Here is a 57377-nt window from a genome sequence, read left to right on the forward strand (position 1 = left end):
GGAAATGAAATGAGTGCATTTAATAGTTGGAAGTATGTGTTCCCGTTCAAAGTTAAAAGAGTAGATTTCTCTTCTAGAAGATTTAAATCTACTTTTTTTAAGCAGTCACTTTTACAATCAAAAAATAATCAAAAAGAAGAACCTTATAATATTAATTTTTATAATCTAAGTGGCATAAAAATTATGACAAAAGAAGTGCATAATATTGAAGAGGAAAATGAAGCTTCTTTGTTGCAGCCGAAAGGAGTATATATAATAAAAAGTAAAAAAGGAGATAGAAAAGTATATGTTGATTAAATTTATTTTACTACGATACTTTTTTAAACCGTTTAGATTTATATCTAATATTTATCGTTGAGTTACCTTAAAGTAGATTGGTAGTTTATGATTTAAAAAAGCGCTACAATTGTAGCGCCTTTTTTTGTATATAATATGTTTTATATTTTTATTTATTAATTTCTAAAGGTTTATCTAAAAACATATTATCTTTTAATATTGTAAACATTTTAGAGCTTGTCATAATTTTAGCAGGAACTTTAACTGTAAAATCTCTTTTGCTAGATGCTCCTGTAATATCTTGGATAGCTCTTGCTAATAAAGGCTCATTCTCGTCACCTAAAACGCCAAGGTTTGCTAAGTCTTCTTCTAAATTGATATCAGGAACTAAGCCAGAAGTGTAGTCGTAAAAACCATCTGCATTTTCATTTCTTCCAATTAATGGCTGTATAGCCCATTTATTCTTCCTATTAATATTGTTTATTCTTGTTGGATCGTAGATATAATCATTCTCTTTATCATCAACCATAGTAACCGAGAATTCATTTTTTCCTCTTGTATTTTCTCCAATGTGTACAACATCTATATAAGGGGCAAGACCATTCATTACTAACTCACTAGAAGAAGCGGTACTATTGGTTGCCAGGATATATACTTTAGATAAGTTTAAAGTATTAATAGCAGAACCTTCTGTTGTTTTATCCCCGAAGTAGTCATTTAAGTCAACATTTCTTCCTTCTAAAAAAGATTGGTATTTCCCATTATATCTGGCTTTTAAGAATACTTCTTCTGTATCCGTACTATATATCATACTAGATAATAAACGAGCAGTATTTACAGAACCTCCTGGGTTGTATCTTAAATCTAACACTAAATGTTGAACGTTAGCTTCATTAAAATTTTTAAAGACATTATTTAAGTCTTCATCATATTCATTTGTAAAAGCGTTATAGACTAAATAGCCAATTTTTTCCCCATTTATATCAAAAGTTTTAGATAAAAAAACAGGATTTTCTGCTAAACCTTCCTCTTTAGTTAATGATACTTCTTTTTCGTTATCAGTCACTTGATTATTTTCTATGGAAGCCATACCTAAAGTATAACTATCATTATCGCCAAAAAGTAAGTCTATAAAGTTACTAGTTGTAAGCGTGTTGCCATTTACTTTTGTAAACAGTTCCCCACGACTAATATCTTTTGTGGAAGCATTAGAATTAGGAATTATGTACCTAACATATCCAAAAATGTTATCGCTATCATTAAATTGAACCAAACCAAATTCTAATCCGTTACTTTTAGAAACACCGGAAAGTGCTTGCGTAAGCTCTGTGTAATCCTCAGAATAAAAACTAAAACGATCTTCAGAAAAGGATAGTTTATTATCAAAAAAATCTGCAGGGTTAGATTCACTTGCTAGGAAATCTATATATTCTTGAATGCCTTCTTCTGTGTCTAGGAATTTATCATCTGCCAAATTAGGCACATCTTCTTGCCAAAAGTACCAAGAATTCATTGCTTTCCACATAAAATCTTGTACAAGAACTTCGTCAGAATCTACAGTTAAGCCTTTGGTATCAATAAACCTATCTTCATCACTCTTAGAACAGGAGGCAATTAATACTCCTATAGAGAGTAATGCTAGAACATATTTTTTCATAGTTACTGTATTTTTTTAATTAAAACGTCTTCAAATATTGTTCCAGTATATATGGTGGGGGAAAATAAAGAAGAATATATTACTTACTTACTTACTTACTTACGTAAATTTGTATGTAAATAGTTGTCCAAAGTAAGGAGATATATAGAAATAAAAAATATTTTGTAACAAAACTCGATGAACATCGTCTTCCTTTTGTAAACCAATAATAAGGTTTGCAAACAACCAACAAAAATGAAACAAACCGAATTTTTAAATCTGGTGTTACCATTTAAAGATAAGTTATTTAGACTTTCTAAAAGACTGCTGGTTTCTACAGAAGAAGCTGAAGATGCAACGCAAGAAGTACTATTAAAGTTATGGTCTAAGAATAGCAAAATGAAAGAGTATAAAAACGTGGAGGCTTTTGCAATGACTATGACCAAGAATTTTTGTTTAGATAGGTTAAAATCTAAGCAAGCATCTAACTTAAAATTGGTGCATAGTAATTATGGAGATGATAATAACTCGCTTCAAAAAAATATAGAAGCTAAAGACAGTGTTAATTGGGTAGAGAAAATAATGGATGAATTACCCGAGCAACAAAAAATGGTATTACAATTACGTGATATTGAACAGTATACATTTGAAGAAATAGAAGAATTGTTAGATATGAAACCTACTGCAATACGAGTAGCTTTATCTAGAGCAAGAAAAACAGTAAGAGAAAAATTAAAGCAAAAACATAATTATGGAATTGCATAACATAGAAAAATTATTAGAAAAGTATTTTGAAGCCACCGCAACAGTTGCCGAAGAAGAAACATTACGTACTTATTTTTCTCAAGATAATGTGGCAAAGCATTTAGAGAAGTACAAACCTATGTTTCAATACTTTTCTACAGCAAAGGAAGAACAGTTTACAAAGCAGTTGCCATTAAAGGTAAACAAAAATTATAGTAAGTGGCTTAGTGTGGCTGCAGTAGGAGCAATAGTTTTTAGTCTTTATTTTGGGAATTTATACCAAGAAAAACAAGCAGAACAAGAGGAAGCTCAATATGCGTATAACGAAACAAAAAAAGCATTAGACCTTTTAGCACAAAATTTTAGTAAGGGAACACGAAAAGTTGCTTACTTAAATCAATTTGAACAAACAAAACAAAAATTATACAAAAAAAAAATAAATTAATATCATGAAAAAGTTCTTAATTATAACAGTAATAGCACTAATGCCTTTAGTGGGTATGTCTCAATCTTTATTTGATAAATATGAAGATTTAGATAATGTAAGTGCTGTAGTCGTAAACAAAAGTATGTTTAATCTTCTAAGTAAGATAGATGTTGAGGTGGATGATCCAGAAGCGCAAGACTTTATGGATATAGCTAAAAGTTTAAAAAATTTAAAAGTTTTTATAACAGAAGATAAAGCAATATCTGCAGATATGCTTAAGTCTATGAATTCTTATTTAAAAACCGCAAAGCTAGAAGAGCTTATGCGTGTAAAAGATAAGGATGCTAATGTGAAGTTTTATATTAAAGAAGGTAAAGATGCCGATCATGTAAGCGAACTTTTAATGTTTGTTACAGGGATACATAATACCGATATAGAAATGAATGGAAGAAAGTTTGAAACGGTATTATTGTCTTTAACTGGCGATATAGATTTAAACAAGATAGGTTCTTTAACTAATAAAATGAATTTACCGCAAGAACTAAATAAAGCAGGTAAAAAGAACAATTAGAAAATACCTGATTTTTCAGGAACAATTAATATCATCAATCAATTTTTAATAATCAATCCTATAAATTTCCCTTTTAATCAAGTAGGGGGTAGGATAAAAACAAAGCAGTCATGAGAAAATTTAGTTTAGTAGTAGCAATCGTTTTAGTACCGTTTTTTGGTTTAGCACAATCTATGTTCGATAAATATGAGAATATGGATAAAGTAGGAACTGTAGTTGTAAATAAGGGAATGATAAATTTGGTTAGCAAAATAGGAAGTATGACCGATGACCCTGAAGCGCAAGATTTTGCAGAGGTGGCCAAAGGTATAAAAGGTATAAAAGTCTTTATTACGGAAGACAAATCTGTCTCAGCAGATATGACATCTACAGTAAAAAAGTATTTAAGAAAATCTTCAATGGAAGAATTAATGCGTGTAAAAGACAAGGACGTTAACGTAAAGTTCTATATTAAAGAGGGTAAAGATGAAGATCATGTAAGAGAGCTTTTAATGTTTGTGTCCGGTATGAAGAATATGGATATAGATGTGCATGGAAGAAAATTTGAAACAGTACTGGTTTCCATGACCGGAAATATAGATTTAAATAAAATAGGAGCAATAACTAATAAAATGAATCTCCCGAAAGAATTAAACAACGCAGGAAAAAAATAGGAATTAACGTGCTACTGAGAATATATATTCTCAGTAGCATTTTTTAATTATAAAAAAATGACAACAATAATAAAAAGTATTTTAACTTTTGTAGTACTTCTTTTAGTAGGCGCATGCTCATCAACACAAAGCTTACAAGAATATTATGTAGATAATTCTGAGAATCCTAATTTTATTTCTTTTGATGTTCCTTCAAGTATATTACGTTTAGAGGAAGCAAATTTAACTGCTAGTCAAAAAGAGGCTGTAGGTTCTTTAAAGAAACTTAATATTTTGGCTTTTAAAAAATCGGGAGAAAATGAAGCAGATTTTGTAGCTGAAAAAACACAGGTTAAAGCTATTTTAAAAAATAAGAAATTTACTGAGTTAATGAAAATGAATACTAGTTTTGGTAAAGCAACAATTAAATATTTAGGAGATGAAGATGCTATAGATGAGGTTGTTATTTATGGGGATAATGATGAAAAAGGTTTTGCTTTAATAAGAGTTTTAGGAGATAATATGAATCCAGCGCATTTAGTAGAATTAATAAAGGCTATGGAAAAATCTAATTACAACGGAGAAGGTTTTAGTAAACTTAAAGAATTCTTAGAGTAAGAGATTAAATTAAATGTTAGAAAGTCCTGTAGTGAGTTTTGTTACAACAGGATTTTTTGCATTAAAATAATATTAAATTTTAAAAAATAGGTATGAATTAGTGACCTTCTATATATATTCGTGTCTCAATTACTAAACACTAAAAACTTTTAAATTATTATGGAGAACACAGATGTAAGCTCTTTGATGGGCAAGGGAATGGATTTTTTAACGGAGTATGGCCCTAAAGTTATAGGAGCAATTATTATTTATATAATTGGTTCATGGGTCATAAGTAAAATTGTAAAGCTTGCTCGTAAAGGTATGTCTAAAAGTAATTATGACGAATCTTTACAGAAATTTTTATTAAACCTTATTGGTTGGGCATTAAAGATATTCCTAATTATTATAGTAATATCTAAACTTGGTGTAGAAACAACAAGTTTTGCGGCAATTATTGCAGCAGCTGGTTTAGCAATAGGTTTAGCGTTACAGGGTTCATTATCTAATTTTGCGGGAGGTGTTTTACTTATGATTTTTAAGCCTTATAAAATTGGGGATTTAGTAGAAGCACAAGGCGTTTTGGGTTCTGTAAAAGAAATTGAGATATTTACTACTAAATTAATTACACCACAAAATAAGTTAGCAATTGTACCAAACGGAGCAATGGCAAACGGTAATATTATTAACTATACTGCTGAAGGTAAAATGAGAGTAGATACTAGTGTAGGTATTGGTTACGGAGAAGATATGAAAAAAGCAAAAGAAGTGCTTTTGGCAATGTTAGTAGCTAACCCTAAAGTATTAAAAGACCCAGCACCATCTGTAAATGTAGAAGAGTTAGCAGATAGTTCTGTAAACTTAGCAGTACGTCCCTTCTGTAAACCAGAAGATTACTGGGATGTGTATTTTGCAACCATTGAGGGTTCTAAAATAGCATTAGACAACGCTAAAATTGAAATTCCTTACCCGCACGAAGTGCAAATTAATAAGTAATATTAATTTATTTCTAAAAATTTAAAAGACCGCAACTTGCGGTCTTTTTTAGTTTTTCTTTTTAGCTTCAAGAAGTAAAATAATTATAGCTATAAAAAATATAATATAGGCTATATTCATTAAAAGACTTCCTATTATAAAACTTAGGAATACCCAATGTAAAATTTTTACAGTACGTCCTATAAGATAAAATACTAAAGCAATTATTACTAAATAATGCCCAGATTTCATGTTATATCCCAGTGTAATTACTAGGAGTAATTGCTTTTAATTCTTTTTTAATAGCATCGGAAACTTCTAGAGAATCTATAAAGTTTGCCATAGAGTCTTTAGTAATTTTCTCATTGGTTCTAGTTAAACCTTTTAAAGCTTCATAAGGATTAGGATATGCTTCTCTTCTTAATATAGTCTGAATAGCTTCTGCGACAACAGCCCAATTATTTTCTAAGTCCTGCTCAAATTTTTCTTTGTTTAAAAGTAATTTGTTTAATCCTTTTAAGGTAGATTGAAAAGCAATTAAGGTGTGCGCAAAAGGTACACCAACGTTTCTAAGAACTGTACTATCTGTTAAATCTCTTTGTAATCTAGAAACAGGAAGTTTTGCAGAAAGATGCTCAAAAATAGCATTTGCAATTCCTAAATTTCCTTCTGAGTTTTCAAAATCTATTGGGTTTACTTTATGTGGCATAGCAGAAGAACCAACTTCTCCTTTTTTAATTTTTTGTTTAAAATAATCCATAGACACATAGGTCCAGAAATCTCTATCTAAATCTAATAGAATGGTATTTATTCTTTTTAAAGTATCAAATAAAGCAGCCATATGGTCATAGTGCTCAATTTGTGTAGTAGGGAAGGAGTGGTGTAATCCTAATTTATCATGTACAAAGTTTTCTCCAAAAGCCTTCCAATCTGTATTTGGATACGCAACTAAATGTGCATTGTAGTTTCCTGTGGCGCCACCAAATTTTGCGGCACTAGGAATATCATTTAATAAATTAAATTGTTCTTTTAAACGGGTAACAAAAACATTAATTTCTTTTCCTAATCTAGTAGGAGAAGCTGGTTGCCCATGTGTTCTTGCTAATAAAGGAATAGCATCCCATTCTTTTACCAGTTCTTCTAGTTTTGTAACCACCTCTAGATATTGCGGAACATAAACCTCATTCATTGCTTCTTTTATAGAAAGAGGTATTGCTGTGTTGTTTATATCTTGAGAAGTTAATCCAAAATGGATAAATTCTTTATGTTCACTTAATCCTAATGCATCAAAAGCTTTTTTTATAAAATACTCAACAGCTTTTACATCATGATTAGTAACTTTTTCAATATCTTTTATTTCTTGCGCATCTTTAGCGTCAAAATTTTTATAAATATCTCTTAAAGCGTCAAATTTAGAAGCGTTAAACCCTACTAATTGTGGTAATGGAATTTCACACAAAGCAATAAAATATTCAATTTCTACTCGTACTCTGTATTTAATTAGTGCTTCTTCAGAAAAGAATGGAGATAAAGAATTGGTTTTACTACTATACCTTCCGTCTATAGGAGAAATTGCATTTAGTTGCGTAAGTGACATTTGCTTATGAATTTATTAGTAATTAACAAGCGGCAAATATACTTATAAGTTAAGGAGTTTAAAAGTCTATAAAACTTTAATCTGATGTTGCTTTTTGACTATCTGTCATAAGAAAAACTTATTTTATTTTTTCTAATGTCATTCTTGCTCTTGCTTTATAGGCAGCACTGCCATTTGAATAGTTTTGTTCTAGAACCATACGCAATTCTGGGTAAATCCAATCATACTTACGTCCTAGTAATAGTAAAGATGTCATGGAATATGCTTGCGCAGCCACTTTGTGTTCTCCAATTAGCCAATCAAAACAATTACTTGCGATAATTTCTAAATGCTTATCGGTCAGATTTTTAATACACTTTGGATCCTTCTTTTGAAAGTAATTCTTTGTTAAGTATTCGCAAATTTTGGCCATAGGTCGTACAGAAGGGTCTAAATGTACTTTATGTAAATTGGCAGTGAAAGTATCTAAATAAGGAAAAATATATTCTAATTTTTCTTTTGCAGTAAATTCTAACACCCAACAGGCTTTAGAAGATATGGGGTTATCTACAGTAAATGCTATAGAGAGCAAGGGTTTAATTAATTCTGGATTGTTTAAAATTAAGGTGGACATCTCTTGCCGTTTATCTCTAGAATGATTTACATAATCTAAAGCTTTAAAAAGGTCTTCTTTATTCATGAAAAAAATGTAATTTTAGAAAAATTTGTTTCCCCAAATGAAATTACTAAAAAAAAATGCAATTATCCTACTGGTTGCTTTTGTTGCTATCCAGTTTTTTAGACCTTCTCAGAATACCTCTCACGGTAATCACGCTAAGTTATTTATTTCTGAAACAAACCCTTCACAGGATGTAAAAGTTCTGTTAGAACAAACCTGTTATGACTGTCATAGTAACAATACCAACTATCCATGGTATAATAACGTAGCACCAGTTTCTTTTTGGATGGCAAACCATGTAAAGGATGGAAAAAAACATTTAAATTTTTCGGAGTGGGAATCTTATTCTACCAAGAAAAAAGACCATAAGTTAGAGGAGGTTATAGAAACCTTAGAAGAAGGAAAAATGCCTTTAAAAGAATATACTTGGACGCATGAAAAGGCTAAGCTTACAGAAAAAGAAAAGAAACTTGTTATTGCTTGGGCAAAGCGTTCTAGAGCATTATATCAATTAAAGAATTTACAGCTATAGGAACTCCTTTTGTAGCAGATTCAGCTATAATGGTTAAATTATTATAATCGTTTTTAGTTATTTTAGGGTACGGATCTATAAAATAAATGGGAATATTTGTAGGCGCATAATCTATTAAACCTGCAGCAGGATACACTTGCATAGAAGTTCCTATAATTAGTAAAGCATTGGCCTTTTTGGTGATTTCTATAGCTTTATCCATCATAGGAACATCTTCTCCAAACCATACAATATGTGGTCTTAATTGTGATCCTTTACTACATAAATTTCCTATTTCAATATTTTTGTTCCAAGGTAATATTAAGTTTTTATCTATAGAACTTCTAGCTTTTAGTAATTCGCCGTGTAAATGTATAACTTGTTTACTTCCAGAACTTTCATGAAGGTTATCTACATTTTGTGTTATAATGTTTACATTAAAATGATCTTGTAAAGATGTTAAGGCGTAATGAGCTGCATTAGGTTTTACAGATGATAATTGCTTTCTTCTTTGGTTATAAAAGTCTAGCACCAATGTTGGGTTGTTTTTAAACCCTTGTGGAGAGGCTACTTCCATAATATCATACCCTTCCCATAAGCCATCTGCATCTCTAAAAGTTTTTATACCACTTTCGGCACTTATGCCGGCTCCGGTAAGAACAACAATATTTTTTTTCATGAATATAAAAGTAGACTTTTTATTATATTGTAGCATGATAGATGAAAAGCTTTTAGCTTATTTAGAAGAAATTATAACTCCAGAACGTACAAAACGTTTTAAAGTAATATTAGAGGAACGAACAAAATATATAACTGTTGCTATTGAAGATGTTTTTCAAAGACACAATATGAGTGCTGTAATACGTAGTTGCGAAGTTTTTGGAATACAAGATGCCCATGTTATAGAAAAAAGAAATGCTAAATGTTTAGATGAAGAAATTTCTATGGGAGCGCAAAATTGGGTAGATGTATATGAATACAAGGATACTATAAACTGTATAGAGAGTTTGCGTAAAAAAGGGTATAAAATAATAGCAACTACACCGCATAATGATTCTTGTTATTTAGATGATTTTGAATTAAAGGATAAAGTAGCTCTTTTTTTTGGAACGGAAAGAGATGGATTAAGTGATGAGGTTATAGAAAATGCCGATGGCTATTTAAAAGTACCAATGGTAGGTTTTACAGAAAGTTTAAACATTTCAGTTTCTGCGGCAATAATTTTACAAAGTTTAACTAATAAACTTAAGAGGAGTAATTTAAATTGGCAGTTAACGGATAAAGAGAAACAAGAAAAACAATTAGATTGGACAAAGAAATCTATAAAAAGCATTGATGCTATATTAGACAGATATTCTAAAAAAAGCTAAGTTTTTATTAAATTTAAGAGAAATAACTAAACTTAAAGTATTATGACAACTATTTTTTACATTCTAGGAGGTATTATACTACTATTACTAGTTTTAGGACTTATTGCGCCAAAAAACTATAATGTTTTTAGAACAATAGAAATAAATAAACCAAAGGCAAAGGTTTTTGAACACCTTAAATATTTAAAGAAACAACAAGAGTGGTCTCCGTGGGCAAAAAAAGACCCCAATATGGAGAAAAAAATTACTGGAACTGATGGGGAAGTTGGAGCTGTAAGTTATTGGAATGGTAATAAAGAAGTAGGGGAAGGGGAGCAAGAAATAACTAAAATAATAGAAGGAGAAAGAATAGAAGGAGAGCTTCGTTTTTTAAAGCCATGGAAGTCTATTTCAAATTGCTATTTTGTTGTTGCTGAAGCTGGTGAAGAAAACACAAAAGTTACTTGGGGATTTTCTGGTAAAAATAAATTTCCTGTGAGTATAATGATGCTTTTTATGAATATGGATAAAGCTGTGGGAAAAGATTTTGAAGAAGGTCTGGCAGCTTTAAAAGAGCAATTAGAAGCGTAATAGGTTCTAAATTGTTCTTATTTAGGAATGCTCAGGGCATTTGTCACAGGTGCATTTTCCTTTTTCGCATTTACATTTTTCTTCATGAGATGCACACGTACAACTCTCAGAATGTCCTAGTGTTTTTAAATCCATTTTACATACAGGGCAGCTACCTTTTTCTGTATATGTTTTGTCATTTTCACAATCCATAGGGCATTGGTACAACACGGTAGCGGTATCTTGTTTGGTTTTTTCTTTACAGGAAAAAACTAATGTACAAAGTAGTATAAGTGAAAAAAGTCTGCCCATATTATAAAGGAATAGTGCTTATATACAATGCAATTTAAGATTTTATTTTAAATATAAAGACCTTTTAGTACGTAAAGGTTTTTATCTTTTTTTACCTCTGTTTAGAACTTTAAAATCTTCATAACAGCCACTAATAGCATCTAATATTTGTAAATCATTGGCTGTTGTGATAAAGGATTTAGAGTAGTTACAGTTATTTAGAATATCTTCAATATCCATTTTTTCTATTTGTAGAAGTTCTATCAAAGTTTCTCTATCAAATTTGGAGGCAAGGAGATTTCTTATTTGGTCATCTTCTTTAATTTTTCTTAGTTTTCGCATTTGGTTGGGTTTTTTACCAAATAAATTACGAAGTAAATCTGCGGGGTTTAATATGGCACCTAATACTTTGGTTACCGCACTTGGGTTTTTATTGCCAGCTTCGTAACCAACAGAAAGGCCAGATATGCTATATTGGTATGCATTGTTTATAGGAAGGTTTTTAACATCTATCTCTAGGTAACCTGTAAGCTGGTAGGGTCTTACAATTACTTCTTCTAAGGCATACGCAAGTTCTGTTAAAGATATTTTGGTATCCTTAAACTTAAACATATCATTAGTAATTCTAATTTTTTGCGATTTAAATCCTAGAAAGGAAAAATATAAAGTATCGTTTACTGCAGCAGTTAATGTAAATTCCCCTTTCTCATTAGTAATGGTTCCTTTTACTTGATTAAGGTTTACAATATGCACGCTTTCCATAGGAGTGTCTGTTTGTGCATTAATAACTATTGCACTTATTTTTGTCTCTTCTTTGGTTTCTATATTTTCTTGACTAAAAACAACACTGCTTATAAGGCAAAGTATAACGAGTAATTTTTTTCCCATAATTCTAATATACACCAATAAAAATGCAAACAAAACAAAAAAATACGCCGAAGCGTATTTTTTAATATAGGTTTAACTAAAAGAAGTCTGTATTTCTTTTTTTACTTCTACGTTTGCCAGAGAAAGTTCCTCCGCCACCTTGCGAAGAATTTCCGTCTCTTCTTCTGCTTCTTCCGCCATCTCTTCCGCGGTCTCTATCTCTTCCACGACCTCCACTGCTTCCGTTTCTTCTTCCGCCGCCTCTTCTTCCGCCACCACCAGGGTTTTTAGAAACTTCAACATTTACAAAACGACCATCTACTTTAAATTCAGTAAATGTAGATAGTATTTGTTCTGTAACAGCAGCATCGGTATTAAAGAAAGAAAAACTTTCTTTACAATCTACTTTAAATACATCTTCTTTTCCTAGTTGTACTGTGTCACGAATAAAATCTTTTAAAGACATCCAATCGTAACCATCTTTTTCTCCAACATTAATAAAGTAACGTACTGAGCCACTTGTAGGAGCTTCTTCGCCTTTTTCTCTTCTGTCGTTTCGGTCTCTTCTATCTCCACCAGAATTTAAATCTTTGGCTTTGTTGTAGTAGTTAAAGAATCGTGTAAATTCTGCAGAAACAATTTTCTTAATAAGTTCTTCGCGATCTACATCTGCTAAAATTTCATTAATAGCAGGTAAATGGCTTTCTATTTCTTCATTAATTTCTGTGTCTTTTATCTTATTTGCTAAGTGCTGTAATTGTATTTCACAAATATCTTTTCCTGTTGGAACCGTTTTAAGTAAAAACTTCTGATTTATTTTATTTTCAATTGCTCTTATCTTGCGAGTTTCGCTTCTGGTTACTAAAACCATAGAAATTCCAGATTTACCAGCTCTACCAGTACGACCACTACGGTGCGTATAGGTTTCTATTTCATCTGGTAATTGAAAGTTAATTACATGTGTAATATCATCTACATCAATACCACGAGCAGCAACATCTGTAGCAACTAGCATTTGAATTTGCTTTTTACGAAAAGAGTTCATAACCAAATCTCTCTGGTTTTGACTTAAATCTCCGTGTAGTGCCCCAGCATTGTAACCATCTTCAATTAGCATTTCTGCAACACGTTGGGTATCTCTTTTTGTTCTACAAAAAACAACAGAAAATATTCCAGGATTTGTATCTGCTAGTCTTTTTAATGCAGGGTAGCGGTCTCTACCGCTTACTTGGTAGTACTCATGTTGTACTGTAGATGCTCCAGAGTTTTTAGCACCAACCGTAATCTCTTTTGGAGAATGCATAAATTTCTTAGCAATTGTAGATACTTCTCTAGGCATAGTAGCAGAAAATAACCATGTAGATTTTTCCTCTGGTGTATCCGAAAGAATATCTTTTATATCTTCAAAGAATCCCATGTTAAGCATTTCGTCTGCTTCATCTAAAACACAGTAATCTATTTTTGTAATATTTACTAAACCACGGCTTATCATATCTTTCATACGACCAGGAGTTGCTACAATAATCTGCGCACCTCTTTTAATTTGTCTGGCTTGGTCTGTAATACTTGCACCACCGTAAATGGCAACAACGTTTACATTTTTCTCGTATTTAGAATATAATTTTAATTCGTTTGTAATTTGCAAACAAAGCTCTCTGGTAGGAGAAAGGATTAATCCTTGTGTAGTTCTACTATCACTATCAATTTTTTGGATTAGTGGAAAACCAAAAGCAGCAGTTTTGCCAGTACCTGTTTGTGCAAGAGCAACCAAATCAGTTTCGCTTTCTAATAAAATTGGAATTGCTTTTTCTTGTACTTCGGAAGGTTTCTCAAAACCTAAATCTGTAACAGCGTCTATTAAGGACTGATCCAGTCCTAAATCTGTAAATTTTGTCATAATGTTTAAAAATGTTAATCGCAAATATGAATGTTGCATAGAGCGATTAACTTGTAACCCATTTAGACTCAGCGCAACACATGCTATACCAGCGGCGTTTAATAAAGCTGCAAAGGTACTCTATTTAATTAGAATAGGAAAATGTGTTTTATTTATTTGTTTTATGGTGTTATTGAATATCCATAAATTGAAAGAATAGTACCTATAATGCCAAACAATACCATTAGGATAATAAATGTTTTTTGCAACTTAGGGTTGTCGTAAATAATAATACAAACGGCTCCCAAAACAATACTTATTTGAAAAAAAAGCATTCCTAAGTCAAATTTTTTGGTAGCTAGATCATAATCATCGGTTAATTTTTCCCATTCTTTTATTCCAACAATTGCCCCCATTTTTCCATCTAAATCTTGAGCCCATTCTTCTTTGGTTATGTTAGTAGATCCAATTAATATTTCTTTTTTTTCTGCGCGGTATTTTTCTATTTTACTTTTAGTGTCTTCAATTTTAATTAAAAGATATTCTTGTTTATTTTCTTGTACAATACCAGTATTTAGTAAAGCTTGTAAATAGTCTAGTTCACTTTCTTTTAGGCTTTGTTTTATGCTTTTAGATTGGTACCAACTAGAGTAATTAACCACTTTGTTATGAGCAATCATCATTTCTTCTTCAAGCTCGCCATTTACCATTTGAGAAATTGCCATTAAAGCAGCAAAAAATGCAATAAGAACACCACCAATTGCTTCGGCACGTTCTGATGCTACAGATACCGATACCATTTCGTTTTTTTGTTTATTGTTAGTCATTACGCAATAGTGTTTAAGTGGTTTATTAACAGTTGTATTGCTTTGCCTCTGTGGCTTATTTTATTTTTAGTGTCTAATGGTAGTTGCGCAAAAGTTTTATTATACCCGTTTGGTTTAAAAATAGGATCATAGCCAAAACCTTTTTCTCCGTGTTTTTCTTTTGTAATTTCTCCTTCTGCAATACCACTAAAAAAAGTCTGCGTATTGTTTAAATTTAATGCAATTATGGTCTTAAAATGGGCTGTTCTATCTGTTTTATTACTTAGTTTTTGTAATAATAGGTTCATATTATCTTCGGATGATTTTTGCGCTCCTGCATATCTTGCAGAGTATACACCAGGTTCCCCATTTAATGCAGTAACTAATAGCCCAGTATCGTCTGCAAAACAAGGTAAGTTGTATGTGTTTGAAATATAATCTGCTTTAATTTTAGCATTACCTTCTAAGGTGTTTGCTGTTTCCTCAATATCTTCGGTGCAATTAATATCCTTTAGGGAAAGTAGTGTAATAGTCTTTGGAACTAGTAATTGTACTTCTTTTAACTTATTAAGGTTGTTTGTTGCAAATACAATTTTCATTTATGATTTTTTAATATAGGTTGCTTTCTTCTATGCAAATCAAAAATAGTAATTTTATAAGATGAAATTAAAATTACCTCCTGCAGTTGTATTAGTACTATTTGCTTTACTAATGTTCTTTTGTGCAAAAGTTTTACCTTTTGGATATTTTAATTTTTTAAGACAAACGTATTTAATTTATTTTTTGCTGGGGTTATCTTTATGTATTGGTTTTTTGGCTGTAATTCAATTTTATAAAGAAAAAACAACTGTAGATCCCATGAAGCCAGATAAAGTTTCTAATTTGGTAACTAATGGATTATATAAATACTCTAGAAACCCTATGTACTTAGCAATGCTTTTCTTGCTGGTTGGTTTTGGATTATGGCTTGGTAATGCATTTAATTCTTTATTAATTGCTGGTTTTGTACATTATATGAATAAATTTCAAATTTTTCCAGAAGAAGAAATTCTACAAAATCATTTTGGTAAAGCGTATAAAATGTACTGTTCTAAAGTTAGAAGGTGGTTTTAAAAAAGCTTATAATGACAAATATTAGTTATTTTGCTTATATTTTTATATATTAGCGTTTTAACTTATATATTATGATTGCAGTTATTACAGGAGATATTGTTAATTCAGAGAATTATAACTCTTCGGATTGGATGCCTATTTTAAAAAACTATTTAGAATCTCTAGGAACTTCTCCTTTAGATTGGGAAGTGTATAGGGGTGATGAATTTCAAGTTAAACTTCCTGTAGATAAGGCTTTAAAAGTTGCGATACATTTAAAAGCGCAAATTAAAAAAGTAAAGAATTTAGATGTTAGAATGGCAATAGGTATAGGCTTAGAAACTTATGCTGGAAGTAGTGTGAGTGAATCTAATGGAACGGCATATAAGCGTTCTGGCAGAATGTTTAATACATTAAAAGCTTCTAAATTAAATTTAGAAATTGCAACTGGACACAAACATCATGATAAGATATTAAATTTGATATTAAAATTAGGTTTAGATTTTATGAACGATTGGAGTGTTGTCTCTGCAGAAATTGTAACAATAGTACTTAATAATCCGAATGTGTCGCAAAAAGAAATTGCGAAACAATTAGGAATAAAACAGTCTGCAGTAAGTCAGCGATATAAAAGAGCAAGATTAGATTTAGTTTTAAATATGTTAGATTTTTATCAAGAATTAAGTAAAGAAATAAAAGAATGATATTTTTTATAAAACTGTTTTTAGCACATTTAATTGGAGATTTTATTATACAGCCTACAAAATGGGTAATACATAAAGAAGCAAATAAAGCTGGTTCTAAGTACTTGTACCTGCATGTTTTTTTACATTTTTTGATTACCATGGTAGTTCTATGGGATTTTTCTATGTGGAAAATAGCCCTAATAATTATGGGATCTCATTTAGTTATAGATGTAGTAAAACTTTACATTACACCGTTTTTTAAAAATAAAAGCATACCATTTTTTATAGACCAATTATTACATATTTTAGTATTGTATTGCTGTGCATTTTATGGAAATTTATACGAGAATACCATAACTGTTTTTGAAAATTTAAATTGGGCTTTAGTAACAGCAGTAGTTTTTGTTACTTTTCCATCAGCAATACTAATGGGAAAACTTTTAGAAGCAATGTCTAATCAAATACCAACAGACCATAAATCACTCCCAAATGCGGGTAAATATATAGGGATTTTAGAGCGCCTATTTGTTTTAATATTTATAGTTTTAGGTAGGTGGGAAGGAATAGGATTGTTAATTGCAGCAAAATCTGTTTTTCGTTTTAATGATTTAAAAGAAAGCAATAATAGAAAACTAACAGAGTATATTTTAATAGGAACATTGGTGAGTTTTGGTCTTGCAATTTTAACAGGTATAGCTTACACTAGTATTAGTTTGTAAAATGATTTTGTGGATAGAATTTTAATCTTCTATGTAGGTTTTCTTTTTATTACTATTTGTCTGTTTTCATGTGTAAATAACATCAAATTGTAATCATTTTGTTTTATTTGCCTTTTCGGCTATTATCAGATAGAAATAAGTTTTATTTTTACGGCTTAATTTTTTTTAAAAAAAAATCAATTACTGTGGGAAGGAAATACGTTTTCGATTTTGATAGTACCTTAACAAGAGTAGAAGCATTAGACGTTCTGGCAGAAATGACATTAGAGGGGCGCTCTAATCGCGAAGAAATTATTGAGGAAATACAGAAAATAACTAATTTAGGGATAGACGGTGATATATCTTTCACCGAGTCTTTAGAGCGTAGAATTAAGCTTTTAAATGCGCATAAAGATGATTTAGAGCCTTTGGTAACAGAGTTAAGGCAAAAAATTTCCAAATCCATAGAGTCCAATAAAGAGTTTTTTGAAAAATTCTCGGATGATATTTATGTAATATCCTGTGGTTTTAAAGAATTTATAGTTCCTATTGTAGAAGAATATAATATTCCTAAAGATAGAGTATATGCTAATACTTTTGAATTTAATGAAAAAGGAGAAATAATTGGTTTTGATAATGATAATGTATTATCACAACACAATGGGAAAATAGAATGCCTAAAGAATATGAACTTGGACGGAGAAGTTCAAGTTATTGGAGATGGCTATAGTGATTATGTAATGCGCGAAGCTGGTATAGCAGATAAGTTTTTTGCTTATACAGAAAATGTGCATAGAGAAAAAGCAGCAAACAAAGCTGATTATATTACACCTAACCTAGATGAATTTTTATTTGTGAACGATTTGCCAAGAAATATATCATATCCAAAGAATAGAATTAAAATTTTATTATTAGAAAATGTGCATCCAGATGCATTTGAAAATCTTTCTGAAGAAGGTTTTTCTGTAGAGCTGGTGAAGCATAGTATTCCAGAAGAAGAGCTAATAGAAAAAATAAAAGGTGTTCATGTTTTAGGAATACGATCTAAAACACAGGTAACTAAGAAAGTTTTAGATGCAGCAGATAAATTATTAGTAGTTGGAGCTTTCTGTATAGGAACCACACAAATAGATTTATCTTATTGTAAAAATAAAGGTGTTGTAGTATTTAATGCTCCTTATAGTAATACGCGTTCTGTAGTAGAATTAGCAATAGGTCAAATAATTATGTTAATGCGTTCTGTTTTTCAACGTAGTTCAGAAATACATTCTGGGCAATGGAATAAAACAGCAGCAAATTCTAGAGAAGTTAGAGGTAAAAACTTAGGAATTGTTGGTTATGGTAATATAGGAAAACAACTCTCTGTATTAGCAGAAGCTATTGGTATGCGTGTGTATTATTATGATGTTGATGATAAATTAGCATTAGGTAATGCTGTAAAATGTAATACTCTTGAAGATTTACTATCTGTTTCAGATGTTGTTACATTGCATATAGATGATAATAAAGCGAACAAGAATTTCATTGGGGAAAGAGAAATTAACCGAATGAAAAAAGGAGCAATGTTAATAAACCTTTCCAGAGGTTTTGTAGTAGATATTGAAGCTTTAGTTGCAGCTTTAAAAAGTGGTAAACTAGGTGGTGCTGCCGTAGATGTTTATCCTGAAGAGCCTAGAGCTAATGGAGAATTTATGTCTCAACTACAAGGATTGCCAAATGTAATTTTAACACCGCACGTTGGAGGAAGCACTGAAGAAGCGCAAAGAGATATTGCTGATTTTGTACCTAATAAAATAATGGATTATATAAATTCAGGAAATACAGTAGATGCTGTTAACTTTCCTAATATAAGACTTCCAAAGCAAAATAAAGCACATAGATTTTTGCACATACATAAAAATGTACCAGGCATAATGGCAAAAATAAATGAAGTTTTAGCTAAGTATGAAATGAATATATCGGCTCAATACCTATCTACAGATAGTGAAGTAGGTTATGTAATATCAGACTTAGATAAAGATTATGATAAAGAGGTGTTAAAAGCCCTTAAAAAGGTTGAAAATACTATAAAATTTAGAGTACTGTATTAGTAGGCTATAAAATCTTGTAAATAAATTAAAAATCTAGGTTATGTAAATAGCCTAGATTTTTTTTGTTTTTTAATCACTAAAATGCATCTACACTCTGTAAAAAGTTATTTACACAACATTTAATTGCGTGTGGTCTTTCATCATTATAAATTGTGAGAAAAATCTTATGTATTATAATGAAGATGATTCCAGAAATAGTAAAAAGTTTTTTTAAAAAGAACTTTAGAAAAGGTTTTAATGCATATTACCTTTTAGTACTTACTATTATATTACTTACTATAGGTACGCAAACTATTGTGCAATATTCATTGGCAAAACAAAGTTCCGATGCTGTGGTAATAAACATTGCAGGTAGGCAGCGTATGCTTTCTCAAAAAGTGGTAAAAGAATTTTACAATTGCAGGTATGGAGAAAAATGCGAGTACGGGGAATTAAAATCTGCACTTGCCTCTTTGAGAAGGGTAGATAGAGATTTGCAAGAAGGAAATGAGAAAATTGGAATATTTCCTTTAAAAAATGAAGATATTAGAATGAATTTTGCAATGCTGCGTCCTTATTTTAATGGGATTTTAAACGCCTTAGACAATGTGCAAAATTTAGAAGATGTTTCTCTTAGTGATTTAAAATATAACGAAAAACAGTTTGTGACTTTAATGGATAAAATTGTTTGGCAATTCCAGAAAGAATCAGAGAAAGATATAAGTAATATGATGATTTTAGAAAAGTACTTGGCAATACTTTCTGTTCTAATTGTTTTAATAGAAATTATATTTATTGTAAATCCTATAATTAATAGAATAGTAAAACAGAACAAAAAGCTAGAAGAAATTGCTTGGCATCAATCTCATGCATTCTCTAACCATGTAAAAAATATTAAAGACCATCAATATGTACTTAAAGTAGAGAAAAACCCAGAAAGACAAAAAGAGATTATAAAATTTGTGGTAGAAGAATTAGATGGGGTAGAGCAAGTATCAGAGTTTATGGTAAAAGCTCTAAAAAAAGCTTAAAATTTATCTGTGATGATATGGTTCATTTTTTAAAATAGTGAATCCTCTGTAAATTTGTTCTACCATAAATAAGCGAACCATTTGGTGAGAGAATGTCATTTTTGATAAACTAATTTTTCCTTTTGCTGCTTTATAAATATTATCGCTAAAACCATAAGGACCACCAATTACAAATACTAATTGTTTATTACCTGCATTCATCTTTTTTTGTAGATAATTAGAGAAATCTACAGAAGAAAATTGCTTTCCATTTTCATCTAACAATACTAAAACATCGGTAGGGATTATTTTTTTTAAAATAAGTTCTCCTTCTTTTTCTTTTTGCTGCTTTTCGGATAAATTCTTCACATTTTTTATATCGGGGATAATGTCTAAAGAGAACTTTATATAGTGTTGTAAGCGTTTGGTGTAAATATTTATTAATTCTTGTAGTTGTTTGCTATCCGTTTTCCCTATAGCTATTAATTTTATAGTCATGCCTCAAAGTTAAATTATTTTGGCAATATCTTTGCGTTAAGGAACTGGCTATAGAAAAATAATATGCTCTTATTATTTCTGAGTATACATCCAATAATTAAATACAAAGCGGGGATTAAATAGAGTATGTTTTTAGTATTTTAGCATAAAGCAATATAAAATTAATGATTTCAGAAATACAATTTAAGATAGAGATAGACGGAATAATAAAAAATGCTATTAGAGAAGATATAGGAGATGGGGATCATAGTTCTCTAGCGTGTATTCCAGAAACAGCAACTGGAAAAGCAAAGCTTTTAGTAAAAGATGATGGTATAATTGCTGGCGTAGCGTTTGCAAAGCAAGTTTTTAATTATGTAGATTCTAGCTTAAAAATAGAAACGCTTCTTGAAGATGGCGCTGCTGTAAAGTACGGAGATATTGTTTTTTATGTAGAAGGTAGTTCGCAAAGTATATTAAAGGCAGAAAGATTGGTTTTAAATGCAATGCAACGTATGAGCGCTATTGCAACTAAAACAAATTTCTTTGTAAAATTATTAGAAGGTACAGGTACTAAGATATTAGACACAAGAAAAACTACCCCAGGAATAAGAGCATTAGAAAAATGGGCAGTTAAAATAGGAGGTGGAGAAAACCATAGATTTGCTTTGTATGATATGATTATGCTAAAAGATAATCATATAGATTTTTGTGGAGGCCTTACACAAGCTATTGAAAAAACAAAACAATATTTAAAGGAGAATAATAAAGATTTAAAAATAATTGTAGAAGCAAGAGATTTAAATGAGATTAAAGAAATATTAAAAACAGAAGGAGTATATCGTATTCTTATAGATAATTTTAATTATGAAGATACGCGCACTGCTGTAAAATTAATTGGAGATACTTGTTTAACAGAATCCTCTGGAGGTATAAATGAGAAAACTATAAGACAGTATGCAGAATGCGGTGTAAATTATATTTCTTCGGGAGCATTAACACATTCAGTTTATAATATGGATTTGAGTCTTAAAGCAGTATAAATGTCAAAAGAAATAGAGGAAAAACTTAATAAAATACCTGTTGTAAATACAGTGGTTTCTCTATTAAAAAAAATAAAATTACCTGGATTTAGAGGGCTTTCTAGTTATGATTTAATAGAAATGTATGTAGTAGGTGTGGGGCAAGGAGCATTGTCTACAAGAGCTAGTTCTATTGCTTTTAGCTTATTTATGGCTCTATTTCCTTTATTAATTTTTCTGTTAACCCTTGTGCCTTGGATTATACCATATGCAAGCGTGGGTAATGAAAATTTTGATGCGCAATTTTTAATTTTTTTAGAATCCTTTTTACCATCAGCTACGAGTGATTATTTTGGAGATATTTACCAACAAATAAAAGACCAGAAACAAGGAGGTATTCGTTCTTCTGCATTTTTAATATCTATATTTTTAATGGCAAATGGTGTAAATGCTATTTTTGGAGGTTTTGAAAATTCATATCATATAAACTTAACGCGTAATTTTTTTAGGCAGTATGCTTATGCACTACTGGTGGGCTTACTTTTGTCATTATTGCTTATAATAGGGGCTGTTGCATATGTATATTTTGAGTTTTATATAATTGATTATTTAAGTGAGTGGGCAGCAAAAACGCGAGGATATGATTTAACAAATAATGATATAGTTGGAGCGCAAATAGGAAAAGTATTGTTCTTTATTATATTATCTTATTTTACCACCGCAATTTTATATTATTTTGGAACAGCAGAAGGTAAGAAAGCAAGATTTTTTTCCTTAGGAGCTTTAATGACTACGTTGCTTTTTATGGTAACATCTTATTTATTTGGAGTTTATGTAGAAAAATTTGCAAGATATAACGAGTTGTATGGAGCATTAGGAGGATTGTTAATTTTAATGGTGTATATCTGGTTAAATTCTAATATATTGCTACTTGGGTTTGAGCTAAACGCTTCTTTAAATTCCCTGAGAAAAATATCTAATAAGAATGATTAAGTTTAGTAAAGAGATAATAATTGTATTATTTTTATTAGTAGTTAATTTAAGTCAGTCTCAGAGCGTTTTTGGAAAATGGAAAACAATAGATGACAGAACAGGCTTGCCAAAAGGAGTTATAGATATTTATAAGAAAGATGGCCTTATGTATGGTCGTTTGATAAAAGTTTTAGAACCTGGAAAAGAAAATATGCTTTGCGGTAAGTGCGAAGGAGATTTAAAAGATAAGCCAGTTTTAGGAATGACTATTATTGATGCTGCCGAAGAAAATGAAGATGGGGAGTGGAAAGGAAAAACACTTTTTGACCCAGAGCAAGCAATGACGTTTCGCTGCAAAATATGGTTAAACCCAGATAATGAAAATGAATTAAAAGTAAGAGGTTATTTAGCTTTTATATATAGAACCCAAACTTGGGTACGTGTAGAGGAATAATAAATGAGTTATTTTATTGATGTAATATTACCTATACCTTTAGAAAGGCTATTTACTTATAGTATCTCCGCAGAAGAAGCTCAGATATTACAAGCGGGTATGCGTGTGGCAGTACCATTTGGAAAATCTAAAATATACACCGCTTTAGTACATAATATACATGCTACAGCACCTACAGTTTATGAGGCTAAAGAAATACATCAAATTTTAGAAGATGAACCTTTAGTTAATGCTTTTCAGATTAAACATTGGGAGTGGTTGGCAGATTATTACATGTGTACTATTGGTGAGGTTTTTAGGAGTGCTGTTCCAAGTGCTTTTTTATTAGAAAGTGAAACCCTTATTTTAAAAAATGAAAATACAGATGTTAAGGATGCAGATTTAAAGGATGATGAATTTTTAGTATTTGAAGCGTTAGAGCACCAACCCATTTTAAAAGTACATGAGGTAGCTGCAATTGTAGAACGTAAAAATATACTTCCAATATTAAATAGATTGCTAGCAAAAGAAGTTATTCTTTTAAAAGAAGAAATATATGCGCAATACAAACCAAAACTAGTTTCTTATGTAGCTTTAGGAGAAGCATATACTACAGAAGAAGCATTAATAAAATTATTAGAATCCTTAACAAGGGCACCAAAACAAAGCCAGGTAGTATTATCTTTATTTCAATTACAAGCATCTACAAGAAAACCCATAAAAGTTTCTGATTTAGTAGAGCGTAGCGGAAGTTCTAATGCTATAATAAAATCTTTAGTCAAAAAGGGAATACTAAAAGAGTATAAAATTCAGACTGATAGAGTTTCCTTTAATTCAGATACAGAACAATCTACTTTAAAAAAATTAAATGAATTTCAGAATACTGCAATAGAAAGTATAACTGTATCTTTTGCTCAAGAGAAAGTTACTTTGTTAAAAGGAGTTACTTCTTCTGGTAAGACGGAGGTTTATGTAAAACTGATTCAAAAATGTGTAGAAGAGGGGAAACAAGCCTTATATCTTCTTCCAGAAATAGCACTTACTACGCAGTTAATTGGCAGACTTCAAAATTACTTTGGAGGGCAGGTTTCGGTTTATCATTCTAAATACAGTATTCATGAACGAGTAGAGGTTTGGAATAATGTATTAACGCAAAAATCTAAAGCACAAGTAGTAATAGGGGCAAGGTCTTCTTTGTTTTTGCCATTTAGTAATTTAGGTTTAGTAATTATAGATGAAGAACATGAAAGTTCTTTTAAACAATTTGACCCGGCACCAAGATACCATGCAAGAGATACGGCAATAGTATTAGGGAAACTGCATAAAGCAGATATTCTCCTTGGTTCTGCCACTCCAAGTATAGAAAGTTATTTTAATGCTCTAAATGGTAAATATGGATATGCAGAAATAAATAAGCGTTTTGGAAATGTATTAATGCCAGAAATTGAACTGGTAGATATAAAAGAAGAAAGCCGAAAACGAAAAATGAAAGGTCACTTTTCGGAACGTTTATTAGAAAAGATTACGGAGACATTAGATTTAGGAGAGCAAGTTATTCTTTTTCAAAATAGAAGAGGATATGCTCCTATATTAGAATGTGCTACTTGTGGTCATAGTCCGCAGTGTCCTAATTGCGATGTTAGTTTAACCTATCATCAACATAAAAAACAATTACGTTGTCATTACTGTAGTTATTATATTCCACTGCAAAAAAGTTGCCAAGCCTGTGGTAGTGCTAAGTTAGATACTAAAGGTTTTGGAACAGAGCAAGTAGAAAAAGAATTGCGAGAACTTTTTCCAGAGACTAAGGTTGGTAGAATGGATTTGGATACCACCAGAGGTAAATATGGTTATGAAAAAATAATTACTGCTTTTGAGCAACAAGAGATAGATATTTTAGTAGGTACCCAAATGCTAACAAAAGGATTAGATTTTAGAAATGTAAGCCTAGTTGGGATTATGAGTGCAGATTCGTTGCTAAATTTCCCAGATTATAGAGCGCACGAAAGAACTTTTCAATTATTAACACAAGTTGCAGGTAGGGCGGGGAGAACTAAAAAAAGAGGAGAGGTGCTAATACAAACCTATAATCCGTACCATCAAATACTAAAACAAGTTTCTGTACATGATTATGAAGGAATGTACAAAGAACAATTATATGAGCGTAGGCAATTTAAATATCCGCCTTTAAATAGGATTCTAAAAATAACATTTAAGCACAAAGATTATAATAAGTTAAATGAAGCTGCAGAATGGTTTGGTAAAGGGGTAAGAAATATATTTGGAGAGAATGTATTAGGACCAGAATATCCGCCTGTGGCAAGAATCCGTAATCAGTATATAAAACATATAACGATAAAGATTAATAAAGAAGCACATTTGGGTAAAACAAAAAATAGCATTAAAAGAGTTGAAAAATCTTTTAATGCTATTGCACACTTTAGAAGTGTAAGAGTAATCTACAATGTAGATCACATATAAGTTAAACGTTACTAAGCGCTTCTGCTAGTTCTGTTTTCTTGTTTCTACTTAATGGTATAGATCTACCGCTAACTTCAACATTTTTGCTATTGAACTTTTCAACTTTTTCTAAATTCACAATGTAGGATTTGTGAATTCTAAGAAATTTTTCTTCTGGCAATTGCTTTTCAAAAGATTTCATTGTTGATAAGATTACGATATTTGCTTCATCTGTAACTAATTTTATGTAGTCACCAAGAGCTTCAATCCACTTAATGTCATTAAGTATAACTTTTCTCTTTTTAAGATTACTTTTAACAAAAATATGCTCTTCATCTTCATGAACTTTGTTAGCTTGTTCAAACTTTGCTACGGCTCTTTTAACAGAAGCATCAAAACGAGCCATAGTAATTGGCTTGTGTAAATAATCTGTTACATCGTAGTCAAATGCTTTTAAGGCATAATCTGGTTTTCCGGTAATTAATATTACCTGAGGACTGTTATCTAGGGACTCGAGTAGGTCGAACCCAGTAATGATAGGCATCTCAACATCAAGAAAAATTAAATCTATCTCGTTGTTTTTAATACCATTCTTAGCCTCAATTGCGTTGCTGTATTCGGCTACTAATGCTAGGTTGGGATGGTTGTTTACCAATTTGGCAACTGCCATCCTCTGCATAGAGGAGTCGTCTACAATAATACTTCTTAATTTCATAAAACGGCTGATTTGTGGGGTTAAATCATCGACAAAGAACAGAAAAAACAAGATGAATTGCAACAAAAGATGTAAACAATGCATTGTTTATTGTGTAATTAGCAATGATCATATATTAAAGATTTGGTTAATTTAAATTTTAAAGCTTCCTAGTTATAACGATGAATTTTCCGTTTTCGTGTAATAAAACGTAAATAATATTATTTTATGTGATATATAAAATAATATTCCTACTTTTGCAGACCTTAAAAAATAAAGTATTATGAATCATTACGAAACTGTTTTCATTTTGAATCCCGTTCTATCTGATACGCAGATAGAGGAAACAGTTAAGAAATTTGAAGATTTCTTAATTAAGAATGGTGCCAAAATGGTAGCCAAAGAAAATTGGGGGCTAAAGAAATTAGCTTACCCTATTCAACACAAAAAGAGTGGTTTTTATCACTTGTTTGAATTTTCAGGAGAAGGAGATATAGTTACTCCTTACGAGCAAGAATTTAGACGTGACGAGCGTGTTATGCGTTTCTTAACGGTTAAGTTAGACAAACATGCAATTGCGTGGGCAGAAAAAAGAAGAACAAGAAATAAAACTACTAAAGCGTAAGGACTATGGCATCTATAGAACAACAGGCAAAAGGAAAAAAAGATGGAGAAATTAGATATTTAACTCCACTTAATATTGAAACCAATACACGTAAAAAGTATTGTCGTTTTAAGAAATCAGGTATCAAATATATAGATTATAAAGATGCAGATTTCTTAATGAAATTAGTAAACGAGCAAGGTAAATTACTTCCAAGAAGACTTACAGGTACTTCTTTAAAGTATCAAAGAAAAGTGGCGCAGGCTGTTAAAAGAGCACGTCATATTGCATTAATGCCTTACGTTGGTGATTTATTAAAATAATAAAGAAAAAGAACCATGGAACTAATATTAAAGGAAGACGTACAAAACTTAGGTTTTAAAGACGACGTAGTTAACGTAAAGAACGGATATGGAAGAAATTTTCTTATCCCTCAAGGTTTAGCTGCTCTAGCTACAACTTCAGCTAAAAAAGTTTTAGCAGAAAATTTAAAGCAAAGAGCACATAAAGAAAAGAAAATTGTAGAAGCAGCAAATAAAACTGCAGAAACTCTTAAAGGACTAGAATTAAAAATTGCTGCTAAAACTGGTGCAGGAGACAAATTATTTGGATCTGTTACTACTATAGATTTAGCTGCAGCTTTAGAAAAAGAAGGTCAAACAATAGAGAAAAAGTACATTAGTATTAATGGAGGTTCTGTAAAAAGAACTGGACCATACAATGCTCAGATTAGATTACATAGAGAGGTAATTGTAGAATTTCCTTTTGAAGTTGTTGCTGAGAATAAATAAAGTTAACAAAGCGTTAATAATTTTAAGAGCTATGCGCGCATAGCTCTTTTTTTTGGGTTAAATTTGCGTGACTCAAAAATATATTTTATGAAAAAACTGATGCTTTCAGCTTTATTGCTGGTATTTGCATTTACTTCTGTAATTGCGCAAGTTACTACTTCAAATATTAGAGGTAGTGTATTAGATAATGAAGGAGTACCTTTACTTGGTGCTAATATAGTTGCTGTTCATACACCCACAGGAACTAAATATGGTTCAATTAGTAATGAAGACGGTCGTTATAACTTACTTAACCTTAGAGTAGGAGGACCTTATAGCTTAACAATATCATATATTGGTTTTCAAGATTTTGAGCAAGAAAATATTTATTTAAGTTTAGGAAAAACTTTTAATGTAGATGCTAAATTATCTAATGCAGCAGAATCTTTAGATGAAGTTGTAGTAATATCTGATCGCGGCGGCACATTTGGTAGTGATCGTACAGGGGCAGAAACGAGTGTGGGTCGTAGAGAATTAACACGTTTGCCTACTATTTCACGTTCTGCACAAGATTTTACTAGATTAGAGCCTACAGCAAGTGGAAACTCTTTTGGAGGACGTAATGATCAATACAATAATTTTTCTTTAGACGGGGCTATTTTTAATAACCCATTTGGGTTAGATTCACCAACGCCTGGAGGTCAGTCGGGAGCTCAGCCAATCTCTCTAGATGCTATTGAACAAATTCAAGTATCTACTGCGCCTTATGATGTCACGCAATCAGGATTTACAGGTGCTACAGTAAATGCAGTAACTAAAAGTGGAACAAACGAATTTCATGGAACTGTTTATGGTTTTACAAGAAGTGAGGCTTTAACTGGTGGTAAAATTAAAGGAGAAGACGTAACTAAACCAGACTTAAATCAGAGTCAATATGGAGTTAGTATTGGAGGACCTATTGTAAAAGATAAGCTTTTCTTTTTTGCAAATTTTGAAAAAGATGAAAGAGATGATTTGGGTTCTAATGGTTGGGTGCCTAATACTGGATCAGGAGCTATTAATGAATCTAGAGTTTTAGAAAGCGATTTGTTAGCGGTTCAGTCAGGTTTAGCAGGAATTGGTTATGATACTGGGGCATATGAAGGATTTACATACGCATCAGAATCTACTAAAGGTATTTTTAAATTAGATTGGAATATTAATGATAAAAATAGATTGGCTCTTATTTATAATTTTTTAAATGCTTCAAAGGAACAACCAGCACATCCAACAGCAATAACAGCAAGAGAGCCTAGTTTTACTACTTTACAATTTCAGAATACTGGATATCAAATAAACAATAAACTAAACTCTGTGCAATTAGAGCTTAATTCAACATTGAGCGATGAAGTAACAAATAAATTACAGGTTGGATACACTCATTTTGATGATTTTAGAAATCCTTTATCTGCTCCAGCTCCTTCAATTAATATTACAAAAGATGGTGTTAATTATATTATTGCAGGACATGAGCCTTTTTCAATTCATAATAGGTTAGACCAGAAAGTTTTTCAGTTAACTAATAATATGAATATCTTTAAAGGTAATCATACCTATACTATAGGTTTTTCTTTTGAAAAATTTCAATTTGACAATTCTTTCAACTTAACTGCTTATGGTTTTGATTTGTTTGGAAGTGTTGATATTGCAGATTTTGATGCAAATAATTATGCTGGTGCATTAGCAAGTGCGCAAGCAACATTTAATGACAATAATAATTTTGAAGATGGTGAGCCAGGAAAATGGTCTTTAGCAGAAACTAATGTCGGTCAATTATCTTTTTATGTACAAGACGAATGGAGTGCTACAGATGATTTTAAATTAACCTATGGTGTGCGTTTTGATAAACCATTATACTTTGATACTAAAGATAAGATTACAGAGAATATAGATAGAAAAGGAACCTATCAACCAGATAATGTTTATTTTAATCCAAATACAGGAGAACCAACAACTATAGACTCTGAGCAATTGCCAAGTAATGATTGGTTAATTTCACCAAGAGTTGGTTTTAATTGGGATGTAAAAGGAGATAATACGACACAATTGCGTGGTGGTACAGGAGTTTTTACAGGGAAATTGCCTTTTGTATGGATGGGTAACCAAGTACAAGGAGTAGACTTTTTCTTCTACCAAGCTGTAGATCCAGATTTTAAATGGCCTCAAGTTTGGAGAACTAACATAGGAATGGATCAAGCTTTTGAAAATGGTTTGGTAGTTACGGCAGATGTAGCTTATACTAAAGATTTAAACGCTGCGCATGTACAAAACTGGGCTTATGCTGATCCTTCAGGAACTTTAAATGCACCAGGAGATAATCGTCCAATATACCAAGCAAGTGATGTTTCTACTAATGCATTTGGAGGGCCAACAAGTGCGTATGTTTTTACAAATTCTGATAAAGGTAGAATCTGGAATGTATCTTTAAAAGCGCAAAAGAATTTTGATAATGGTTTGTATGCTAGTTTAGCATATAGCTATTTAAATGCGAAAGATATAAACTCTATAGAAGCTGAAATTACGGGAGATGCTTTTGATTTTAACCCCAATTTAGGAGATGCTAATGCAGATGTTTTAGCTTTTTCTAAGTACGGAGATACGCATCGTTTTATAGGTGTAGGTTCTAAGCAATTTGTATATGGTACTAATGATAAATGGGCAACTACCATTTCTACTTTCTTTGAGTATGCACAAGGAGGAAGGTTTAATTATACCTATGCGGGGAACATAAATAATGATAGTTCTTTTCAGAATAACGATTTATTATATATCCCAACAGCATCAGAAGTGCAACAAATGCAATTTTCTGGAGCAGGACAAGCAGAGGCTTTTGAGGCTTACATTCAGCAAGACAATTACTTAAGTGATAATAGAGGTTCGTATTCTGAGCGTTACGGTGCTTTAGCTCCATGGAGAGGTAAGTGGGATATTAAAATTTTACAGGATTACAATTTTAATGTAGCTGGAAAAACACACACCATTCAATTAAGTTTTGATGTGTTGAATTTTGGAAACTTATTAAATTCAAATTGGGGACTTATTCAGCAGGCAAACAACTTAAATCCTTTATCGGTATCTGTTGATGTTAATACAAATGTACCAACCTATACTTTTAACCCAGAGTTAACAGAAACTTTTGGTTACGATGCTAGTTTAGACTCTAGATGGCAAGGACAATTTGGTGTTAGATACATTTTCTAAGCGCAAATAATTTAATTATATTTTATACTATAAAGGCCGTACTTATCGTACGGTCTTTTTATTTTTGCAGTATCAAAAAAGGAATTACTTTGAAATATACAAGATTAACAAAAGAACAATTAGAAGAGTTACAGCCTGAGTTTGTAAATTTTTTAGCTACCCAATCTATAACAGGAGAGGAATGGAAGAAAATAAAAGAGGATACACCAGAGGTTGCAGAAGATGAAGTAGATGTTTTTAGCGATTTAATTTGGGAGGGTGTTTTGTCTAAAGTTACCCACTTAGAAAATATTTCTTCTAACCAAATGCATTTATTTTCTCTAGAAGAGAAAGAAATGAAATTAATATCTGTAAAAGTTAGGAACCCTAATATAGATTTAACAACCCAGGAAGGATTTTCTTGGTTTAAAAAGAATTGGCAATCCGATTTTGTAGACTATTTAACGGCATCTAAAGCATATACAGAAGATAAAAATTTAGATAAGTTTGAAATCATAAAACAAGGAGCCGTAATAACAAAAGGCGATTTGTATAATTGGTTTGATAATGTTATTGGTAGTTAATATTTAGAAGTAGAAATATTCTGGAGGCGAAGCGAAATATAAGTCTCAGGATTTTTTATATTTATGAATTCTACCTAATCTCCAACAAAAATAAAATTTAAACCTTATTATATTTTAAATAAAAATGGCACAAAAACCATCCATACCAAAAGGAACAAGAGATTTTTCTCCTTCTGAAGTTGCAAAACGTAATTTTATTTTTGATACCGTAAAGAAGCATTTTAAAACTTTTGGTTTTCAGCCAATAGAAACCCCTTCTTTCGAAAACTCTAGTACTTTAATGGGTAAATATGGTGATGAGGGGGATCGTCTTATTTTTAAGATATTAAATTCGGGAGATTTTATTAGTAAGGTAGATGATGTAACGTACAGCTCTAAAGAATTCAAGTCGCTTACTCCAAAAATATCAGAAAAAGCGTTGCGTTATGATTTAACAGTGCCTTTTGCCCGCTATGTGGTAATGCATCAAAATGAAATAGACTTTCCTTTTAAGCGCTATCAAATTCAACCGGTATGGAGGGCAGACCGTCCTCAAAAAGGTAGGTTTAGAGAATTTTTTCAGTGCGATGCCGATGTGGTAGGAGCAAATTCTCTTTTACAAGAAGTAGAATTTATTCAATTGTATGATGCTGTTTTTACGGATTTAGGCCTAAATGGCGTAAATATTAAACTAAATAATAGAAAAATATTAGCTGGTATTGCAGAAGTAATAGGGGCTAAGCATTTATTAATAGATTTTACTGTAGCATTAGATAAGCTAGATAAAATAGGAGAAGAGGGTGTAAAGAAAGAAATGTTATCTAAAGGAATATCGGAAACTTCTATAGAAAAAGCAGCACCTTTATTTACGCTTTCTGGAACTAATTTGGAGCAACTACAGAGTTTAAAAATGTTATTATCAGATTCTGAAGAAGGCACAAAAGGAGTAGAGGAGCTAACATTTATAATAGAATCTATTACTGCTTTAGGATTGCAATCTGCTTCACTTTCTATAGACGTTACTTTAGCTCGCGGACTTAACTACTATACGGGAGCTATTTTTGAAGTAAGTGCTCCAGAAGGTGTTAAAATGGGTTCTATTGGTGGCGGTGGTCGTTATGATGATCTTACAGGTGTTTTTGGTTTAAAAGATGTTAGTGGTGTTGGCATATCTTTTGGTTTAGATCGTATTTATTTGGTGTTAGAAGAATTAAATCTTTTTCCTGAGGCAATTAAACAGTCTTTAGATGTTCTTTGTTTAAATTTTGGAGAAAAAGAAGCTCTTGCAGCACTAAAATTAATTACGCAACTCAGGAAGTCGGGTGTTAAGGCAGATATTTATCCGTCTAGCGCAAAAATGCAAAAGCAATTTAAATATGCTAATAATAGAAAAGTGCCTTTTGTAATTTTATTGGGAGATTCTGAATTAGCTAATAATTCTTTTGTGGTTAAAAACATGGAAGAAGGCTCACAAAAAGAATACAGCTTACATAAGATTGAAGATTTTATTAATCACTTAAACTAACTTCTTTAAAATTGCATTTTATCGATAGTGGCGCTAATGTTGCTATTCATTATTTTTCAATTGCAGATACTGCAAATGAATTAGTAAAATATGAAACGGATAAGGGATTGAAAGCAATCAAAATATTTGAGATTTAACAGAAGAAGAAGCTATGGTTAAAAAACCTGCAGAAGCGAATGAGAAAAATACATGATGTTTATAAAGAATTGTTTGGAGATGTTACTTGGGGTGAAATGGAGAGATAGGTTTTTTACGACCAAATTGGAAATCAAAATACAACTTTAATCATACAAACAGGAGAGCAGCGTCGTTTTGCTAATTTAATTTTGACTGTTGGTGTGGTAAAAATGGTAGAAGAAAGCGGTTTTTAGTGTGTTTTATTTATGGATTAGGTTGTGCATTTATTTTTTCAAGTATTTTTTTTAAAATGACTTCATAATAGGGCGCTTTATGCGGCACATAGCTATTGTTTTCTTTATCTGTTAGTTCGCTTTTTAGTAGATTAATTGCAATAAGTTTTAAGTTCTCCACTTCACTTTCCTGTTTTTTTAAACGATGTAAAGGGACTTTTAGTTCCGTTATAAAAGTATGATGAAACTCACAGTCTATAAGCGTGTTACTGTGTTTTTGAATGGATTTAAAAACACCAATTTTATGCAATTCTTGTTGGGAAATTTGTAGACCAATTTCTTCTTCAATTTCTCTAAGGGCAGAAATTTCTATGGGTTCTCCAGCTCCAATATGGCCGGCAACAGAAACATCCCAAAGTAGAGGAAAGGTTTTTTTGTTTTTTCCGCGTTGTTGTAATAAAATTTCTCCTTTTTTAGTATAAAACCAAATATGTACAGTTTGATGAAAAAGTCCTTTTTCATGTGCAGTTGACTTCATTACTGTTTCACCAGTTAAGTTTGCATTAGCATCTAGAATATCAATTAACTCATCCATATTAAAAAAATCCCTCTGGTTAAAGAGGGATCTAAAGTTTTACTCAAAATAACTAAAAGTTTCTCCTTCTTTTATAGTTAGTAGTGTTTCGTAAATAAGTTTAATAACATTTTCTACATCATCCTGGTGTACTGTTTCAACGGTAGTATGCATGTAACGTAATGGTAAAGAAATTAGTGCGGAAGCCACACCGCCATTACTATATGCAAAAGCATCTGTATCTGTTCCTGTAGATCTAGAAGCTGCCATTCTTTGAAAAGGAATTTTCTTTTCTTCTGCAGTTTCAATAATACGTTCTCTTAATTTATTTTGTACTGCTGGGGCATAAGAAATAACAGGTCCGGCGCCAATTTCGGTATGTCCTTGTATAGCTTTGTTAATCATAGGAGTGGTGGTATCATGACATACATCTGTAATTATAGCTACATCTGGCTTAATTGTATGCGTAATCATTTCTGCGCCACGTAATCCTATTTCTTCTTGTACAGAATTAGTGATGTATAATCCAAAAGGTAATTTTTCTTTGTTCTCATGTAATAAACGAGCAACCTCTGCAATCATAAAGCCACCAGCTCTATTATCTATTGCTCTACAAACAAATTTGTTTTTATTCAAAATTTGAAACTCATCTGGATATGTAATAACGCAGCCAACATGAACACCTAACTTCTCTACTTCTTCTTTTGTTGTAGCACCAACATCAACCGTAATATTTTCGATTTTAGGAGTATCTTCTTTAGGTCCTTTTCTAGTGTGTATTGCAGGCCAACCAAATATACCTTTAACAATTCCTTTTTTGGTATGGATATTTACCCATTTAGAAGGAGCAATCATGTGATCACTACCGCCATTACGAATTACATGAATAAGTCCGTTATCTGTAATGTAATTAACATACCAAGAAATTTCATCAGAATGCCCTTCTATAACTACTTTATATTTAGCATCTGGGTTAATAACACCAACAGCAGTACCGTAAGTGTCTGTTATAAATGTGTCTACATATGGTTTTAGATAGTCCATCCATATTTTTTGCCCTTCCCATTCGTATCCTGTAGGAGCAGCGTTATTTAGATATTTTTCAAAGAAATCAAGAGATTTCTTAGTAAGTATTTTCTTTGAAGCCATAAACTTATATTTTATATACAAACTTACTAATATTCACTAATTTTAAGTAATAACACACGCTTTTTATCGTTAATTTTGGCAAGACTTTTGCTTTATTTAAAAAGATGAAAAAGATATTCTTATTTTTTATTGTAGTAAATATTGCTAGTGTTGTTTCTGGTCAAGTCCAAGAACAACAAAATGATTCTATTCCAGAGAAGTTTATAAAAGTAGAGGGAGACTCTATTTTTCAAAGTTCTATTCCTTTACATGAGGCTTACGTTTTTGGGAGGTTAAAATTTGATAATTACGATGCAAAACTTAAATATTATATTCTTAGACGTAAGACTATAAAAGTATATCCTTATGCAAAATTAGCTGCAGAGCGTTTAGTAGAATTAAATGATACGCTTCTTCAAATTAAGAAAAAAGGGAAGAGAAAAAAATATACGAAAGAGGTTCAAAAATCTATAGAAGATGAATTTTCTGAAAAGTTAAAAAAGCTAACAAGAACCGAAGGGCAGATTTTAGTAAAACTAGTGCATAGGCAAACAGGAAACACGAGTTTTGACTTGGTGAAGGACCTTAGAAGTGGATGGCGTGCCTTTTGGTATAATACAACTGCAGGTTTTTTTAATATTACAATTAAAGCAGAGTATGACCCTGTAAATGTTCATGAGGATTATCTTATAGAAGATATTTTGCAACGAGCTTTTGCTGCAGGAAAGTTAGAAAGGCAAGAATCTGTTCTTGATTATGAATATGGTTCATTAATTAATAAATGGAAGGGTACAGCCACTAAAAAATAACTAACGTTTTGGTTTTTTATTAAAAATACCATCCATTATTACTTTTATACTATAAAACCCCATAACAATTGCCCCAAGAGCAAGTATTGCGCCAATAATAAGTACTGGCCAAAAAAAAGGATGACCTTCATTTTTAAATGCTTGGTATAAAGTTACAGGAGCAGTAAACATAAGAAGTACGGTGTATGCCATATACTTTACACCTTTCATCATTACCTCTTTATTTGTTCTCATATTTTTTATTCTATAATTATTGATTTAGAAAAAGATTGGCAAACAGCAAAGTAGCCAAATGCAAAGTTTTCGGTATCTACTTTTATATCATTAATATCTGTTGTCCCAGTAATGTTTGTAATATTTCCTTTTACAGTAGTTACAGGAGTCTGAAAAGGACCTTGAGAGCCGCCACTTTGAACAATTACTAAATCCATATAATTATAGAAAGCTTCATCTACGCCCAATAAATTAATATTAATTTCCATTCCGGAAGTAATATCATCATTATAAAAATAAGAAAATTCAAAAGATTTTCCTTCATAAAAATCATCTTCGGTTACTAAATACTCATTAAAATCAAGGTCAAATAAATAGTAGTTGTCTTCATTAGGAATATCTGTAAAAGCTATAATGATTTCTGTTTCGTTGCCTTCAAATAAAGTGCCATTTCCTTGCTCTAATTTTGTTATCTCTGAGGCTTCCATATAGGTAGCTCTTGCTGCATATGTTTGGTCTTCGTGTTCTATATATAAAGCTAATTCGCCATTGGTAAAGAATGTAGTGTTTTGTACACCAACATATATTCCAGGTTCTGATTCTTGTAAAAATAAAGAGGTTTCACTTCTTAGGTTCGTAATAACTATTTGGTTTAGTTTAGCTGGTTTTAAGTCATCAAAAAAAGAACTTGTAAGTTCAGCTATAACTTTAACAGTAGTTCTTGTTTTACTAGTGTCAACTCTAATTAAAGCGTCAATATTAAGCTTAGGAGCTTCACTGGGAGCATCTACTTCTATAACATCTTCGCAAGAGAAAAAAAGAAAACCTAGAATTAAAAAGGGTAGAAGGTTCTTCATGATTCTAAAATTTAAAATTATAAGTTACTGCGGGTACTATACCAAAAATTGAAGTGCGTATGGCTTCGTTATTTCCTGTTTCTGTATTTCTATTAAAATTAATAGAGGCAGCATTTTTTCTATTATATAAATTGTAAATGCTAAATACCCATTCGCTTTTTATTTTTTTTAAAGTATTTTTTTTTGGAGTTAGAGTTGCAGAAAGATCTATTCTATGGTAGTTTGGTAAGCGTTCATTATTTCTAAGGCCATAGTAAGGAACAGTTAATCCTTGAAATTGAAATTGACCAACAGGGTAATTGGTAGGTTGCCCAGTTTGGTATATAAGGTTAGAGTTTATGCTCCACTTTGTATTTAATTTATAACTGGCATATAAAGAAAAATCATGCGTTTTGTCATAGGCAGTGCTATACCATTCTCCAAAATTTATACCAGTTTCTATAGGAGTTCTTCCTGGTGTTTGCTGTTCAGATTTAGAAAGGGTATATGCAAACCATCCTTTTAACTTTCCTTCATTCTTCTTAAATAAAAACTCTACGCCATAAGCTCTAGCTCTTCCGTTTAAAATTATTTGTTCAATAGCATCATTAGCTATTAAGTTAGCTCCATTTATATAATCTATTCTATTTTTAATTTTTTTATAAAACACTTCGGTTTCTACACTGTAATTATTTTCATCAATAGTTTTAAAATATCCTAATGCAAACTGGTCTAAAAGTTGTGGTTTAATAAATGGGCCACTTGGAGTCCAAACATCTAAGGGAGTAGGGGAGCTTGTGTTAGATAGTAGATGAAGGTATTGTGATAATCTAGTATAGCTACCTTTTATAGCATTATTTTTAAAAGAATAGGAAAATCCTAATCGAGGTTCTAAATTAGTAAAAGTCTCTAGACTTCCTTTTTTTGCATTGCTGGTTTCTGTTGGAGTTGCAGAATAATATAATTGAAATTCTTCATTGAAAAGTATGGCTTCATTATTTTCGTATACATTAATTTCATCTTGACCCAATCTAGTAAAATGGCTAAACCTTACCCCATATTGTAGACTTAGGTTTTTGGTTATATTTTGCTCTATATCTATATACGCAGCAAATTCATTTGCAAATTTTTGTGTTAATTGTTCTTCTATGATTCCAGAGTTAGAATTACTAGGTTCTATTTCTCCAGGATTAAATTTGTAGTAAATATTATTGATACCATAATTTACTTGTAAATCATTATTTAAGTAGTGTTTTAAATCGTATTTAATATTAAAATTTTGTATGCCTGAGTTCCAATTAAAGCCTACAAAATCTAATTTTAAACCATAGTAATAATCAGAATATATTAGGGATAAATTTGAAAATAGCTTATCTGAGAATAAATGATTCCATCTAAAATTTCCAACAGAATTACCATAAGTATTTACAAAACTATCACTAATGCCAAAAACATCTCTTCCAAAATAGCCAGATAAATATAGATTGTTATTTTGGTTTATTTTGTAATTAAGTTTAGCGTTAAGATCAAAAAAATATGCTGTATTATCTAAATCAAATAAAGGAAAAAAAAGATGCGCATAAGAACCACGACCGCCTATTAAAAAAGCAGATTTATCTTTAATTATTGGGCCTTCTACCAAAAGTCTGCTGGCAACTAAACCTAATCCTCCGTTTACTTTAATTTCTTTGCTGTTTCCTTCTTTTTGAAAAATATCTAATACGGAGGATACTCTGCCACCATATCTTGCAGGGATGCCACCCTTATATAATTTTATGTTTTTAATTGCATCGGGATTAAAAACGGAAAAGAATCCAAATAAATGGGAAGAGTTAAAGATCGTAGCCTCATCTAGTAAAATTAAATTTTGGTCTGCCGAGCCGCCACGTACATTAAAGCCAGAAGCACCTTCACCAGCATTTGTTACTCCTGGTAAAAGTAAAATAGATTTAATAATATCTGCCTCTCCTAATATTACTGGAATGTTTTTAATAGTTTCGGCCTTTAGAGTGTTAACACTCATTTGCGGTTTTCTAATATCTATGCGCTCTTTATTTTCAGTGACAATAACTTCTTCTAACTGTTCTGCTTCTTCTTTAAGTTGAAAGTTTATTTTTTTATTATCTGTCAGTGTAATGTCTTTTTTTATTTCTTGAAAACCTAAATAACTAGTTACTAAGGAGTAGTTACCTTCTGGTAACGTAATAGAATAAAAACCATATTCATTTGTTATTACTCCTGTTTGTAATTCTGGAATTGCAATAGTTACACCAATAAGGGTTTCATTACTATTTTTTTGAGATACAATACCGCTAAGTGTAAATTTTTGTTGTCCAAAGGATAAATAGGAAGAGCTTAAGAAAATGATGAGGCAAACTCTTATAAGAAACTTCATTGTAGTTTTTTTATAAAAATAGTCAGTAAAAACAAGGTAATCTTACACTTAACAATTATTTAATAAATGAAAAAACCCTTGTTGTAAAAAAACAAGGGTTTTTATTTACTTAAATAACATAGTTTAAATTTTGTCTAATATGCTATTAAGAGTTTTACTAGGTCTCATTGCTTTAGTAACAAGCTCTGCATCTGGCATATAGTAGCCGCCAATATTATTTTCTTTTCCTTGAGAATCTATTAATTCTTGTGCAATAGTATTTTCATTCTCAGAAAGTTCTTTATAAACGCCACTAAATAATTTTTTTAGTTCAGCATCTTTATCTTGCTTAGCTAAAGCTTCTGCCCAATATAAAGAAAGATAAAAATGACTTCCTCTGGTATCTATTTCATTTACTTTTCTAGAAGGAGATTTGTCATTTATTAAAAACTTTTCTGTAGCGGTATCTAAAGTTTCTCCAAGTACTTTTGCTTTTGTATTGTTTTCTTTTTCTCCGAAAAACTCTAAAGATACTCCTAGTGCTAAAAATTCTCCTAAAGAATCCCAACGTAAATGTCCTTCTTCTATAAATTGTTGTACATGTTTAGGAGCAGAACCTCCTGCGCCTGTTTCAAATAAACCACCGCCATTCATTAAAGGAACTATAGAAAGCATTTTTGCACTTGTGCCAACTTCTAAAATTGGAAATAAATCGGTTAAATAGTCTCTTAATACATTCCCAGAAACAGATATTGTATCTTCTCCTTTAATAATTCTCTCCAATGTAAATTGGGTAGCCTTAATAGGAGATAATATTTGAATGTCTAAGCCATTTGTATCGTGGTCTTCTAAATAGGTATTTACCTTTTTTATAAGTTCTGCATCATGAGCTCTATTTTCATCTAACCAAAAAATTGCAGGGACTTTTGTGGCTTGCGCTCTAGAAACCGCAAGTTTTACCCAATCTTGAATAGGAGCATCTTTTACTTGACACATTCTCCATATATCGCCTTCTTCAACAGTATGTTCTATTAGTGTATTTCCGTTAGCATCAATAACCTTTACAACACCTGCGGCGTCTATTTTAAAAGTTTTGTCATGAGAACCGTATTCTTCTGCTTTTTGAGCCATAAGTCCAACATTAGGAACAGTTCCCATTGTAGTAGGATCAAAAGCACCATGCTTTTTACAAAAATCTATAGTAGCGGTGTATATTCCAGCATAACTACTATCTGGAATAACAGCTTTTGTATCTTGAGCTACACCTTGCGCGTTCCACATTTGTCCAGAGTTACGAATCATTGCTGGCATAGAGGCATCAATAATTATATCACTAGGAACATGCAAGTTTGTAATTCCTTTATCAGAATTAACCATTGCTAAATCAGGACCATTTTCAATTGTAGTAGCAATGTCCTTTTCAATTTCTGCTTTTTTATTAGCAGGTAAGTTATTTAATTTAGCGTATAAACTTTCTAGACCATCACTAGCTTTAATACCTAATTCGTTAAAGGTAGCTTGGTGTTTTGAAAAAACATTTTCAAAATAAGCTTCTACAGCATGACCAAATATAATAGGATCCGATACCTTCATCATAGTGGCTTTCATGTGTAATGAAAAAAGGATGCCTTTTGCTTTGGCATCAGCAACTTGTTCTTTAAGAAAAGAAACAAGTGCTTTTTTATTCATAACAGTAGCGTCTATAATTTCGCCATCTAATAAATTTACTTTATCTTTTAAGATAGTTGTAGATCCATCATTTGCAGTCAACTCTATTTTAACATTAGTTGCTTTTGGGATAGTAATAGATTTTTCATTAGCTTGAAAGTCACCTTCCCCCATAGTAGCAACATGGGTTTTAGAGTCAGCACTCCAAGATCCCATTGAATGTGGATTTTGTTTTGCGTAATTTTTTACAGCCTTAGGAGCTCTACGGTCAGAGTTTCCTTCTCTTAAAACAGGATTTACTGCGCTACCTTTAATTTTGTCATATCTAGCTTTAACGTCCTTTTCTACATCTGTAGTTGCATTATCTGGGTAACTAGGAACGTTATATCCTTTACTTTGCAATTCTTCTATTGCTTCTTTAAGTTGGGGTATAGATGCACTAATATTTGGAAGCTTAATAATATTGGCTTCTGGCTGTTTTGCCATGGCGCCCAATTCTACTAAATCATTAGTAATTTGTTGGTTTTTTTCTAAGAAATCTGGGAATGTGGCTCTTATTCTGCCTGCTAAAGAAATGTCCTTAGTTTCAATTGTAATTCCAGAAGTTTTTGTAAAAACACTTACTATAGGTAAGAAAGATTGTGTAGCTAAAGCTGGTGCTTCATCTGTTTGGGTATAAAAAATTTTTGGCATGTATGTATTTCATTAAGTTTAAGCAAAACAAAGATACGATATAAAAGAGTTTTTGTTAGCACGTTATGTGTGCTAAACTTTAAAATTTTAAAGAATTTTGTGAATATTAAAAGCCATATCCTATACATGTATGGGATATGGCTTTCTAGAAATAGATTGTAAACCTGTTGTTTTATTTTATTAATAAAACGGCAACCATTGATTGCATTTAGACCACTATTTCAACGTTTATAGAAATTAAGCTTTAGTGTTTTATAGCTAAATCATTAATTACTATTTTTTTATTATGCAATATATAAAAGAATAGTAGCTATGAGGCTTTTTTTTCATTTTTATGTATAAGTAAAAAAATAACATCAATTATAATCTCACTTTCTCTTAATTAAAGGCTAAAAAAACTGCAATAGCTTTTTTACTGTTTTAAAGAAGAGTGCATAATAATATAAAGAACGTAAACTTTATAATAGATTCCTGTAATCTATAATCTAAAGTTAAGAAATTTTAAACAAAACAGCAGTGTGTTTACATGGTTAGTAATCAACAGTTTATGAACCATTGCTGTTAACAATTGTTTATAACGTAAAAAAGCACTGTTACTAACAGTGCTTTTTTATTATATGTAATAAAGTTGGTTGTAAATTATTTACGAACTTCTTTAATTCTAGCTTTTTTACCAGTTAAACCTCTAAAGTAGAATATTCTAGATCTACGAACTTTTCCTCTCTTATTAAGCTCTATTTTTTGTAAAGCAGGTAAGTTTATTGGAAAAATACGCTCAACACCAATAGTACCAGACATTTTTCTAATAGTAAAAGTTTCTGTTGCACCACTTCCTCTTCTTTGTATTACTACACCTTTAAAGAACTGTGTACGTGTTTTTTCACCTTCTTTAATTTCGTAGTATACTGTTATTGTATCACCAGCAGAAAAATTAGGGAAATCTTTTTTAGGAACGAATTCGTTTTCTACAAATTTTATTAATGATTCCATTTTAATATTTTATTTTAAAATAATATACAAATAACATTCACGATTTTCGTCAGAGGTTATTTTAATAGTTTGCAAAAATACATATAATATTAATACTGGCAAGAATATTTTATTCTATTTTTTGTAAAAAGAGTAGGAGCTATTCTAATAAATCTGGTCTTAATTCTTCTGTTCTTTTAATTGCTTGATTTTCTCTCCACTCTTCAATTTTAGGAAAATTTCCTGATAAAAGTATTTCTGGTACTTTATGGCCTTTGTATTCTGCAGGTCTTGTATATATTGGAGGAGCTAAAAGATTATCTTGAAAAGTATCTGTTAAAGCAGATGTTTCGTTGCTAAGAACTCCAGGAATTAACCTAATAACAGCGTCACATAAAATTGCAGCTCCTAACTCTCCACCAGATAAAACATAATCACCAACAGATATTTCTTTAGTTATAAATAAATCTCTAACACGTTGGTCTACACCTTTATAATGCCCGCATAATATTATTATATTTCCTTTTAGTGAAAGTCTGTTTGCTAGTTTTTGATTTAAAGTGTCGCCATCAGGAGTCATATAAATAACTTCGTCATAACTTCTTTGGCTCTTTAGGCTACTTATGCATTTGTCTATTGGCTCAACCATTAATACCATTCCAGCACCGCCTCCAAATTGGTAATCATCTACTTGATTGTAACTTTTATCTGTGTAATCTCTTAAATTATGAAAATGAACTTCTACTAATCCTTTTTCTATAGCTCTTTTTAGAATAGATGCCTCAAAAGGGCTTTTTAGTAATTCGGGTAGTACCGTTATTATATCAATACGCATCTAACAATAGCTTTTTGGAATAAAAAGTCAAAAGTAGTAAAACTATATGATTATTACTGTTTAGAAGAAAGGCTAACTCTTACGTTCTATAATTTGTTGTAAATAAAAAAGCTCCATTAGGAGCTTTTTTATTATTTGTTTTTCTTGTATTTGTTTATCTCGTCTTGTAGCTGCCTACTTATTTTTTGTTCTCTTTCTAATGCTCTTCTTCTGTGGTCCTCATATTCAGTTTCTACTTCAGATAAAGCTAATTTTGCTTCTTGTGTAAGCACATTACTTTTTCTAAACTTGTATATGAATCCTAATAAAAGCAGGAGTAAACAAGCTATAACTGTCCATAAGATAGCATTATAGGTTCCTTTTGAAACTAATATACCTAGAAAAGACATACTGTCTTTTTCTTCTGTAACAGAAGAAAGATTATTTGTTGTTTCATTTAATTTTTTTTCTAAGGAAGATATTGTTGTTTCGTGCCCTGTAATAGTAGCTCTTAAGCCTTCTTCTTTTTTGCTATAAACATTTAAAGAATCAAGCACATTTTGTTTTAACTTGTCTAGAGAAATTACTCTAACAACTTCATATCTTTTTCCATCGGCTCTATAATTACCAGATTTTTTATAAACATATTCAAACTGGCTATTAATATTTCCTTTGTCTAAAGATAATTCTTCTTGGTTGCTTTCTTCTTGTCCGTATTGTAGGTTAATTGCGAACAAGGCGATTACTGCAAATAGTATTCTTAAACCTTTCATTTGTTAGTGCTTCTATATTAATAATAGTGATTTAGAGGGGGATAAAAGTAATTCAATAAAATCAATTAAGGAAAAAATATTAAAAAAAGGTTTTATTTTAATAGGCATGTTACTAAAATAAAACCTATGAATTTGTTAGTTTATACTAGTAATAGGTGAACCTTCTTACTTTAGATATATACTTAGCTAAGCGTATTACTTGATGGGAGTATCCGTATTCATTATCGTACCATATATATAGTATAATATTTTTTCCAGTACTATTTACTATAGTTGCTTTACTATCGTAAATAGACGGGGCAGAGGTACCTATTATATCAGAAGAAACCATTTCTTTGCTTAGAGAATATTTTATTTGCTCTACTAAGTTCCCTTCTAAGGCATATTTTTTTAATATTGTATTTAAAGCGCTCAAGGAAGTTTTGTTTTTAGTTTCTAAATTTAAAATGGCAAGAGAGCCATTAGGAACAGGGACACGAATTGCATTAGAGGTTAATTTTCCTGCTAGTTCTGGTAAGGCTTTGGCAACAGCTTTTCCGGCTCCAGTCTCTGTAATTACCATGTTTAAACCAGCAGCTCTTCCTCTACGGTATTTACTATGCATGTTGTCTACTAAATTCTGGTCATTAGTATAAGCATGTATTGTTTCTAAATGCCCTTTTTTAATTCCTAGAGAATCTTCTATAACTTTTAAAACAGGGGTTATTGCATTTGTAGTGCATGAAGCTGCAGAAAATATATTTGTTGTATCTGGGTCATATTCTGTATGGTTAACGCCATGTACAATATTAGGAACCTCTTTTCCAGGGGCGGTTAGTAATACTTTAGATGCTCCTTTAGATTCTAAGTGTCTACTTAATTCTGTTTTATCTCTAAAAGCTCCCGTATTATCTATTACTAAAGCATCTTTTATACCGTATTTAGTGTAGTCTATGTCTTCTGGTTTAGAAGCGCTAATAATGTGTACCGTTGTGCCGTTAATTAGTAGCGCTTTGCTTTTAGAATCTATATATACGGTTCCATTAAATTTGCCATGAACAGAATCTATTCTAAGTAAATTGGCTCTTTTTTCAAGAATTTCTTCTGTTATTTCTCCTCGAGTTACGATTGCTCTTAAACGCATTTGGGTACCTTTGCCAGTTTTAGCCATAAGCTCTCTGGCTAAAAGTCTACCTATTCTTCCAAAACCATATAAAACAACATCTTTTGGTTGTATTTTTTCAGTTTCGTTTGCGTTTTTTAATTTGTCTATTACAAATGATTTTACATTACTATAGTCATTACTATCCGAATGGTATTCGTAGGTTAGTTTACCAATATCTAATTTAGAGGGGGGTAGTTTAATATCATTAATTGCTCTTAAAATTTCAACAGAATCAAAAATAGAAACAGGCTTTTGAACAAATTCTCCGGCATATTCATGAAGGTTAATTATATCGCTTACATTTTTATCTATGATTTGATTTTTAAAAAGTACGGTTTCTATAGACTTATCGTACCAAAGGTCACTAGCGAGTTTAATAAACTCTGTAGTTGCTTTTCTTCTGTCGGCTTGGAATGCAAGCTCTTTTTCGTAAGATTTAATTTTTGCCATTATGACTTTTTCAAATGTTAATTTACTTGCAAAAGTACTTATTTCAAACGTTTTCGTAAAGAAAATTGAAATAAAAAAGCACCTTTAGAAAAGGTGCTTTTGTTTTTTGTGTAGTGTGTTTACTGAAAGATTAGACGTTCTCTTTCGCCTTTACTGTTTAGCATTGTAATACTAGTTTTTCCATACCTGGAGATGCGTCCAAAAAGTGTTTTTGCTTCTTGAATATTGTTTATTTTTTCATCGCCAACAGATAATAATATTTTACCATATAAACCATACCCTCTATATGTTTCTGGAACTCCAATTATTTTAACACCAGTTTTTGTGTTAAATTTTTTCATATCCTCTTCCGTTAAATTTTTAATTTCAATGCCCATAACAGGAACAATAAGGGTTTGTCTTTCTTTTAATGTTACTGGTATTTCTAAGACTTCATTGTCTCTGTCTAAGGTTAAAACAACTTCATCTCCAGGTCTTTTTGCAGAAATATACCCTGTAAGGTCTGCAAATTTCTTAACCTTTATATTGTCTATTTTTTTAATAATATCGCCAGACTGTATTTCGGCATCTTCCGCTCCAGAACCAGAAGTAACTCCATCTACATATACTCCTTCAATTTCATTTATTCCATTTTCTATAGCGTAGGGAGAATTCATATGCGGAGTGGTAATGCCAATAATTCCTTTAAGAACGTTACCGTACTCCATAATATCCTCTACTACTTTTTTTGCGATATTACTTGGAACAGCAAAAGAGTATCCAACATAAGAACCAGTTTGTGAGGTAATAGCAGTGTTAATACCAACCAAATCTCCATTAGTGTTAACTAACGCTCCGCCGCTGTTACCTGGATTTACAGCAGCATCAGTCTGTATAAAAGATTGGTCTATTTGTCCAAGAGCCCTAGCTTTAGCACTTACAATTCCTGCAGTTACAGTAGAAGTAAGGTTAAAAGGATTTCCTACAGCAAGAACCCATTCTCCAATTTTTACATTATCAGAATCTCCAAATGCTAAATATGGTAAATGCTTTTTAGCATCAATTTTAAGTAATGCTATATCTGTATTTGGGTCTGTTCCAATTAATTCCGCATCATAGGTTTTGTTATTGTTTAAGGTAACTTGTAGTTTGTTTGCTTTGTCTATAACATGGTTATTTGTCACAATATATCCATCCGAAGAAATTATAACTCCTGATCCAGTTCCTACTTGCGGAGTTTGGCTAGATTTTGAGCCATAGAAAAACTCCATAATATTGGTTGGTCCAGAACTTAAGGTTACATTTTTTACGTGTACTACAGCGTTAACAGTTGTTTCTGCTGCGGTTGTAAAATCTAACTCATTTATACCAGCTCCTTTTGGAGAGGTTGGGGTGTAGTTTGTTTTAAAAGTAGTGTTTTCACCTTCTTGGGTAATTACTTCGTATTTTGTGTTTTCAAAAAAAAGCTTGTAAGCTCCAAGCGTAAAAGCACCAGCAAAAACTGCTACGAACAATAGGCTGCTAATTTTTTTCATTTTTTATAATTTAATTCTAATATTATTCTACTGTAAAATTAATAGATTTTATACTTTATTTAGTTTCTTTAACGAGTTTTTAACTGCTAAAAAAATCTTAATAATGTTTTATCTTTGTTTTAATTATGGATAAAATGGATATTACTTTTTATAAATACCAAGGTACAGGAAATGATTTTGTAATGATTGATAATAGGGATTTAAAATTCCCTAAAGACAATACAAAGTTGGTTGCATTTTTGTGTGATAGAAGATTTGGTATTGGTGCAGACGGACTTATATTATTAGAAAATGATACTACTGTAGATTTTAAAATGGTTTATTATAATTCTGATGGAAATGAAAGCACTATGTGTGGTAATGGAGGTAGGTGCATCGTAGCTTTTGCAGAATTTTTAAATGTTTTTAAAAAAGAAACCACATTTAATGCTGTGGATGGTTTGCATAATGCAACTGTAGAGGGTAATTTGGTTAGTTTACAAATGGTAGATGTAGATGAAATAAAAACAAAGCCTAATGCCATGTTTTTAAATACAGGCTCTCCACACCATGTACAACAGGTAACTAATCTTTCTGAGTTTCATGTAAAAGAAGAAGGTAAAAAGTTGCGATATGGATTATATGGAAAGGTAGGGAGTAACATAAATTTTGTAGAACCTGTAAAAGAAAATGTATTTGCAGTTAGAACCTATGAAAGAGGAGTAGAGGATGAAACACTTTCTTGTGGAACAGGAGTTACCGCAGCAGCAATAGCTATGCATAAATCTGGTATGGTAAAATCTAATCATGTTTTTATAAATGTTTTAGGAGGTAATTTAGAAGTGAAATTTTCTGTAAATGATGCTTCGTATTCTGATGTTTTTTTAATTGGAGATGCCAAACAAGTTTTTAAAGGGGAAATAGTATGCAACATTTAAAAGGGAGCAACATTTATTTAAGAGCTCTTGAAATGAGTGATTTGGATTTTTTGTACACTTTGGAAAATAATACAGATTTATGGGAAATAAGTGGTACTATTACTCCATATTCAAAACAAGTTTTACGACTGTATTTAGAAAATGCATATAAAGATATTTATGAGGTAAAGCAGCTTAGGTTGTGTGTTTGTTCTGCTAATGATGCCGTTATTGGTTTAATAGATTTATTTGATTTTGACCCTAAAAATAAACGAGCAGGCTTAGGTATTGTAATATTAAATGAAGAGGAGCGTAATAAAGGAGTAGGTTTTGATGCGGTAAATGTTTTGTGTAACTATGCTTTTTCTACTTTGGGCTTGCATCAAATATATGCTAACGTTTTAGAAGATAATTTAGCAAGCATACATTTATTTAAAAAAATAGGTTTTAAAGAAATAGGAGTAAAAAAAGATTGGGTTTTGTCTGGAGGTAGCTTTAAAAATGAAATTTTATTTCAAAAAATTAATACATGTATATAAAGAAAATTTTATTAGCAATTGTTTTTATAGGTTTAATAGCTGGTGGAGCGTTTGCTTATATGGTGTATGGTGCGTTTTTTACCCCTAATACAAATTTTAATAACGATAAAGCATATGTTTATATCCCAACAAATTCTAATGTTGGAGATTTAGAAAAGATTTTAGAGCCTTTGGTAAAGGACTTTTCTTCATTCAAATCTGCTGCGGATCGTAAAAAATACACTCCTAATATTAAAGCGGGGAAATACGTTTTAAAAAAAGGAATGAATAATAATGAAATTATCGGTGTTCTTAGAAGTGGTAATACTCCTGTTAAGGTTGCTTTTAATAACCAAGAAACTATAGAAAATTTAGCAGGTAGAATATCAGTACAAATAGAGCCAGATAGTATTAGTTTGTTAAAAGCTTTTACAGATATAAATTTTTTAAAAGAAAATGGTTTTAATAAAAATACAGAGCTTGCAATGTATATTCCTAATAGTTATGAATTTTTTTGGAACATTTCTGCAGAAGGTTTTCGTAATAGAATGTTAAAAGAATACAAACTTTTTTGGAATGAGGGTAGGTTAGCGAAAGCAAAAACTATAGGTTTAACAGATAAAGAGGTGGTAACATTAGCTTCTGTTGTTCATAAAGAAACAGCTAAAGTAGAGGAGCGCCCTAGGGTGGCAGGAGTTTATTTAAATAGGTTAAGAAAAGGTATTTTATTGCAGGCGGATCCAACAGTAATTTATGCAATAAAAAAACATACAGGAGATTTTAATAAGGTAATTAAGAGGGTTTTGTATAAGGATTTAGAGTTAGATTCTCCTTATAATACCTATAAATATGGCGGTTTACCTCCAGGGCCAATTGCGATGCCAGATATTTCTGCGATTGATGCAGTTTTAAATTCTGAAAAACATAGTTATTTATATTTTGTAGCAAACGTGGAGAATTTTGGTTATCATAAATTTGCAAAAACACTTGCGCAACATAACCGAAATAAAGAGCAATACATCCGTTGGATAAATTCCAAAAAGATAAATAGATAGTAAATTGTCTTATTTTTTTGACCTGTTAACTGAAATTGTATAGTTTTAACATAACTTTCTAAAATTAGAGAACAATTTAGTTCTAACTTTGCCCCCTCAGAAATTTAAGCACACTTTTTAGGAAGAGGTAAGTCTTAAGAAAACAATTATATGAGAAGATGGATATACGTGAGTAGTCCTCTTATCGTGATGTTTATTTTTATAAGTTTTGGCTTTAAAAACCAGGAAGTTACAGTTCCAGAAACTTTAAAAGTAAAAGAACCTACTAAGGTTTTGTTTCCCAAAAACAAAACTTACTTTACAGGCCTAGTTGTAGTGCCTCCTTTTTTAGGAAGCTCTTATATTGGTTTTAAAGAAGCCTTGGCATTTAAAGAATCTCAAGGTAATTATTTTGTAACAAATACTCTAGGGTATTTGGGTAAATACCAATTTGGTGTAGAGACTTTGGAGTTAATGGGGGTTTATAATCCAACAATTTTTTTAAACGACCCTGTTTTACAAGAAAGAGTTTTTTATACTAATGTATCTAGAAACAAATGGATTCTTAGGAGAGATATTCAGCGTTTTGTAGGTAAAAAAATTGGAGGTATTGTTGTAACGGAGTCAGGAATGTTGGCAGCTGCTCATTTAGCAGGTGCTGGTAATGTTCAAAAGTATTTGCGTTCTTACGGGAGCTATAATGTTGCAGATGCTTATGGGTCTACTGTTTCCAAGTATTTAAAAAAGTTTTCGGGTTATGATATTTCTTATGTATCTCCTAAGAGAAACCCAAAAATATAGAAGAGTAAGTTTATTATGAAAATGGTTAGCCTTGGCAGGTAGAATGGTCAAGGCTTTTTTTATGCTTGAATAATAAAAATTGCTGGTCTTTTGTGTAGGTCTACTTTAGTTTTGTGCCAATCGGCTATTCTTTTTGTAGCAATATATTCTGTTGGTAGTGTAATATCACAAGCAATACATAAATGTGTGCCATCTGCAAGTGTTTTAATTAATTCTTGCAACATTTTATCATTTCTGTAAGGAGTTTCTATAAATATTTGAGATTGTTTTGCTTCTCTAGATTTTTTTTCTAAACCTTTTATTGTTTTTTTTCTTTCTGCATTATCAATAGGTAAGTAGCCATTAAAAGCAAAATTTTGACCATTAAAGCCACTGGCCATTAGAGCAAGTAAAATAGAAGAGGGGCCAACAAGAGGTACTACTTGAATATTTTTTTGATGCGCAATTTTTACAACATCTGCTCCTGGGTCTGCAATTCCTGGGCAACCCGCTTCAGATAGTATGCCAACATTAATTCCGTCTAAACACGGTTCAAGAAAAGTTGGTATTTCTTGAGCTTCAGTAAATTTGTTTAAAAGGTTTAATTGTAAATTAGGTTGGGACTTTCTTGGGCTAATTTTTTTTATAAATCGCCTTGCTGTTTTTTCATTTTCAACAATATAATAATCTATACTTTCTATGGTTTGTTTTATAGATATTGGCAAAACTTCTAAAGGTTCATTGTCTCCTAAAGTTGTTGGTATTAAATATAATTTTCCTTTTTTGTTTTCCATGATTATAATTTTTTGGCAATTGCTTCGCAAGCCTTGTCTATTAATTGAAAAACTATTTCAAAGCCTTCATCTTCATCATAGTATGGGTCTGGAACTTCCTTTGTCTCTATATTTATTTCAGAAAGTAAACGTTTTACTTTAGAAATATCTTCTTTGTTTTTTGCTAAAGATATAATGTTAGAATAGTTGCTATTATCCATAGCGTATATTATGTCAAAAGCAATAAAATCTTTAGAGGTAAACTTTCTGCTTTTTTGTTGGTGTATGTCTATACCGTATTTTTGAGCTACAGCAATAGAACGAATATCGGGCATATTACCAACATGATAGCCAGCGGTACCAGCAGAATCTACAAATATTTTGTTAGAATCTACTTTGCTTTTTAAAATACCTTCTGCTAATGGCGACCTACAAATATTTCCTAGGCAAACCATTAGTATCCTGGTTTTCATAGCAATTTTATTTTATTAAGATAATTTTTTAGTTAAATCGTCTATGTATTTGCGAAACTGTTTATCGGTTTCTGCAAGATTATCTACTGTTTTACAAGCATGTAATACGGTAGCGTGGTCTCTTTTTCCTATCTGAGAACCAATACTTGCAAGAGAGGCTTTAGTGAATTTTTTTGCAAAAAACATAGCTAATTGCCTTGCTTGTACAATGTGTCTTTTTCTTGTTTTGGATTGTAGTGTTGCTACATCCATTTCAAAATAATCCGATACAACTTTTTGGATGTAATCTATTGAAACTTCTCGTTTTGTATTTTTAACAAATTTTTCTACAACTTGTTGTGCAAGTTCTACAGTTACTTCTTTTTTATTAAAAGAAGATTGTGCAATAAGGGATATAATAGCGCCTTCTAATTCTCTAATATTAGATTTTATATGTTTTGCAACATACTCTACTATATCATTTGGCATTTCTACACCATCTCTGTATAGTTTATTTTTTAATATAGAAATTCTTGTTTCGTAATCTGGATTTTGTAATTCTGCAGATAATCCCCATTTAAAACGAGAAAGTAAACGTTGCTCAATATCCTGCATGTCTACAGGAGCCTTGTCAGAGGTTAGTATAACTTGTTTTCCGTTTTGGTGTAAGTGGTTAAAAATATGAAAAAATACATCTTGTGTTCCAGATTTACCAGATAAGAATTGAACATCGTCTATAATTAGAACATCAATTAATTGGTAAAAATGAATAAAATCATTTCTAGTGTTCTTTTTCACAGATTCTATATACTGTTGTGTAAATTTCTCTGCGGAAATGTATAAAACAGTCCTTTCAGGGTATTTGTCTTTTATTTCTACACCAATAGCATGTGCTAAATGTGTTTTTCCTAAACCTACCCCTCCAAATACTAAAAGCGGGTTAAAAGAAGTTCCTCCTGGTTTGTTAGCAACTGCCATACCAGCAGAACGTGCTAAACGGTTAGAGTCTCCTTCTAAAAAATTATCAAAATTATAATTAGGGTTTAGTTGCGATTCTATTTTTATATTTCTAATACCAGGAATTACAAATGGATTTCTTAATTCTGGGTTTTTAGATTTAATTGGTACGTCTAATTCTTGTGATGCTAAATTACCTCTGTTAGAACTCGGAATTTTCTCAGTAAAAGGCTCTTTATTACCGTAAGTATTTTCCATACGAATAATGTAAACCAATTTGGCAGTCTCTCCTAGCTCTTTTGTTAGAGCAACTTTAAGTAGTTTAACATAATGTTCTTCTAGCCACTCGTAAAAAAATTTACTTGGAACTTGAACACTTAAAGCGTTTTCGGATAGTTTGATTGGTTTAATAGGATCAAACCAAGTTTTAAATGCCTGCGGTTGGATATTATCTTTGATAAAAGCCAAACAATTGTTCCAAACGGAATTAGCAGTAACATTCATTCTTAAAGTTCTCTTTGTTTTGGTTTTTGCAAAAATTTTAATGAATTAGTGCAAAAGTTGGTTAATAGTATTCTGTTTATAGTAGAGCAAATATGTGAACAAATTATCTAATAAAAAAATGAAATTTTATTGAATTTTAGATAATTTTTTCTCATGTTCGTGAAACATACAAACAAAGCTTTTAAATATATAATATTTACTTGATATAATATGGATTTTAACGAAATTTCTTTTAGGGTTAGGTACGCGGAGACCGACCAAATGGGCGTTGTGTATCATGGTAATTATGCACAGTACCTAGAGATGGGTAGGGTGGAATGGTTAAGAAACAAGGGTATTTCTTACAGTAGTATGGAGAAAAATGGAGTAATACTTCCAGTAATATCTTTGCAAACCTTTTTTAAGAAGTCTGCACTGTATGATGATTTAATTACAGTACGTACAATTTTGAAGGAAAAACCCTCGGTTAGAATTGAATTTGACTTTGAAATTTATAACGAAAAGAAAGAAATTTTGGCTGAAGCGAATGTAGTTTTGGTTTTTATGGATAAAGAAAAAATGAAGCCTATGCGATGTCCAAAATACATTCTTGATAAAATTGGTTTTTAGTAAAAAAAAATATTAGTAGCTTATTTTTTTAATTTTTATTTCGTGGTTTGTTTTAAAAATAGTTTCAATTTTGTTAGAATCTTTTTTGCGAACAGAAAAATGTATGGAACAATTCATTTCCATTTTTTGAGATTCTATTTGTAATTGGTTTTGCTTTATTATTCGCATTACTTTGTCCATTTTTTTATAATCAAAAGTAACTTCAAAAGTATTTTTTAGTATTTGCTCTACAATTTTAGCTTCATTTAAAGCTAATACTGCAGAGTTTCTGTAAGCGCTTATTAAGCCACCAACACCCAATTTGGTACCTCCAAAGATTCTAACTACAGCTATAAGGACATTTGTTACACCAAAAGATTTTATTTGCCCGTAGATTGGCATTCCTGCAGAATTGTTAGGTTCGCCATCATCATTTGCTCTATAGTTTATTTTTTCTACTCCTATCTGCCATGCGTAACATACATGATTAGCAGTGTGGTGCTCTTTACGAAGCTCTTCTATAATTGGTTTTACATCTTCTTCTTTGTGAATAGGGAATACATACCCATAAAATTTGCTTTTCTTTTCTTTAGAGAAAACTACATTAGAAGGTTTTAAAATGGTTCTATAGGTATCTTTTTCTATTTGCATTACGCTAAAGCTACTAAAAGTATACTAATAACAGCTAAAGCAATACCACCCCAATTTTTCGTGCTAATCTTTTCTTTAAAAAGTAATATGCCTAGTAGCGTAGAAAACATAACTACAGCAACATTGTTAAGAGTAAATATAGATGCGCTATTGTACTCTGGATTATTAAGTGCTTTTAGAAGGAAAAAAACAGAGAAATAATTAGGGATACCTAAAACAATACCTCCAATAATATTTTTAAGATTTATTTTTAGTGGTTTCTTCGGGGATTGTATTAAAATAAAAAATACCCCAATTACAGCAGCAGAGCCAAAAATCATTGCAGAGAAAAGGGGAAACTCGGAAGGGGTAACATGTTCTTTTTGGAAAAAGTTAATGGTAGTATCAATAATACCAGAACCAAAAAAAACAAGAGCGGGTAATAATAAGATAGAGAAATTAACTTTTGTATTGCTCTCTTTTATAGAGGCAAAATAAACAGCTCCCATTGCCAAAAATATACCTATTACTTTAAAGCCCCCTAAGTGTTCCTTATAAACAATTACGCCGATTATTGCGGGTATAACAAAAGACATTTTTGTAGCTACAGATGCTACAGAAACACCTACTTTTTGAGCAGTAGCGGCCATTAGATTAAAAACTACAATAAATAAAATACCTAGAATAAGAGTTCCTATAAACCAAGGTTTTTCTATCACAGAAGAAATGGTAACTGATTCTTGGTGTAGAAAAAAGCCAACACTGCAGGCAACAACATAATTAGTTATAATAGCATATAGTGTTTGGACTTTATAAATGCTAAAAAGTTTAAATATGACAAATATTAAACTAGAGAATAAAATGCTTAGGCATAGGTTTAACATTAAGGTAATTTGGTTTTTAAATTAATAATATCATCAAAACCAACAAGTAAATTCCAACATGTAATCCCTAATTTTTCTGCAGCATCGGTATTTTCTTTGGTGTCATCAATGAAAAAAGTTTCTTCTGCTTTTAGATTATTTTGTTCTAAAACAAACTCGTAAATAGTTGCATTTGGCTTACGTAATTGTATTTCATGAGAAAGATAAAATTTCTCGAAACAATTTTTAAATCTATTGTAATTCGTTTCTCCCATTGTTTTTATAACATGAGATATGTGAAGCGCATTGGTATTACTTAATAAGAAAAGACGATAATTTTTCTCTTGCGCTAGTTGCTCTAAAAAATCTAATCTATATAAAGGGAAATCTAATAAAATAGAATTCCATGCTTCTTTTATTTTAGACTCGTTTGCTTCTGGAAAAATGGTAATTAAAGTTGCTGTAAAGTCCTTAGAAGATAATAGTCCTTGTTCGTATTCTTTTGCTAAAGAGTCTAATTCTGGTGTCAAAGAAGTAAAGCCATATTTTGTAAGTTCTTTAAAAACAGCTTCTTTATCTAGATTAATGAAAATATCACCAAAATCAAAAATAATATTTTTAATCATTTTTTAGTAAAATTAATTGGTCCGTATCTATTTGGGTAGTTTGTAGTTTTGTTCCTTTAATAATAGGGGCTTTAGTTCCTGAGTTAAAGTTGTTTTTTCCTTTAAAAATACGAGCTTCATCCCAGAGTTTAGAATCAATAAAAGTTTGTAGTGTTTTAGAACCGCCTTCAATTATTACACTGTTTATATTTAGTTGGTATAGGGTATTACAAATATGCTTTGCTAAATTTTCATCAAAAATAATATTATGATAATTAATGTTAAGCCCTGTATTTACACTAGTTTTTTCTGTAAAGATTATTGTTTTAATAGAACTGTCTAGTAAAAAAGAATCTTTATTTATTTTCAAGTCTTTGTCTAATACAATGCGTATAGGATTTTTTCCTTTCCAGTTCCTGGTATCTAACTTTGGATTGTCTTGTATAGCAGTATTAGTTCCTACTAAAATAGCTTGTTCTTCCGAACGCCATTTATGCACTAGCTGTCTAGAATATGGGTTGGTAATCCAAAAAGGTTCTGGATTTTCTTTTCTTAAAGAGTTGTCAGGTGCAATAAAACCATCGATAGTTTCTGCCCATTTTAAAATAATGTACGGACGTTTTTTTACATGAAAAGTTAAAAAACGTTTATGATGTTCTTTGCATTTTTCCTCTAAAACGGAAGTAATAACAGTGCAACCAGCATCTTTTAATCTTTTTATGCCTTTTCCAGCAACTTTTTCATGAGGGTCTAAGGTACCAACAACAACTGTTTTAATTTGTTTTTGTAGTATTAAATCTGCGCAAGGTGGCGTTTTTCCGTAATGGGAGCAAGGCTCTAAAGTAACATATATTGTTGCTTCTTTTAGTAGGGAGGTATCTGTAACCGAGTTAATTGCATTTACCTCTGCATGAGAACCACCATAAGGGCTTGTGTGACCTTCACCAATTATTTTGTTGTTATGGACAATAATACTACCAACCATGGGATTGGGAGCAGTATTTCCTAGACCATTTTTGCCTAATTGAATACAACGTAACATGTATTTTTCATGTATCTTCACTTCACAAAAATAGAACATATACCTTTCTAATGATACATAAAATATAGAAATGTATAGAGAGTGTATAGTTCTTAAAATTTAAAAGTGTGAATAACATTTGTATTAGAGAAATTGAGGAGAAAGACAATGTAGGGGTGGCAAAAGTAATACGTAAGGTATTAATAGAAATGGGAGTTCCTAAAGTAGGCTCTGCCTATGAGGATAAAGCTTTAGATTCTATGTATGAAAACTACAAGATGCCTAATGCAATTTATTTTGTTGTGGAAGAGAATGGAGTTTTATTAGGTTGCGCAGGGATTGCTAAATTAGAAAATTATGATGGTAATGTGTGTGAGCTTCAAAAAATGTATTTTTTAGAAGAAGCAAGAGGAAAAGGTATTGGTGCTAAGATGATAGATGCTTGTTTGGAAAATGCAAAAGAATTTGGTTTTGAGAAATGTTATTTAGAAACGATGCCATTTATGAAAGCGGCTCAAAAATTATATATTAAAAAAGGATTTACCTATTTAGAAAACAAAATGGGAGATACAGGACACTATTCTTGTCCTGTTTGGATGATAAAAGAGTTATAGTAGATGTTATTAAGAGAGATTAAAAATATTTATGAGATAGAGTTAAAGGAGGTATATCCTATAACCGAAATTCAAAGCTTTTTTTATTTAGCAATAGATTTTTATTTACAATTACCACGATTTGTATTAGCTACGGAGCCTAATTTAACCCTTACA

Annotated in this window: 63 protein-coding genes (2 of these 63 cut by a window edge); 34 read left to right on the forward strand and 29 right to left on the reverse strand. The window is 31.1% G+C overall.

Features of this window, described 5'->3' with window-relative positions; all coding sequences use genetic code 11:
* Positions 1–297, forward strand: the end of a protein-coding gene (locus Q0945_RS06635) for a hypothetical protein (protein ID WP_299432393.1). 885 nt of this gene lie to the left of the window's left edge; the window shows 297 of its 1182 coding nt (coding positions 886–1182); its start codon lies beyond the left edge, outside the window; the stop codon is at positions 295–297.
* A gap of 148 nt (positions 298–445) precedes the next feature.
* On the opposite strand, the gene Q0945_RS06640 is transcribed toward Q0945_RS06635, so the two are convergent.
* On the reverse strand, positions 446–1933 hold the full coding sequence (locus Q0945_RS06640) for a S41 family peptidase (protein WP_299432396.1): 1488 nt from the start codon (positions 1931–1933) through the stop codon (positions 446–448).
* Between the two features lie 234 nt (positions 1934–2167).
* On the opposite strand from Q0945_RS06640, the gene Q0945_RS06645 reads away from it, so the two are divergent.
* The 6 genes from Q0945_RS06645 (at position 2168) to Q0945_RS06670 (ending at position 5879) form a co-directional block, all read left to right on the forward strand.
* Complete coding sequence (locus Q0945_RS06645) at positions 2168–2677, forward strand: sigma-70 family RNA polymerase sigma factor (protein ID WP_299432399.1); 510 nt, start codon at positions 2168–2170, stop codon at positions 2675–2677.
* A complete protein-coding gene (locus Q0945_RS06650) occupies positions 2664–3101 on the forward strand; it encodes a hypothetical protein (RefSeq protein ID WP_299432402.1) in 438 nt (145 codons plus the stop codon). Before Q0945_RS06645 ends, Q0945_RS06650 begins: the two co-directional genes overlap by 14 nt.
* 4 nt (positions 3102–3105) lie before the next feature.
* Positions 3106–3654, forward strand: a complete 549-nt coding sequence (locus Q0945_RS06655; protein WP_298486592.1) for a DUF4252 domain-containing protein — start codon at positions 3106–3108, stop codon at positions 3652–3654.
* Between the two features lie 110 nt (positions 3655–3764).
* Positions 3765–4307 carry a DUF4252 domain-containing protein gene (locus Q0945_RS06660; protein ID WP_299432405.1) on the forward strand — a complete coding sequence of 181 codons (543 nt, stop codon included), beginning with the start codon at positions 3765–3767 and terminating at the stop codon, positions 4305–4307.
* Between the two features lie 57 nt (positions 4308–4364).
* Complete coding sequence (locus Q0945_RS06665; RefSeq protein ID WP_299432408.1) at positions 4365–4904, forward strand: DUF4252 domain-containing protein; 540 nt, start codon at positions 4365–4367, stop codon at positions 4902–4904.
* 159 nt (positions 4905–5063) lie between these two features.
* Positions 5064–5879: a mechanosensitive ion channel family protein gene (locus Q0945_RS06670; protein WP_299432411.1), complete on the forward strand. Its 816-nt coding sequence runs from the start codon at positions 5064–5066 to the stop codon at positions 5877–5879.
* 232 nt (positions 5880–6111) lie between these two features.
* On the opposite strand, the gene purB is transcribed toward Q0945_RS06670, so the two are convergent.
* Both purB and Q0945_RS06680 read right to left on the reverse strand, forming a co-directional pair.
* Positions 6112–7455: an adenylosuccinate lyase gene (gene purB, locus Q0945_RS06675; RefSeq protein ID WP_299432414.1), complete on the reverse strand. Its 1344-nt coding sequence runs from the start codon at positions 7453–7455 to the stop codon at positions 6112–6114.
* 118 nt (positions 7456–7573) lie between these two features.
* Entirely contained in the window at positions 7574–8134 is a 561-nt protein-coding gene (locus Q0945_RS06680; RefSeq protein ID WP_299432417.1) for an adenylosuccinate lyase, read from the reverse strand.
* Positions 8135–8171: 37 nt separating this feature from the next.
* Between Q0945_RS06680 and Q0945_RS06685 the strand changes: the two genes are divergently transcribed.
* Positions 8172–8645: a heme-binding domain-containing protein gene (locus Q0945_RS06685; protein WP_299432420.1), complete on the forward strand. Its 474-nt coding sequence runs from the start codon at positions 8172–8174 to the stop codon at positions 8643–8645.
* Here Q0945_RS06685 and Q0945_RS06690 read toward each other — a convergent pair.
* A complete protein-coding gene (locus Q0945_RS06690; RefSeq protein ID WP_299432441.1) occupies positions 8608–9303 on the reverse strand; it encodes an NAD-dependent deacylase in 696 nt (231 codons plus the stop codon). The two genes, Q0945_RS06685 and Q0945_RS06690, sit on opposite strands and share 38 nt — an antisense overlap.
* 34 nt (positions 9304–9337) lie before the next feature.
* Here Q0945_RS06690 and Q0945_RS06695 point away from each other — a divergent pair, with 34 nt between their 5' ends.
* The gene (locus Q0945_RS06695) at positions 9338–9994 is read left to right on the forward strand and encodes an RNA methyltransferase (RefSeq protein WP_299433299.1); all 657 of its coding nucleotides are present in this window, start codon (positions 9338–9340) and stop codon (positions 9992–9994) included.
* A gap of 42 nt (positions 9995–10036) precedes the next feature.
* Positions 10037–10564 carry an SRPBCC family protein gene (locus tag Q0945_RS06700; protein ID WP_299432444.1) on the forward strand — a complete coding sequence of 176 codons (528 nt, stop codon included), beginning with the start codon at positions 10037–10039 and terminating at the stop codon, positions 10562–10564.
* Positions 10565–10585: 21 nt separating this feature from the next.
* On the opposite strand, the gene Q0945_RS06705 is transcribed toward Q0945_RS06700, so the two are convergent.
* The 5 genes from Q0945_RS06705 to Q0945_RS06725 all read right to left on the reverse strand — a co-directional run bounded on the left by Q0945_RS06705 (position 10586) and on the right by Q0945_RS06725 (position 14982).
* Positions 10586–10855: a heavy metal-binding domain-containing protein gene (locus Q0945_RS06705; protein ID WP_299432447.1), complete on the reverse strand. Its 270-nt coding sequence runs from the start codon at positions 10853–10855 to the stop codon at positions 10586–10588.
* A gap of 81 nt (positions 10856–10936) precedes the next feature.
* Entirely contained in the window at positions 10937–11722 is a 786-nt protein-coding gene (locus Q0945_RS06710; protein ID WP_299432450.1) for a carboxypeptidase-like regulatory domain-containing protein, read from the reverse strand.
* 76 nt (positions 11723–11798) lie between these two features.
* Positions 11799–13598 (reverse strand): DEAD/DEAH box helicase, encoded by a 1800-nt coding sequence (locus tag Q0945_RS06715; protein WP_299432452.1) that lies wholly within the window; start codon positions 13596–13598, stop codon positions 11799–11801.
* A gap of 161 nt (positions 13599–13759) precedes the next feature.
* On the reverse strand, positions 13760–14404 hold the full coding sequence (locus Q0945_RS06720) for a DUF4337 domain-containing protein (protein ID WP_299432454.1): 645 nt from the start codon (positions 14402–14404) through the stop codon (positions 13760–13762).
* Positions 14404–14982 carry a non-canonical purine NTP diphosphatase gene (locus tag Q0945_RS06725; protein ID WP_299432457.1) on the reverse strand — a complete coding sequence of 193 codons (579 nt, stop codon included), beginning with the start codon at positions 14980–14982 and terminating at the stop codon, positions 14404–14406. The genes Q0945_RS06720 and Q0945_RS06725 overlap by 1 nt, the downstream gene beginning before the upstream one ends.
* Before the next feature lie 61 nt (positions 14983–15043).
* On the opposite strand from Q0945_RS06725, the gene Q0945_RS06730 reads away from it, so the two are divergent.
* From Q0945_RS06730 to Q0945_RS06750, 5 genes are all read left to right on the forward strand, one after another.
* Positions 15044–15496 carry an isoprenylcysteine carboxylmethyltransferase family protein gene (locus Q0945_RS06730; RefSeq protein WP_299432460.1) on the forward strand — a complete coding sequence of 151 codons (453 nt, stop codon included), beginning with the start codon at positions 15044–15046 and terminating at the stop codon, positions 15494–15496.
* Between the two features lie 71 nt (positions 15497–15567).
* Entirely contained in the window at positions 15568–16179 is a 612-nt protein-coding gene (locus Q0945_RS06735; protein ID WP_299432463.1) for a SatD family protein, read from the forward strand.
* Positions 16176–16880 (forward strand): DUF3307 domain-containing protein, encoded by a 705-nt coding sequence (locus Q0945_RS06740; protein WP_299432466.1) that lies wholly within the window; start codon positions 16176–16178, stop codon positions 16878–16880. Before Q0945_RS06735 ends, Q0945_RS06740 begins: the two co-directional genes overlap by 4 nt.
* A gap of 185 nt (positions 16881–17065) precedes the next feature.
* On the forward strand, positions 17066–18949 hold the full coding sequence (gene serA / locus Q0945_RS06745) for a phosphoglycerate dehydrogenase (RefSeq protein ID WP_299432468.1): 1884 nt from the start codon (positions 17066–17068) through the stop codon (positions 18947–18949).
* A gap of 152 nt (positions 18950–19101) precedes the next feature.
* Entirely contained in the window at positions 19102–19959 is an 858-nt protein-coding gene (locus Q0945_RS06750) for a type IV pili methyl-accepting chemotaxis transducer N-terminal domain-containing protein (protein ID WP_299432472.1), read from the forward strand.
* Positions 19960–19962: 3 nt separating this feature from the next.
* Here the strand turns inward: Q0945_RS06750 and rlmH are convergent, their stop codons facing one another.
* Entirely contained in the window at positions 19963–20436 is a 474-nt protein-coding gene (gene rlmH / locus Q0945_RS06755; RefSeq protein ID WP_299432475.1) for a 23S rRNA (pseudouridine(1915)-N(3))-methyltransferase RlmH, read from the reverse strand.
* Between the two features lie 164 nt (positions 20437–20600).
* Between rlmH and nadC the strand changes: the two genes are divergently transcribed.
* Genes nadC through priA form a run of 4 tightly spaced genes read left to right on the forward strand, consistent with a single transcriptional unit; the run spans position 20601 to position 25323 of the window.
* A complete protein-coding gene (nadC, locus tag Q0945_RS06760) occupies positions 20601–21458 on the forward strand; it encodes a carboxylating nicotinate-nucleotide diphosphorylase (RefSeq protein ID WP_299432478.1) in 858 nt (285 codons plus the stop codon).
* Complete coding sequence (locus Q0945_RS06765) at positions 21459–22430, forward strand: YihY/virulence factor BrkB family protein (RefSeq protein ID WP_299432481.1); 972 nt, start codon at positions 21459–21461, stop codon at positions 22428–22430.
* Positions 22423–22863 carry a DUF2147 domain-containing protein gene (locus tag Q0945_RS06770; RefSeq protein ID WP_299432484.1) on the forward strand — a complete coding sequence of 147 codons (441 nt, stop codon included), beginning with the start codon at positions 22423–22425 and terminating at the stop codon, positions 22861–22863. Before Q0945_RS06765 ends, Q0945_RS06770 begins: the two co-directional genes overlap by 8 nt.
* Positions 22864–22866: 3 nt before the next feature.
* Complete coding sequence (gene priA / locus Q0945_RS06775; protein WP_299432487.1) at positions 22867–25323, forward strand: primosomal protein N'; 2457 nt, start codon at positions 22867–22869, stop codon at positions 25321–25323.
* Position 25324: 1 nt separating this feature from the next.
* Here the strand turns inward: priA and Q0945_RS06780 are convergent, their stop codons facing one another.
* Entirely contained in the window at positions 25325–26017 is a 693-nt protein-coding gene (locus Q0945_RS06780) for a LytTR family DNA-binding domain-containing protein (RefSeq protein WP_121067576.1), read from the reverse strand.
* Positions 26018–26279: 262 nt separating this feature from the next.
* On the opposite strand from Q0945_RS06780, the gene rpsF reads away from it, so the two are divergent.
* The 7 genes from rpsF to Q0945_RS16135 all read left to right on the forward strand — a co-directional run bounded on the left by rpsF (position 26280) and on the right by Q0945_RS16135 (position 33048).
* The gene (gene rpsF / locus Q0945_RS06785; protein WP_121067573.1) at positions 26280–26621 is read left to right on the forward strand and encodes a 30S ribosomal protein S6; all 342 of its coding nucleotides are present in this window, start codon (positions 26280–26282) and stop codon (positions 26619–26621) included.
* Between the two features lie 5 nt (positions 26622–26626).
* Complete coding sequence (rpsR, locus tag Q0945_RS06790; protein WP_121067570.1) at positions 26627–26923, forward strand: 30S ribosomal protein S18; 297 nt, start codon at positions 26627–26629, stop codon at positions 26921–26923.
* A 15-nt stretch (positions 26924–26938) separates the two neighbouring features.
* Positions 26939–27391, forward strand: a complete 453-nt coding sequence (gene rplI / locus Q0945_RS06795; RefSeq protein ID WP_121067567.1) for a 50S ribosomal protein L9 — start codon at positions 26939–26941, stop codon at positions 27389–27391.
* A gap of 87 nt (positions 27392–27478) precedes the next feature.
* A complete protein-coding gene (locus Q0945_RS06800) occupies positions 27479–30610 on the forward strand; it encodes a TonB-dependent receptor (protein ID WP_299432496.1) in 3132 nt (1043 codons plus the stop codon).
* A gap of 89 nt (positions 30611–30699) precedes the next feature.
* Positions 30700–31173, forward strand: coding sequence for a DUF6495 family protein (locus tag Q0945_RS06805; protein ID WP_299432499.1), 474 nt, complete (start codon positions 30700–30702; stop codon positions 31171–31173).
* Positions 31174–31297: 124 nt separating this feature from the next.
* A complete protein-coding gene (gene hisS / locus Q0945_RS06810) occupies positions 31298–32677 on the forward strand; it encodes a histidine--tRNA ligase (protein WP_299432502.1) in 1380 nt (459 codons plus the stop codon).
* Between the two features lie 260 nt (positions 32678–32937).
* The gene (locus Q0945_RS16135; protein WP_366136063.1) at positions 32938–33048 is read left to right on the forward strand and encodes an RbsD/FucU domain-containing protein; all 111 of its coding nucleotides are present in this window, start codon (positions 32938–32940) and stop codon (positions 33046–33048) included.
* Positions 33049–33058: 10 nt separating this feature from the next.
* Here the strand turns inward: Q0945_RS16135 and Q0945_RS06815 are convergent, their stop codons facing one another.
* Positions 33059–33622, reverse strand: coding sequence for an NUDIX domain-containing protein (locus Q0945_RS06815; protein ID WP_299432505.1), 564 nt, complete (start codon positions 33620–33622; stop codon positions 33059–33061).
* A 39-nt stretch (positions 33623–33661) separates the two neighbouring features.
* Positions 33662–34750, reverse strand: a complete 1089-nt coding sequence (locus Q0945_RS06820; RefSeq protein WP_299432508.1) for a M42 family metallopeptidase — start codon at positions 34748–34750, stop codon at positions 33662–33664.
* A 104-nt stretch (positions 34751–34854) separates the two neighbouring features.
* Here Q0945_RS06820 and Q0945_RS06825 point away from each other — a divergent pair, with 104 nt between their 5' ends.
* A complete protein-coding gene (locus tag Q0945_RS06825; protein ID WP_299432511.1) occupies positions 34855–35538 on the forward strand; it encodes a DUF4294 domain-containing protein in 684 nt (227 codons plus the stop codon).
* Here the strand turns inward: Q0945_RS06825 and Q0945_RS06830 are convergent, their stop codons facing one another.
* From Q0945_RS06830 to Q0945_RS06870, 9 genes are all read right to left on the reverse strand, one after another.
* Positions 35539–35772: a DUF6095 family protein gene (locus Q0945_RS06830; protein ID WP_299432513.1), complete on the reverse strand. Its 234-nt coding sequence runs from the start codon at positions 35770–35772 to the stop codon at positions 35539–35541.
* Between the two features lie 5 nt (positions 35773–35777).
* Positions 35778–36608, reverse strand: coding sequence for a DUF4249 family protein (locus tag Q0945_RS06835; RefSeq protein WP_299432516.1), 831 nt, complete (start codon positions 36606–36608; stop codon positions 35778–35780).
* 4 nt (positions 36609–36612) lie between these two features.
* Positions 36613–38982, reverse strand: coding sequence for a TonB-dependent receptor (locus Q0945_RS06840; RefSeq protein WP_299432519.1), 2370 nt, complete (start codon positions 38980–38982; stop codon positions 36613–36615).
* 123 nt (positions 38983–39105) lie between these two features.
* Positions 39106–41322: an NADP-dependent isocitrate dehydrogenase gene (locus Q0945_RS06845; RefSeq protein WP_299432522.1), complete on the reverse strand. Its 2217-nt coding sequence runs from the start codon at positions 41320–41322 to the stop codon at positions 39106–39108.
* Positions 41323–41961: 639 nt separating this feature from the next.
* Positions 41962–42312: a 50S ribosomal protein L19 gene (gene rplS, locus Q0945_RS06850; protein ID WP_299432524.1), complete on the reverse strand. Its 351-nt coding sequence runs from the start codon at positions 42310–42312 to the stop codon at positions 41962–41964.
* 139 nt (positions 42313–42451) lie between these two features.
* Positions 42452–43126, reverse strand: coding sequence for a tRNA (guanosine(37)-N1)-methyltransferase TrmD (gene trmD, locus Q0945_RS06855; protein ID WP_299432527.1), 675 nt, complete (start codon positions 43124–43126; stop codon positions 42452–42454).
* A gap of 131 nt (positions 43127–43257) precedes the next feature.
* Positions 43258–43878: a tRNA (guanine-N1)-methyltransferase gene (locus tag Q0945_RS06860; protein WP_299432530.1), complete on the reverse strand. Its 621-nt coding sequence runs from the start codon at positions 43876–43878 to the stop codon at positions 43258–43260.
* A 145-nt stretch (positions 43879–44023) separates the two neighbouring features.
* Positions 44024–45472, reverse strand: coding sequence for a glyceraldehyde-3-phosphate dehydrogenase (locus tag Q0945_RS06865; protein ID WP_299432533.1), 1449 nt, complete (start codon positions 45470–45472; stop codon positions 44024–44026).
* Between the two features lie 119 nt (positions 45473–45591).
* Positions 45592–46986 carry a trypsin-like peptidase domain-containing protein gene (locus Q0945_RS06870; protein WP_299432536.1) on the reverse strand — a complete coding sequence of 465 codons (1395 nt, stop codon included), beginning with the start codon at positions 46984–46986 and terminating at the stop codon, positions 45592–45594.
* A 134-nt stretch (positions 46987–47120) separates the two neighbouring features.
* Here Q0945_RS06870 and dapF point away from each other — a divergent pair, with 134 nt between their 5' ends.
* From dapF to Q0945_RS06890, 4 genes are all read left to right on the forward strand, one after another.
* A complete protein-coding gene (gene dapF / locus Q0945_RS06875; protein WP_299432539.1) occupies positions 47121–47903 on the forward strand; it encodes a diaminopimelate epimerase in 783 nt (260 codons plus the stop codon).
* A complete protein-coding gene (locus Q0945_RS06880; RefSeq protein WP_299432542.1) occupies positions 47891–48421 on the forward strand; it encodes a GNAT family protein in 531 nt (176 codons plus the stop codon). Before dapF ends, Q0945_RS06880 begins: the two co-directional genes overlap by 13 nt.
* Positions 48412–49455, forward strand: a complete 1044-nt coding sequence (gene mltG, locus Q0945_RS06885; protein ID WP_299432545.1) for an endolytic transglycosylase MltG — start codon at positions 48412–48414, stop codon at positions 49453–49455. Before Q0945_RS06880 ends, mltG begins: the two co-directional genes overlap by 10 nt.
* A 150-nt stretch (positions 49456–49605) precedes the next feature.
* The gene (locus Q0945_RS06890; RefSeq protein ID WP_299432548.1) at positions 49606–50235 is read left to right on the forward strand and encodes a hypothetical protein; all 630 of its coding nucleotides are present in this window, start codon (positions 49606–49608) and stop codon (positions 50233–50235) included.
* A 59-nt stretch (positions 50236–50294) separates the two neighbouring features.
* Here Q0945_RS06890 and Q0945_RS06895 read toward each other — a convergent pair whose 3' ends face one another.
* The 3 genes from Q0945_RS06895 to dnaA are packed head-to-tail and all read right to left on the reverse strand — an operon-like array spanning position 50295 to position 52900.
* Positions 50295–51008 carry an SAM-dependent methyltransferase gene (locus Q0945_RS06895; protein WP_299432551.1) on the reverse strand — a complete coding sequence of 238 codons (714 nt, stop codon included), beginning with the start codon at positions 51006–51008 and terminating at the stop codon, positions 50295–50297.
* A gap of 2 nt (positions 51009–51010) precedes the next feature.
* On the reverse strand, positions 51011–51460 hold the full coding sequence (locus tag Q0945_RS06900; RefSeq protein ID WP_299432554.1) for a low molecular weight protein-tyrosine-phosphatase: 450 nt from the start codon (positions 51458–51460) through the stop codon (positions 51011–51013).
* A gap of 15 nt (positions 51461–51475) precedes the next feature.
* Entirely contained in the window at positions 51476–52900 is a 1425-nt protein-coding gene (gene dnaA, locus Q0945_RS06905) for a chromosomal replication initiator protein DnaA (protein ID WP_121067498.1), read from the reverse strand.
* A gap of 210 nt (positions 52901–53110) precedes the next feature.
* Between dnaA and Q0945_RS06910 the strand changes: the two genes are divergently transcribed.
* Positions 53111–53509, forward strand: a complete 399-nt coding sequence (locus tag Q0945_RS06910) for a thioesterase family protein (RefSeq protein ID WP_299432558.1) — start codon at positions 53111–53113, stop codon at positions 53507–53509.
* 12 nt (positions 53510–53521) lie between these two features.
* Here Q0945_RS06910 and Q0945_RS06915 read toward each other — a convergent pair whose 3' ends face one another.
* Genes Q0945_RS06915 through ribD form a run of 4 tightly spaced genes read right to left on the reverse strand, consistent with a single transcriptional unit; the run spans position 53522 to position 56667 of the window.
* Positions 53522–54139 carry a YigZ family protein gene (locus Q0945_RS06915; RefSeq protein WP_299432561.1) on the reverse strand — a complete coding sequence of 206 codons (618 nt, stop codon included), beginning with the start codon at positions 54137–54139 and terminating at the stop codon, positions 53522–53524.
* Positions 54139–55002 carry a DMT family transporter gene (locus tag Q0945_RS06920; RefSeq protein ID WP_299432564.1) on the reverse strand — a complete coding sequence of 288 codons (864 nt, stop codon included), beginning with the start codon at positions 55000–55002 and terminating at the stop codon, positions 54139–54141. The genes Q0945_RS06915 and Q0945_RS06920 overlap by 1 nt, the downstream gene beginning before the upstream one ends.
* The gene (locus Q0945_RS06925; RefSeq protein ID WP_299432567.1) at positions 55002–55607 is read right to left on the reverse strand and encodes an HAD family phosphatase; all 606 of its coding nucleotides are present in this window, start codon (positions 55605–55607) and stop codon (positions 55002–55004) included. Before Q0945_RS06925 ends, Q0945_RS06920 begins: the two co-directional genes overlap by 1 nt.
* Positions 55600–56667, reverse strand: a complete 1068-nt coding sequence (gene ribD / locus Q0945_RS06930) for a bifunctional diaminohydroxyphosphoribosylaminopyrimidine deaminase/5-amino-6-(5-phosphoribosylamino)uracil reductase RibD (protein WP_299432570.1) — start codon at positions 56665–56667, stop codon at positions 55600–55602. The genes Q0945_RS06925 and ribD overlap by 8 nt, the downstream gene beginning before the upstream one ends.
* Before the next feature lie 68 nt (positions 56668–56735).
* Here ribD and Q0945_RS06935 point away from each other — a divergent pair, with 68 nt between their 5' ends.
* Both Q0945_RS06935 and prmC read left to right on the forward strand, forming a co-directional pair.
* Positions 56736–57221, forward strand: coding sequence for a GNAT family N-acetyltransferase (locus tag Q0945_RS06935; protein WP_299432573.1), 486 nt, complete (start codon positions 56736–56738; stop codon positions 57219–57221).
* Between the two features lie 3 nt (positions 57222–57224).
* Positions 57225–57377, forward strand: partial view of a peptide chain release factor N(5)-glutamine methyltransferase gene (gene prmC / locus Q0945_RS06940; RefSeq protein ID WP_299432576.1) — the 5' portion only. Its footprint extends 702 nt past the window's final position; the window shows 153 of its 855 coding nt (coding positions 1–153); the start codon lies at positions 57225–57227; its stop codon lies off the right edge, out of view.

Origin of the sequence: uncultured Maribacter sp., from assembly GCF_947500405.1 — a bacterium.
Classification (GTDB): domain Bacteria; phylum Bacteroidota; class Bacteroidia; order Flavobacteriales; family Flavobacteriaceae; genus Maribacter_B.

Excerpts from the sequence above, each read along its gene's own strand:
- Q0945_RS06825 (WP_299432511.1), top strand. The coding sequence starts at position 34,855 with ATGAAAAAGATATTCTTATTTTTTATTGTAGTAAATATTGCTAGTGTT.
- nadC (WP_299432478.1), top strand. The coding sequence starts at position 20,601 with ATGATTTCAGAAATACAATTTAAGATAGAGATAGACGGAATAATAAAA.
- Q0945_RS06640 (WP_299432396.1), bottom strand. The coding sequence starts at position 1,933 with ATGAAAAAATATGTTCTAGCATTACTCTCTATAGGAGTATTAATTGCC.
- dnaA (WP_121067498.1), bottom strand. The coding sequence starts at position 52,900 with ATGAATGTTACTGCTAATTCCGTTTGGAACAATTGTTTGGCTTTTATC.
- Q0945_RS06670 (WP_299432411.1), top strand. The coding sequence starts at position 5,064 with ATGGAGAACACAGATGTAAGCTCTTTGATGGGCAAGGGAATGGATTTT.
- Q0945_RS06925 (WP_299432567.1), bottom strand. The coding sequence starts at position 55,607 with ATGATTAAAAATATTATTTTTGATTTTGGTGATATTTTCATTAATCTA.
- Q0945_RS06870 (WP_299432536.1), bottom strand. The coding sequence starts at position 46,986 with ATGAAAAAAATTAGCAGCCTATTGTTCGTAGCAGTTTTTGCTGGTGCT.
- Q0945_RS06650 (WP_299432402.1), top strand. The coding sequence starts at position 2,664 with ATGGAATTGCATAACATAGAAAAATTATTAGAAAAGTATTTTGAAGCC.
- Q0945_RS06835 (WP_299432516.1), bottom strand. The coding sequence starts at position 36,608 with ATGAAGAACCTTCTACCCTTTTTAATTCTAGGTTTTCTTTTTTTCTCT.
- Q0945_RS06725 (WP_299432457.1), bottom strand. The coding sequence starts at position 14,982 with ATGAAAATTGTATTTGCAACAAACAACCTTAATAAGTTAAAAGAAGTA.
- Q0945_RS06780 (WP_121067576.1), bottom strand. The coding sequence starts at position 26,017 with ATGAAATTAAGAAGTATTATTGTAGACGACTCCTCTATGCAGAGGATG.
- Q0945_RS06815 (WP_299432505.1), bottom strand. The coding sequence starts at position 33,622 with ATGGATGAGTTAATTGATATTCTAGATGCTAATGCAAACTTAACTGGT.
- trmD (WP_299432527.1), bottom strand. The coding sequence starts at position 43,126 with ATGCGTATTGATATAATAACGGTACTACCCGAATTACTAAAAAGCCCT.
- Q0945_RS06710 (WP_299432450.1), bottom strand. The coding sequence starts at position 11,722 with ATGGGAAAAAAATTACTCGTTATACTTTGCCTTATAAGCAGTGTTGTT.
- rpsR (WP_121067570.1), top strand. The coding sequence starts at position 26,627 with ATGGCATCTATAGAACAACAGGCAAAAGGAAAAAAAGATGGAGAAATT.
- Q0945_RS06690 (WP_299432441.1), bottom strand. The coding sequence starts at position 9,303 with ATGAAAAAAAATATTGTTGTTCTTACCGGAGCCGGCATAAGTGCCGAA.
- Q0945_RS06735 (WP_299432463.1), top strand. The coding sequence starts at position 15,568 with ATGATTGCAGTTATTACAGGAGATATTGTTAATTCAGAGAATTATAAC.
- Q0945_RS06865 (WP_299432533.1), bottom strand. The coding sequence starts at position 45,472 with ATGGCAAAAATTAAATCTTACGAAAAAGAGCTTGCATTCCAAGCCGAC.
- Q0945_RS06800 (WP_299432496.1), top strand. The coding sequence starts at position 27,479 with ATGAAAAAACTGATGCTTTCAGCTTTATTGCTGGTATTTGCATTTACT.
- Q0945_RS06655 (WP_298486592.1), top strand. The coding sequence starts at position 3,106 with ATGAAAAAGTTCTTAATTATAACAGTAATAGCACTAATGCCTTTAGTG.
- Q0945_RS06700 (WP_299432444.1), top strand. The coding sequence starts at position 10,037 with ATGACAACTATTTTTTACATTCTAGGAGGTATTATACTACTATTACTA.
- Q0945_RS06705 (WP_299432447.1), bottom strand. The coding sequence starts at position 10,855 with ATGGGCAGACTTTTTTCACTTATACTACTTTGTACATTAGTTTTTTCC.
- Q0945_RS06715 (WP_299432452.1), bottom strand. The coding sequence starts at position 13,598 with ATGACAAAATTTACAGATTTAGGACTGGATCAGTCCTTAATAGACGCT.
- Q0945_RS06920 (WP_299432564.1), bottom strand. The coding sequence starts at position 55,002 with ATGTTAAACCTATGCCTAAGCATTTTATTCTCTAGTTTAATATTTGTC.
- Q0945_RS06685 (WP_299432420.1), top strand. The coding sequence starts at position 8,172 with ATGAAATTACTAAAAAAAAATGCAATTATCCTACTGGTTGCTTTTGTT.
- mltG (WP_299432545.1), top strand. The coding sequence starts at position 48,412 with ATGTATATAAAGAAAATTTTATTAGCAATTGTTTTTATAGGTTTAATA.
- rlmH (WP_299432475.1), bottom strand. The coding sequence starts at position 20,436 with ATGACTATAAAATTAATAGCTATAGGGAAAACGGATAGCAAACAACTA.
- Q0945_RS06660 (WP_299432405.1), top strand. The coding sequence starts at position 3,765 with ATGAGAAAATTTAGTTTAGTAGTAGCAATCGTTTTAGTACCGTTTTTT.
- ribD (WP_299432570.1), bottom strand. The coding sequence starts at position 56,667 with ATGTTCTATTTTTGTGAAGTGAAGATACATGAAAAATACATGTTACGT.
- dapF (WP_299432539.1), top strand. The coding sequence starts at position 47,121 with ATGGATATTACTTTTTATAAATACCAAGGTACAGGAAATGATTTTGTA.
- Q0945_RS06915 (WP_299432561.1), bottom strand. The coding sequence starts at position 54,139 with ATGCAAATAGAAAAAGATACCTATAGAACCATTTTAAAACCTTCTAAT.
- Q0945_RS06900 (WP_299432554.1), bottom strand. The coding sequence starts at position 51,460 with ATGAAAACCAGGATACTAATGGTTTGCCTAGGAAATATTTGTAGGTCG.
- Q0945_RS06730 (WP_299432460.1), top strand. The coding sequence starts at position 15,044 with ATGAAATTAAAATTACCTCCTGCAGTTGTATTAGTACTATTTGCTTTA.
- purB (WP_299432414.1), bottom strand. The coding sequence starts at position 7,455 with ATGTCACTTACGCAACTAAATGCAATTTCTCCTATAGACGGAAGGTAT.
- priA (WP_299432487.1), top strand. The coding sequence starts at position 22,867 with ATGAGTTATTTTATTGATGTAATATTACCTATACCTTTAGAAAGGCTA.
- Q0945_RS06770 (WP_299432484.1), top strand. The coding sequence starts at position 22,423 with ATGATTAAGTTTAGTAAAGAGATAATAATTGTATTATTTTTATTAGTA.
- rplI (WP_121067567.1), top strand. The coding sequence starts at position 26,939 with ATGGAACTAATATTAAAGGAAGACGTACAAAACTTAGGTTTTAAAGAC.
- rplS (WP_299432524.1), bottom strand. The coding sequence starts at position 42,312 with ATGGAATCATTAATAAAATTTGTAGAAAACGAATTCGTTCCTAAAAAA.
- Q0945_RS06845 (WP_299432522.1), bottom strand. The coding sequence starts at position 41,322 with ATGCCAAAAATTTTTTATACCCAAACAGATGAAGCACCAGCTTTAGCT.
- Q0945_RS06665 (WP_299432408.1), top strand. The coding sequence starts at position 4,365 with ATGACAACAATAATAAAAAGTATTTTAACTTTTGTAGTACTTCTTTTA.
- Q0945_RS06830 (WP_299432513.1), bottom strand. The coding sequence starts at position 35,772 with ATGAGAACAAATAAAGAGGTAATGATGAAAGGTGTAAAGTATATGGCA.
- Q0945_RS06695 (WP_299433299.1), top strand. The coding sequence starts at position 9,338 with ATGATAGATGAAAAGCTTTTAGCTTATTTAGAAGAAATTATAACTCCA.
- Q0945_RS06720 (WP_299432454.1), bottom strand. The coding sequence starts at position 14,404 with ATGACTAACAATAAACAAAAAAACGAAATGGTATCGGTATCTGTAGCA.
- Q0945_RS06880 (WP_299432542.1), top strand. The coding sequence starts at position 47,891 with ATGCAACATTTAAAAGGGAGCAACATTTATTTAAGAGCTCTTGAAATG.
- Q0945_RS06860 (WP_299432530.1), bottom strand. The coding sequence starts at position 43,878 with ATGAAAGGTTTAAGAATACTATTTGCAGTAATCGCCTTGTTCGCAATT.
- Q0945_RS06910 (WP_299432558.1), top strand. The coding sequence starts at position 53,111 with ATGGATTTTAACGAAATTTCTTTTAGGGTTAGGTACGCGGAGACCGAC.
- hisS (WP_299432502.1), top strand. The coding sequence starts at position 31,298 with ATGGCACAAAAACCATCCATACCAAAAGGAACAAGAGATTTTTCTCCT.
- Q0945_RS06895 (WP_299432551.1), bottom strand. The coding sequence starts at position 51,008 with ATGGAAAACAAAAAAGGAAAATTATATTTAATACCAACAACTTTAGGA.
- Q0945_RS06890 (WP_299432548.1), top strand. The coding sequence starts at position 49,606 with ATGAGAAGATGGATATACGTGAGTAGTCCTCTTATCGTGATGTTTATT.
- Q0945_RS06680 (WP_299432417.1), bottom strand. The coding sequence starts at position 8,134 with ATGAATAAAGAAGACCTTTTTAAAGCTTTAGATTATGTAAATCATTCT.
- rpsF (WP_121067573.1), top strand. The coding sequence starts at position 26,280 with ATGAATCATTACGAAACTGTTTTCATTTTGAATCCCGTTCTATCTGAT.
- Q0945_RS06820 (WP_299432508.1), bottom strand. The coding sequence starts at position 34,750 with ATGGCTTCAAAGAAAATACTTACTAAGAAATCTCTTGATTTCTTTGAA.
- Q0945_RS06645 (WP_299432399.1), top strand. The coding sequence starts at position 2,168 with ATGAAACAAACCGAATTTTTAAATCTGGTGTTACCATTTAAAGATAAG.
- Q0945_RS06740 (WP_299432466.1), top strand. The coding sequence starts at position 16,176 with ATGATATTTTTTATAAAACTGTTTTTAGCACATTTAATTGGAGATTTT.
- Q0945_RS06840 (WP_299432519.1), bottom strand. The coding sequence starts at position 38,982 with ATGAAGTTTCTTATAAGAGTTTGCCTCATCATTTTCTTAAGCTCTTCC.
- Q0945_RS06765 (WP_299432481.1), top strand. The coding sequence starts at position 21,459 with ATGTCAAAAGAAATAGAGGAAAAACTTAATAAAATACCTGTTGTAAAT.